The organism is Blautia sp. An46 (assembly GCF_002161645.1).
In the GTDB taxonomy this organism is placed as follows: Bacteria; Bacillota; Clostridia; order Lachnospirales; family Lachnospiraceae; genus Blautia; species Blautia ornithocaccae.
Genome location: NZ_NFIF01000003.1, coordinates 173,015 through 230,685, shown reverse-complemented (window position 1 = coordinate 230,685; position 57,671 = coordinate 173,015). Strand labels below are relative to the sequence as shown.

The 57,671-nt window shown below is 44.1% G+C and carries 47 protein-coding genes and 1 tRNA gene (2 of these 48 running past the window's edge); 37 read left to right on the top strand and 11 right to left on the bottom strand.

Going from position 1 to position 57,671, the window contains the following annotated elements; all coding sequences use genetic code 11:
* From B5G00_RS04350 to B5G00_RS04330, 5 genes are all read left to right on the top strand, one after another.
* Positions 1-501, top strand: the final stretch of a protein-coding gene (locus tag B5G00_RS04350) for an MATE family efflux transporter (RefSeq protein WP_087269050.1). 939 nt of this gene lie to the left of the window's left edge; only the last 501 of its 1,440 coding nucleotides appear in the window; the start codon falls outside the window, past its left edge; it ends in the stop codon at positions 499-501.
* Complete coding sequence (locus B5G00_RS04345; RefSeq protein WP_087269047.1) at positions 489-1,283, top strand: shikimate kinase; 795 nt, start codon at positions 489-491, stop codon at positions 1,281-1,283. Before B5G00_RS04350 ends, B5G00_RS04345 begins: the two co-directional genes overlap by 13 nt.
* A 183-nt stretch (positions 1,284-1,466) precedes the next feature.
* The gene (locus B5G00_RS04340; protein WP_242971278.1) at positions 1,467-1,937 is read left to right on the top strand and encodes a MarR family winged helix-turn-helix transcriptional regulator; all 471 of its coding nucleotides are present in this window, start codon (positions 1,467-1,469) and stop codon (positions 1,935-1,937) included.
* A 4-nt stretch (positions 1,938-1,941) separates the two neighbouring features.
* Entirely contained in the window at positions 1,942-4,110 is a 2,169-nt protein-coding gene (locus B5G00_RS04335; RefSeq protein WP_087269041.1) for an ABC transporter ATP-binding protein, read from the top strand.
* Positions 4,103-5,941, top strand: a complete 1,839-nt coding sequence (locus tag B5G00_RS04330) for an ABC transporter ATP-binding protein (protein ID WP_087269038.1) — start codon at positions 4,103-4,105, stop codon at positions 5,939-5,941. The genes B5G00_RS04335 and B5G00_RS04330 overlap by 8 nt, the downstream gene beginning before the upstream one ends.
* 124 nt (positions 5,942-6,065) lie before the next feature.
* Here B5G00_RS04330 and B5G00_RS04325 read toward each other — a convergent pair whose 3' ends face one another.
* From B5G00_RS04325 to B5G00_RS04315, 3 genes are read right to left on the bottom strand one after another with little or no spacing between them, the layout of a single operon-like run.
* A complete protein-coding gene (locus B5G00_RS04325) occupies positions 6,066-8,405 on the bottom strand; it encodes a transglutaminase-like domain-containing protein (protein WP_162613481.1) in 2,340 nt (779 codons plus the stop codon).
* A gap of 15 nt (positions 8,406-8,420) precedes the next feature.
* Entirely contained in the window at positions 8,421-9,527 is a 1,107-nt protein-coding gene (locus B5G00_RS04320; RefSeq protein WP_087269031.1) for a DUF58 domain-containing protein, read from the bottom strand.
* Positions 9,528-9,537: 10 nt separating this feature from the next.
* On the bottom strand, positions 9,538-10,494 hold the full coding sequence (locus B5G00_RS04315; RefSeq protein ID WP_087269028.1) for an AAA family ATPase: 957 nt from the start codon (positions 10,492-10,494) through the stop codon (positions 9,538-9,540).
* Between the two features lie 393 nt (positions 10,495-10,887).
* Here B5G00_RS04315 and aroF point away from each other — a divergent pair, with 393 nt between their 5' ends.
* Positions 10,888-11,898, top strand: a complete 1,011-nt coding sequence (gene aroF / locus B5G00_RS04310; RefSeq protein ID WP_087269025.1) for a 3-deoxy-7-phosphoheptulonate synthase — start codon at positions 10,888-10,890, stop codon at positions 11,896-11,898.
* 11 nt (positions 11,899-11,909) lie between these two features.
* Here aroF and B5G00_RS19480 read toward each other — a convergent pair whose 3' ends face one another.
* Positions 11,910-12,257, bottom strand: a complete 348-nt coding sequence (locus tag B5G00_RS19480; RefSeq protein ID WP_140403115.1) for an aryl-sulfate sulfotransferase — start codon at positions 12,255-12,257, stop codon at positions 11,910-11,912.
* A 101-nt stretch (positions 12,258-12,358) separates the two neighbouring features.
* Between B5G00_RS19480 and B5G00_RS04300 the strand changes: the two genes are divergently transcribed.
* From B5G00_RS04300 to B5G00_RS04270, 7 genes are all read left to right on the top strand, one after another.
* Positions 12,359-14,545: a DNA topoisomerase III gene (locus tag B5G00_RS04300; protein WP_087269018.1), complete on the top strand. Its 2,187-nt coding sequence runs from the start codon at positions 12,359-12,361 to the stop codon at positions 14,543-14,545.
* A gap of 188 nt (positions 14,546-14,733) precedes the next feature.
* Positions 14,734-16,095: a citrate/2-methylcitrate synthase gene (locus tag B5G00_RS04295; RefSeq protein WP_087269017.1), complete on the top strand. Its 1,362-nt coding sequence runs from the start codon at positions 14,734-14,736 to the stop codon at positions 16,093-16,095.
* A gap of 67 nt (positions 16,096-16,162) precedes the next feature.
* Positions 16,163-16,675, top strand: a complete 513-nt coding sequence (locus tag B5G00_RS04290; RefSeq protein ID WP_087269015.1) for a YqeG family HAD IIIA-type phosphatase — start codon at positions 16,163-16,165, stop codon at positions 16,673-16,675.
* An 85-nt stretch (positions 16,676-16,760) separates the two neighbouring features.
* Positions 16,761-17,318: an elongation factor P gene (gene efp, locus B5G00_RS04285; protein ID WP_087269012.1), complete on the top strand. Its 558-nt coding sequence runs from the start codon at positions 16,761-16,763 to the stop codon at positions 17,316-17,318.
* A 221-nt stretch (positions 17,319-17,539) separates the two neighbouring features.
* Positions 17,540-18,424 (top strand): DUF5688 family protein, encoded by an 885-nt coding sequence (locus B5G00_RS04280; RefSeq protein WP_087269009.1) that lies wholly within the window; start codon positions 17,540-17,542, stop codon positions 18,422-18,424.
* Positions 18,425-18,560: 136 nt separating this feature from the next.
* Positions 18,561-18,633 (top strand) — tRNA-Arg (locus tag B5G00_RS04275).
* 51 nt (positions 18,634-18,684) lie between these two features.
* Positions 18,685-19,581 (top strand): SH3 domain-containing protein, encoded by an 897-nt coding sequence (locus B5G00_RS04270; protein WP_087269006.1) that lies wholly within the window; start codon positions 18,685-18,687, stop codon positions 19,579-19,581.
* A 187-nt stretch (positions 19,582-19,768) separates the two neighbouring features.
* On the opposite strand, the gene B5G00_RS04265 is transcribed toward B5G00_RS04270, so the two are convergent.
* Positions 19,769-20,932, bottom strand: a complete 1,164-nt coding sequence (locus B5G00_RS04265) for a cell wall-binding protein (protein ID WP_087269003.1) — start codon at positions 20,930-20,932, stop codon at positions 19,769-19,771.
* Between the two features lie 189 nt (positions 20,933-21,121).
* Between B5G00_RS04265 and B5G00_RS04260 the strand changes: the two genes are divergently transcribed.
* From B5G00_RS04260 to metA, 4 genes are all read left to right on the top strand, one after another.
* Positions 21,122-21,916: a pseudouridine synthase gene (locus tag B5G00_RS04260; RefSeq protein ID WP_087269001.1), complete on the top strand. Its 795-nt coding sequence runs from the start codon at positions 21,122-21,124 to the stop codon at positions 21,914-21,916.
* Positions 21,916-23,871 (top strand): NAD-dependent DNA ligase LigA, encoded by a 1,956-nt coding sequence (gene ligA / locus B5G00_RS04255; RefSeq protein WP_087268998.1) that lies wholly within the window; start codon positions 21,916-21,918, stop codon positions 23,869-23,871. The genes B5G00_RS04260 and ligA overlap by 1 nt, the downstream gene beginning before the upstream one ends.
* Positions 23,872-23,953: 82 nt before the next feature.
* Positions 23,954-25,513: a cardiolipin synthase gene (cls, locus tag B5G00_RS04250; protein ID WP_087268996.1), complete on the top strand. Its 1,560-nt coding sequence runs from the start codon at positions 23,954-23,956 to the stop codon at positions 25,511-25,513.
* An 87-nt stretch (positions 25,514-25,600) separates the two neighbouring features.
* Entirely contained in the window at positions 25,601-26,530 is a 930-nt protein-coding gene (metA, locus tag B5G00_RS04245; RefSeq protein ID WP_087268993.1) for a homoserine O-acetyltransferase MetA, read from the top strand.
* A 142-nt stretch (positions 26,531-26,672) separates the two neighbouring features.
* Here metA and B5G00_RS04240 read toward each other — a convergent pair whose 3' ends face one another.
* Both B5G00_RS04240 and B5G00_RS04235 read right to left on the bottom strand, forming a co-directional pair.
* Complete coding sequence (locus tag B5G00_RS04240; protein ID WP_087268991.1) at positions 26,673-27,869, bottom strand: YibE/F family protein; 1,197 nt, start codon at positions 27,867-27,869, stop codon at positions 26,673-26,675.
* Between the two features lie 4 nt (positions 27,870-27,873).
* The gene (locus tag B5G00_RS04235) at positions 27,874-29,502 is read right to left on the bottom strand and encodes an alkaline phosphatase (protein WP_087268988.1); all 1,629 of its coding nucleotides are present in this window, start codon (positions 29,500-29,502) and stop codon (positions 27,874-27,876) included.
* A 198-nt stretch (positions 29,503-29,700) separates the two neighbouring features.
* On the opposite strand from B5G00_RS04235, the gene crcB reads away from it, so the two are divergent.
* The 9 genes from crcB to B5G00_RS04190 all read left to right on the top strand — a co-directional run bounded on the left by crcB (position 29,701) and on the right by B5G00_RS04190 (position 34,512).
* On the top strand, positions 29,701-30,066 hold the full coding sequence (gene crcB / locus B5G00_RS04230) for a fluoride efflux transporter CrcB (protein ID WP_087268985.1): 366 nt from the start codon (positions 29,701-29,703) through the stop codon (positions 30,064-30,066).
* 26 nt (positions 30,067-30,092) lie between these two features.
* On the top strand, positions 30,093-30,566 hold the full coding sequence (locus B5G00_RS04225; protein ID WP_204247342.1) for a DUF3990 domain-containing protein: 474 nt from the start codon (positions 30,093-30,095) through the stop codon (positions 30,564-30,566).
* The gene (locus tag B5G00_RS04220; RefSeq protein ID WP_087268982.1) at positions 30,544-30,987 is read left to right on the top strand and encodes a hypothetical protein; all 444 of its coding nucleotides are present in this window, start codon (positions 30,544-30,546) and stop codon (positions 30,985-30,987) included. The genes B5G00_RS04225 and B5G00_RS04220 overlap by 23 nt, the downstream gene beginning before the upstream one ends.
* A 61-nt stretch (positions 30,988-31,048) precedes the next feature.
* Entirely contained in the window at positions 31,049-31,327 is a 279-nt protein-coding gene (locus B5G00_RS04215; protein ID WP_087268979.1) for a hypothetical protein, read from the top strand.
* An 11-nt stretch (positions 31,328-31,338) separates the two neighbouring features.
* The gene (locus B5G00_RS04210) at positions 31,339-31,869 is read left to right on the top strand and encodes a putative ABC transporter permease (RefSeq protein ID WP_087268976.1); all 531 of its coding nucleotides are present in this window, start codon (positions 31,339-31,341) and stop codon (positions 31,867-31,869) included.
* A gap of 253 nt (positions 31,870-32,122) precedes the next feature.
* Complete coding sequence (locus B5G00_RS04205; protein WP_087268973.1) at positions 32,123-32,650, top strand: QueT transporter family protein; 528 nt, start codon at positions 32,123-32,125, stop codon at positions 32,648-32,650.
* A gap of 73 nt (positions 32,651-32,723) precedes the next feature.
* Positions 32,724-33,221, top strand: coding sequence for a preQ(1) synthase (gene queF / locus B5G00_RS04200; RefSeq protein WP_087268970.1), 498 nt, complete (start codon positions 32,724-32,726; stop codon positions 33,219-33,221).
* 11 nt (positions 33,222-33,232) lie between these two features.
* Complete coding sequence (queC, locus tag B5G00_RS04195) at positions 33,233-33,922, top strand: 7-cyano-7-deazaguanine synthase QueC (RefSeq protein WP_087268969.1); 690 nt, start codon at positions 33,233-33,235, stop codon at positions 33,920-33,922.
* Positions 33,923-34,110: 188 nt separating this feature from the next.
* On the top strand, positions 34,111-34,512 hold the full coding sequence (locus tag B5G00_RS04190; RefSeq protein ID WP_087268966.1) for a response regulator: 402 nt from the start codon (positions 34,111-34,113) through the stop codon (positions 34,510-34,512).
* Between the two features lie 183 nt (positions 34,513-34,695).
* Here the strand turns inward: B5G00_RS04190 and B5G00_RS04185 are convergent, their stop codons facing one another.
* Positions 34,696-36,306: a mannitol dehydrogenase family protein gene (locus B5G00_RS04185; RefSeq protein WP_087268963.1), complete on the bottom strand. Its 1,611-nt coding sequence runs from the start codon at positions 36,304-36,306 to the stop codon at positions 34,696-34,698.
* A gap of 26 nt (positions 36,307-36,332) precedes the next feature.
* Positions 36,333-37,412 (bottom strand): mannonate dehydratase, encoded by a 1,080-nt coding sequence (gene uxuA, locus B5G00_RS04180; protein ID WP_087268960.1) that lies wholly within the window; start codon positions 37,410-37,412, stop codon positions 36,333-36,335.
* A 155-nt stretch (positions 37,413-37,567) separates the two neighbouring features.
* On the opposite strand from uxuA, the gene B5G00_RS04175 reads away from it, so the two are divergent.
* Positions 37,568-38,473, top strand: coding sequence for a helix-turn-helix domain-containing protein (locus B5G00_RS04175; RefSeq protein WP_087268958.1), 906 nt, complete (start codon positions 37,568-37,570; stop codon positions 38,471-38,473).
* Between the two features lie 93 nt (positions 38,474-38,566).
* Here the strand turns inward: B5G00_RS04175 and B5G00_RS04170 are convergent, their stop codons facing one another.
* Positions 38,567-40,198, bottom strand: a complete 1,632-nt coding sequence (locus B5G00_RS04170) for an ABC-F family ATP-binding cassette domain-containing protein (RefSeq protein ID WP_087268956.1) — start codon at positions 40,196-40,198, stop codon at positions 38,567-38,569.
* Positions 40,199-40,414: 216 nt separating this feature from the next.
* Here B5G00_RS04170 and B5G00_RS04165 point away from each other — a divergent pair, with 216 nt between their 5' ends.
* Together B5G00_RS04165 and nifJ are read left to right on the top strand one after the other, a co-directional pair.
* Positions 40,415-40,813, top strand: coding sequence for an RrF2 family transcriptional regulator (locus tag B5G00_RS04165; protein WP_087268953.1), 399 nt, complete (start codon positions 40,415-40,417; stop codon positions 40,811-40,813).
* 305 nt (positions 40,814-41,118) lie between these two features.
* Positions 41,119-44,658: a pyruvate:ferredoxin (flavodoxin) oxidoreductase gene (gene nifJ, locus B5G00_RS04160; RefSeq protein ID WP_087268950.1), complete on the top strand. Its 3,540-nt coding sequence runs from the start codon at positions 41,119-41,121 to the stop codon at positions 44,656-44,658.
* A 146-nt stretch (positions 44,659-44,804) separates the two neighbouring features.
* On the opposite strand, the gene B5G00_RS04155 is transcribed toward nifJ, so the two are convergent.
* Positions 44,805-46,121, bottom strand: a complete 1,317-nt coding sequence (locus tag B5G00_RS04155) for a hemolysin family protein (RefSeq protein WP_087268947.1) — start codon at positions 46,119-46,121, stop codon at positions 44,805-44,807.
* Positions 46,122-46,570: 449 nt separating this feature from the next.
* Here B5G00_RS04155 and B5G00_RS04150 point away from each other — a divergent pair, with 449 nt between their 5' ends.
* From B5G00_RS04150 to ppdK, 8 genes are all read left to right on the top strand, one after another.
* Entirely contained in the window at positions 46,571-47,218 is a 648-nt protein-coding gene (locus B5G00_RS04150; RefSeq protein ID WP_087268944.1) for a phosphoribosyltransferase, read from the top strand.
* Positions 47,219-47,358: 140 nt separating this feature from the next.
* Positions 47,359-50,277 (top strand): insulinase family protein, encoded by a 2,919-nt coding sequence (locus B5G00_RS04145; protein WP_087268941.1) that lies wholly within the window; start codon positions 47,359-47,361, stop codon positions 50,275-50,277.
* A gap of 17 nt (positions 50,278-50,294) precedes the next feature.
* Positions 50,295-51,200: a GTPase Era gene (era, locus tag B5G00_RS04140; protein ID WP_087268938.1), complete on the top strand. Its 906-nt coding sequence runs from the start codon at positions 50,295-50,297 to the stop codon at positions 51,198-51,200.
* Positions 51,200-51,943, top strand: a complete 744-nt coding sequence (gene recO, locus B5G00_RS04135; protein WP_087268934.1) for a DNA repair protein RecO — start codon at positions 51,200-51,202, stop codon at positions 51,941-51,943. Before era ends, recO begins: the two co-directional genes overlap by 1 nt.
* Positions 51,944-52,071: 128 nt before the next feature.
* Positions 52,072-53,466, top strand: a complete 1,395-nt coding sequence (locus B5G00_RS04130) for a glycine--tRNA ligase (protein WP_087268931.1) — start codon at positions 52,072-52,074, stop codon at positions 53,464-53,466.
* A gap of 156 nt (positions 53,467-53,622) precedes the next feature.
* Positions 53,623-54,906 carry a CapA family protein gene (locus tag B5G00_RS04125; RefSeq protein WP_087268928.1) on the top strand — a complete coding sequence of 428 codons (1,284 nt, stop codon included), beginning with the start codon at positions 53,623-53,625 and terminating at the stop codon, positions 54,904-54,906.
* Between the two features lie 161 nt (positions 54,907-55,067).
* Positions 55,068-56,315, top strand: coding sequence for a 6-phosphofructokinase (locus B5G00_RS04120; RefSeq protein WP_087268925.1), 1,248 nt, complete (start codon positions 55,068-55,070; stop codon positions 56,313-56,315).
* 139 nt (positions 56,316-56,454) lie between these two features.
* Positions 56,455-57,671, top strand: partial view of a pyruvate, phosphate dikinase gene (gene ppdK / locus B5G00_RS04115; RefSeq protein ID WP_087268922.1) — the beginning only. It continues 1,408 nt past the right edge of the window; only the first 1,217 of its 2,625 coding nucleotides appear in the window; the start codon lies at positions 56,455-56,457; its stop codon lies beyond the right edge, outside the window.

Genomic DNA, 57,671 nt, shown 5'->3' with positions numbered 1-57,671 from the left:
TTTAACTATGGAGCAGGAGAATACAAGAGGGTAAAAGCAGGAATCAAGGTTATGGCGGCCATTGGCATTGTGTATACCACACTGGCCTGGATCATTACCATGCTGATACCGGGAGTCTTTATTGCTATGTTTAACGGAGGAGAGGAGCTGATGGAAATTGGAGTTCCCTCCATGAGGATATACTTTTTCGGATTCTGCTTTATGTCCCTGCAGTTTGCGGGGCAGAGCGTATTTACAGGGCTGGGAAAAGCCAAACATGCAATTTTTTTCTCACTGCTGAGAAAAGCGGTCATCGTGATTCCTCTTACCCTGTGGCTGCCCCATGTGGCAGGGCTGGGTGTAAATGGAGTTTTCCTTGCAGAACCCATTTCTAATTTTATCGGAGGCACCGCCTGCTTTGTTACCATGCTTTGTGTGATGTGGCCTGCTTTGGCAGAGGAAAAAGAGCGGGAAATAAAAAGAAAAAACAGATTGGATAGGGAGAGATTATGGACCAGTTAGAAAAATACAGAGAAGAACTGATGGCCTGCAATGAGAAAATTCTGGAGGGACTGCTGGAGAGAAACCAGGTTGTGGAAGAGCTGATGGCCTATAAAGAGAAAAATAAAATGCCTATGCTTCAGCCTGACCAGGAAGAGAGGCAGCGGGTCTGGCTGGAGAGAAAGCTGGAAGGCCACAGACACAAACAAGAAGTAGAGGATGTTTTTCAGGCAATCCTGAAAAGCAGTAAGAAGATACAGGCCAGAAAGCTGTTTTCCTACAATATTGTGCTCATCGGATTTATGGGTTCTGGAAAATCTACGATTTCTGAGTATCTTCATACATTGTTTGACATGGAAATCATAGAAATGGACCAGATGATCGCCAAGAGAGAGGGAATGAGTATTTCTGACATCTTTGAAACAAGGGGAGAAGAATATTTCCGGAACCTGGAGACCAGCCTGCTTATAGAAATGCAGGAACGGACCAATGTGGTGATCTCCTGCGGCGGCGGCGTTCCCCTGAGAGAGCAGAACGTAGTGGAGATGAAGAAAAACGGAAGGGTTGTCCTTCTCACAGCCAGTCCTGAGACAATTCTGGAGAGAGTAAAGAACAGTCATGAGCGCCCTCTTCTGGAAAATAATAAAAATACAGAATTTATTGCCGGACTGATGGAGGAACGCCGGGAAAAATATAAGGCTGCAGCGGACATTATTGTGGCTACAGACGGAAAGTCAGAACTGGAAATCTGTGAGGAACTGGTAAAGAAGCTGCTGAAATTTGACAAAAACTGTAATTATTGACAGAAAATCAGCATAGGTCGGTATCAACCGGCCTTTTGTTATTTTGCACAAAAGTTAGCTGACTAATTAAAGTTTTGTGAGTTTTTTATAAAATAATTTTAAAATGGCACAAAAAGGGTTGATAAACTAAGGAAATTGCCATATTATAAGTTAGCCGACTAACTAATGGAAGGAGATGAAAAAATGGAAACAGAGAAAGCAGAGGAAGGGATGCAGAGTCTGTTTATCAAACTGACCCATCTCTATTTTAAGAAAGCCTTTGCCCTGGTAAAGGATACTGGTATCCATCCGAAGCAGGCTCCTCTTATCGGACTTTTGTCCTGCCGGGAAGGAATCAGTCAGAAAGAAATTTCTCAAACTCTCAGGATCAGTCCTCCTACAGTGGCTGTCTCTATTAAAAGACTGGAAAAATCCGGAATTATTGAGAGGAGAGCTGATGAGAAAGACCAGCGGCTAAGCCGTATATACCTTACAGAAGAAGGTAAAGCTGTAACCAGAAGAGTGAAGGACTGCATTAAAGAAAAAGAAGAAGCAGTGTTCCGGGGATTCTCTGAAAGTGAACTTTGTCTCCTTCGACGTTTTTTCCTTCAGATGATCCAAAATCTGGAGGATGACGGCAATGAAAATAACATAGAAAGACAAAATAAGGGGTGACAGTATGTTAAAAATGTTTCGCTACATGAAGGAGAGATGGTATTACCTTGTGATGATCCTGCTCCTTTTGTTTGTTCAGGCTTTCTGTGACCTGTCTCTGCCGGACTACACATCGGATATCATCAATGTGGGAATCCAGCAGAAAGGCGTGGAAGACGGAGTGCCTGAGACGATCCGTGAAGAATCCATGGAAAAACTTTTCCTGTTTATGGATGAAAAGGACCAGACGCAGGTTTTAGACAACTATGATCTGTCAGATGGGATTTATGAATTAAAAGACCTGGATTCTGAAGAAAGGGAAGAGCTGAATAGTATTCTGGGAATTCCCGAACTGATCGTAACAGGGCTTTCAGACCAATCTTCTCAGGAAGTGTCTCAGCTCAGAGAACAGATGGGAATCCCTGCAGAAGCAGATATCTTTCAGGTGCTGGAACAGCTCCCAAAGGAACAGCTCACTCAAATGCTTTCTGGAATGAAAGAACAGTTTGAAGAAATGCCAGACTCGATAGTAACCCAGTCTGCGGTACTTTATGTTCAGGAAGAGTACAGTGCCCAGGGAAAAGACCTGGATCAGATGCAGATGGAATACATCCTTTTTACCGGAGCAAAAATGCTGGGCCTGGCCTTTCTGGGAATGGCAGCGGCCATTACCGTTACCTTCCTTTCCGCACAGGTTGCAGCTACACTGGGAAGAAATCTGAGGAACAGTGTGTACCGGAAAGTTATTACTTTCTCCGGAGCAGAGCTGAATAAATTTTCCACAGCCTCCCTGATCACCAGGAGCACCAACGACGTACAGCAGATCCAGCTTCTTTTTGCCATGATCTTCCGTATTGTGCTGTATGCCCCAATTCTGGGTATCGGCGGAGTATATAAAGTTTTCCAGACGGACGCTTCTATGACCTGGATTCTGGCTCTGGCAGTGGTAGTGATCATGCTTTTTGTAGGTTTGCTGTTTAAGATTGCCATGCCGAAATTTACGAAGCTGCAGTATCTCATTGACAATCTGAACCTGGTTGCCAGGGAAATCCTTACCGGCGTTTATGTAATTCGGGCCTTCAGTACAGAGAAGCACGAGGAAGAGCGTTTTGAGGACGCCAACAAAAAACTGATGAAAACGAACCTCTTTGTTAACCGGTGTATGACCTTTATGATGCCGGTGATGATGCTGATCATGAATGGCATTACCGTACTTATCGTCTGGAACGGTTCTCATGCTGTAAATGACGGAACCATGCAGGTTGGGAATATGATGGCCTTTATGCAGTATGCTATGCAGATTATCATGGCATTCCTGATGATCACCATGATGTCTATTATGATACCAAGGGCCAGTGTTTCTGCAAAACGTATCAATGAAATTATGGAGACCGAAGTAAGTATTCAGGACGGAGAAAGCCATACAGAGCCTTCTGCTGACAGAAAGGGTGAAGTGGTCTTCGAGAACGTGGGATTTGCCTATCCGGGAGCAGATGAAGAGACGATTTCAGATATCAGCTTTACAGCGAAAAAAGGCGAAACGGTAGCCTTCATCGGAAGTACCGGAAGCGGTAAGAGTACGCTGGTCAACCTGATTCCCAGATTTTTTGATGTGACAAGAGGACGGATCCTGGTTGACGGTGTGGATATCCGGGAAATGGATCTGCACAGCCTCCGTAAGAGAATCGGTTATGTGCCTCAGAAAGGAGTGCTTTTCTCTGGAACTATAGATTCCAATATCCGTTACGGAAATGATGAGGCAGCTCCTGAAGAAGTGGAGAGAGCGGCTAAGATTGCTCAGGCCTGGGAGTTTATCCAGGAAAAAGAAGACGGACTGGAAGATGCCATTGCTCAGGGCGGAACGAATGTGTCCGGAGGACAGAAGCAGCGTCTGTCCATAGCCAGAGCGATTGCCAAGAATCCGGAAATCTATATTTTCGATGACAGCTTTTCCGCTCTTGACTATAAGACCGATGTAGTCTTAAGAAGAGCGTTGAAAAAGGAAACTAAGGATGCAACGACTCTGATCGTTGCCCAGCGTATCAGCACCATTCTTCATGCAGACAGGATACTGGTACTGGATGAAGGACGTGTGGTTGGTCAGGGAACTCATAAAGAGCTTTTAAAATCCTGCGACGTATATCGCCAGATTGCCATGTCACAGTTGTCAGAGGAGGAATTAGCCAATGAGTAATGGAAGACCAAGAGGCCCCATGGGCGGACATGGAAGAGGAATGTCCGGTGAAAAAGCCAAAAATTTTAAAGGGGCAATGAAAAGACTTTTTATCTATATGGAGAGATACCGTATCCAGCTCTTTGTGATGATGCTCTTTGCCATAGGAAGTACCGTATTTAACATTATCGGCCCGAAGATTTTGGGTAAGGCCACTACGGAACTTTTCAACGGACTTGTGTCAAAAATCGGAGGCGGGACAGGAATTGACTTTGAAAAGATTGCACAGATCCTTGCCGGAGCCATGTGTCTGTATGCAGCTAGTGCTGTGTTCTCCTTTGTCCAGGGCTTTATTATGTCAGGAATCTCCAATAATGTGACTTATAACCTGAGAAAAGATATCTCTGGAAAGCTGAACCGTCTTCCTCTGAAATATTATGAGAGCAAGACCCATGGAGAAATCCTTTCCCGTATCACTAATGATGTGGATACTCTTCAGACCAGTATCAACCAGAGTTTTACCCAGCTGATCACCTCTGTGACCACATTGATCGGTGTCTTTGTGATGATGCTGTCTATCAATGTATGGATGACTCTGGCGGCTCTTTTAATCCTGCCGGTTTCTATGTTCATCATTGGGAATGTAATGAAACATTCCCAGAAATACTTCCGGGACCAGCAGAAGTATCTGGGTGAGGTAAATGGTCAGGTAGAAGAAATCTACAGCGGCCATAATGTAGTAAAAGCTTTCAACAAAGAAGACGATGTGGTCCGTGAATTTGAAAAGACCAATGACATGCTTTATACTTCCGCCTGGAGATCCCAGTTTTTCTCCGGTATGATGATGCCTATTATGCAGTTTGTGGGAAATCTGGGCTATGTGATGGTGGCTCTTTTAGGAGGATATATGGTTATACAGGGAAATGTTGCCGTAGGTGATATCCAGGCATTCTTTCAGTATATCCGAAACTTTACTCAGCCTATCCAGCAGATCGCTCAGGTAACGAACATGCTCCAGTCCTCAGCGGCTGCCGCAGAGAGAATTTTCGAGTTTCTGGATGAGGAAGAAGAAGACCAGACTGTGGAGAACCCTGTGGATATCCATACCCTCAGCGGAAATGTAGAAGCTCGTCATGTAGCTTTCGGTTATAATCCGGATCATATGATCATCCATGATTTTAACACCAAAGTAAAGGAAGGACAGAAAGTAGCCATTGTAGGACCTACTGGTGCAGGAAAGACTACTATGATCAAACTGCTGATGCGGTTCTATGACGTAAATTCCGGAGAGATTCTTATTGACGGTCACAATGTGAAAGACTTCAACAGAAGCGAGTTAAGAGAAATGTTCGGAATGGTGCTCCAGGATACCTGGCTGTTCCATGGAACTATCATGGAAAATATCCGATACGGACGGCTGGATGCTACTGACGAGGAAGTGATTGCTGCGGCCAAAGCGGCTCATGTCCATCACTTCATCATGTCCCAGCCGGGAGGCTATCAGATGGTCTTAAATGAAGAGACTAATAATATTTCCCAGGGACAGAAACAGCTTCTGACTATTGCCAGGGCAATTCTGGCAGACAATAAGATCCTGATCCTGGATGAGGCAACATCCTCTGTAGATACCAGGACCGAGGAACGGATACAAAGTGCTATGGATAACCTGATGAAGGGAAGGACCAGCTTTGTTATCGCCCATCGTCTGTCTACCATCCGGGATGCAGACCTTATCCTGGTAATGAATGAAGGAGATATTATTGAACAGGGAACCCATGAGGAACTGCTGGCTGCCGGCGGGTTCTATGCAAATCTCTATAACAGCCAGTTTGAAAAGGCGGAGGCGATATAAGCCTCTTCCGGGGTGGAAAAGCTCTCAGGAATCGCCGTTTGTTTTATTGCTCAGCCTGTGCAGCTTTGAGCCTAAAAGTCTCAAAGCGTGCTCGGCAAATTCGCATAAAATGAACAGCGGTAGGTCAGAGGAAAAGGCTTATGAGGAGTATGCGGAGTTTTTCAGGGCCTTTTTTGCCGGACAGGTAGTTTTTTCGCTGGGCCAGATAGAAACGGCGGAGGTTTCGGAGCTTTTTGGGGGTGGTTTTTTCCTGCCCATAGGCCAGAGCCTCAGCTTCGGCATAGAGGCTGGTAAAATCTTTTTTCTGAGATTCAGGCAGTTTTTCTGAAAGAAGCCGGAAATATTCACGTTCCAGGGGATTTTCAATTTTTATGGAGAATTCCAGCTCCCACAGTTTTATAAGGTTTTTGAAAACAGTCAGGTAGGCCTGTGTGGGATTTCCGGCGTAATATCCCAGACGGAAACGGAAGAGCAGACGGTGGATAAACAGCAGAACCAGGAAAATAATACCCAGGAATAAAGCTGAAAAAAGAAGTCCCTTTATAATCTTTGCAGCAGTGCCGAGAAGGCTGGCATTTTTACTGCCGTTTCCTGCATCAAAGGCTGGTTCTTCCGGATTGTTTTTGGGGGAAGGGCTTTCTTCCGGAGTTTCCTCAGGTGTAGGAGTTGTTTCCGGTGCAGAGAAAGAGGATCCCGGCGTTACCTCCACAGGAACCCAGCCGGCGTTTTGCGTATAGATCTCCACCCAGGCGTGGGCACGGGAATCACGAACTTCTCCGATAAAATTCCCCTGACCATCTTCTGAGAGGCTATCTGGGAGAACTGCATAACCGCTGACATATCTGGCGGGAATTCCGTACATTCGGAAAAGCTGGGCGCCTACAGTAGCAAAATGTATACAAAAGCCAGCCCTTTGTTCATATAGAATCTCCTGAGCCAGAGGCGTGTCTGAAGAAAAAGGCTCCAGCGCCAGGCTATAAGTGGCATGGCTCCAGAGAAAATTCTGAATTTCTTCTGCGGCGTTCTGAATATCCTGGTCAGTGGGAATTTCCGGCATAGAAGAATAAACAGGAAGCTGGTTCAGCTCTTCCAGCACACTTCCCATTTCATTTTCGTCCCAGGAGGTATAGCGGCTGCGGCAGAAGGATTCATAGGCGTTCACCAGTCCCCGGCTGCTCTGAGAAAAATTTTCCAGAGATACCATACCCATGGTATCCAGAGTAAGAGGAAAGACTTGACCAGTGACCCGCTGGGAACTTCTGCCAGACAGGCGGTTGCTTTCGGAGAGAGAAATACTATCTCCCTGGCCTGCCAGGGGCAGATAGGTAAATGCCGGAGCTGAAGGAAAGTCCATAGAAAGCTCCAGAACATTTTCAGCAGAAACAGCAAATACAGGAAGGCTGTATATGTCCTGGGCCTGTTGACGAGAGAATCCCATGGATTGGGCATAGGTAAACCATTCTTCATCTCCAGGAGGATTCCACTGAAAACTTTCATAGTCTGCACCTACGAATCCTCTCAAATAGAGAGTCTGAGAAACAGTCTCGCTGAGCTCTATGGACAGGACTGTCTGGGAAGTATAGACAGGAGGATTGCTGGTAATAGACTGGCTGTCTGTCTGAGGTTCATAGGAAAATCCACTGGTGGTTGTTTCATTTCCCTGTGCGGAGGATACAGAGGGAGCGGATCCTTCTCCGAATAGAAGCTGGTTTCCCACTGCATTGATCCGGTCAGAGAAAGCTTCGCTGGACTGGAAAAGCCAGGGAGATACCATAGGGGTAAAGAGCCAGGCTGCTGCCAGGAAAAGAATACCCTGCAGAGGAACCGTAAGAAGCCACAGCCGGGATACGCTCTGGGGAGAGACCGCACCTCTCCAGAGCAGAAAAGCGCCCAGGGGCAGGGCGAAAAGCATAAGGGGCATATTGACTTCCAGAAGATAGGAACAGAGAATGGGAACTCCCAGAAGAAGAACAAAAAGTGTACGTTTTTTCCAGAGCATTGTCAGAAAGAGCAGAAGGAGATAAAATGCAGCAAAAAAGAAGCAGAGAATCCATTTATCCTTTACTATATCCTGGTATCCGGGAAAGAGGCGGAGACCATAAACAGCATTGACCAGTTTTTCTACAGCCCCTGCGGCACTGAAAAACTGCCGGGAAAAATCTTCCCGGAGGAGAAAAAGCGCCAGCAGCAGTATTCCCCATGCTGCCAGAAAGAGCAGGGCAAAAGAGCTGTTCTTTCGAAGGCTGAAAAGGAGAGCTCCTGAAAGACCAAAGAGTGTACATAGCCCTGCCATGGACGGAAAGGAGAAATCCGGAGAGAAAATGAGACAAAAGTTCAGAAGAAAACTGCCGCAGGCAAAAAAGAACAGAAGAAAAGAGCAGAAAAATCCAAAAAGATATGCCCTTCTGTTCTGGATGGCGGGGCCAGTCTTTATAGTAAGCTGAAAATGCTGTTCTTTTTTCATATTCATCCTCCAAAGTTATAAAGTGATTTCTGTCAGCGCCATATCTTCTTTCCATTTATCCTGGCTGGAGGAAACTAACTTTCGGTCCTCCTGCCAGAGCGTGAGACTGGTGTCCAGTAAAAGCCGGGAAGCCCAGGTATCCGTAGGATATTCCCGAGAATAAAGAGAGAATAGCTCCTTAGAGTCTGGATAAAAAGCTCCGTGAAGAAGACAGTACAGAGCAAAATTCAGCTCTTCTTCGTTCCGTACAGGAAACCGCCGAAGACACTGCTCTTTCAAGTCAAACCAGATCATCAGATGGGCACATTTCAGCTCCAGCATGCTAAAGGAGAGAGAAGCTGCCCATTGGAAAAATGCACTGATCTGTCCCACAGAATCTGCAGGACCGGGGGTTTTTAATTCCAGAAACAACAGGACAGAAAATCCTTCCCCGGAGGCGGGAAAACGCACCAACAGTTCGTCAGTTCTGGCGCTAAGCTTCCAGTGCACCAGCCCAAGACGGTCTCCCGGCTGATAGCTGTGAATATCATCCTGGAGACTTCCGGCAGCAGAAGCAGCCAAAAAAGGCGTTTCCAGAGACTCTTCTCCTTCTGGAGCGAAATACCGGGTCTTTTCACTGATCTTAAGGGGAACAGGAAAAGGCTGGGGAAAGAAGACAGCTTCCCCCATCAGGCGGGTTTTTACAGGCAGCCATGCAAGAGATAAGAAGCTGTAAAGCCGGAGACTTTTTAATTGTATCTGGAATCTTCCACAATAGGGAGAAGAAAAAGTCAGAGAATATTTTCGACGGCTTTTGGGCCCAAGAGAGAGGAAAATCTTTTTCTCTTCTGCCTTATTGCCATTCTGATCCAGCAGCAAAAGCCGGAGCCGAATTCCAGATACAGGGAGGACTCCCTGATTCTTTATAGTGAAGGTAAAAACAGCCTGACTTTCTTTTGCACCAGTGTGAGCAGAAAAAGGGAAATCCACCTGAACCTTTTTTCGGCTGTACAAAAGCTGGAACACCGAGGCTGCAGCCCAGAAAAGGAAAAGCAGGCACAGAGCCAGGGATGAGCTGCTTTTATACAGCACGGACATATAGAGCAGAAAAAGGAAGAGTAAAAGAAAAAATGGACTTATCATAAATCTCACCTCAGGATCTGCGAAGAGAAGGTCCGGGAACTGTTTTCAGGATTTCTTCTAAAACAGCGGCAGGAGTCAGATGGCTGATTCTGGCTTTTCCATTCAGAAGGATACGGTGGCCGCATACATCCATGAATATCTCCCGAATATCATCAGGGGTAACATAGGTTTTACCGCGGAGATAGGCGCTGGCCTGAGCCATTCTGGCAAGTGCCAGAGAGCCTCTGGGGCTGACGCCCAGCTCTATCATAGGATGACTCCTGGTAGCCTGGACCAGATTTCCAATATACCGGTAGATACGGTCATGGATAAAGACTCCACGGACTTCTTCCTGCATCTGCAGCAGGCAGGGCCCGTCTGCTGCAGACCGGACCTGTTCAATGGTATTTTGGGCAATGCGGCCTTTGAGGATAGCGATCTCCTCATCCATATCCGGATATCCCATGGTGAGACAGACAGTGAAACGGTCAAGCTGAGACTGGGGGAGAAGTTGTGTTCCGGCAGAGCCGGCAGGGTTCTGAGTAGCAATAACAATAAAAGGTTTTGGGAGCGGATGGGTCACACCGTCTACACTCACTTGTCCTTCTTCCATAACTTCCAGAAGAGCAGACTGAGTTCTGGGGGAAGTACGGTTGATCTCGTCCCCCAGGAAAAGGTTGCACATAACTGCTCCCGGCTGATAGTAGAACTTTCCAGTTTCTTTTCTGTACATGGTGAATCCTGTAAGATCCGCAGGCAGGACGTCGGGGGTAAAGGTAAGGCGGTTTTCTTTAAGGTTCAGGGCTTTGGAAAAAGCCAGGGCCATGGTTGTTTTTCCAACACCTGGGATATCCTCCAGAAGTATATGCCCGGAACTTAAAATCGCCATCATCACTTTCCGGATACATTCGTCCTTTCCGAACACTGCTTTCTGTACCTCACGGATTACCTGATGAGCCTGTTGGTTGTGGGATTCTTGGCCGTTCATGATGGGATCTCCTTTATAATTAAAATAAAAAGACAATACATATTCTAAATTTATTATAAAAGACATGTCAGAGACTGACAATTCTTTTTTTGTTAATCTTGATTAAGAACTCACTGCTTTGCTTTAAATTGCTAAAATTTATCGTTGACAAAAAAGGATTCTCAGGATATTATAAACATAACATAAAAGAAAACAGAAAGGCTGGTACAGTGAAATGACGCAGCAGAATCTCAGTGGAAATAAAAATTTTTATTTTTATTACTGCTTCCTGGGCTTTTATAGCGCAGGCTCTTTTTGCTGCAGAATAGTTTCCTGAGGGAAAAGTGCTGTCCATAGAGATAAGCCGGTGTCTGCAGCAGACACCGGCTTTTTCAATTATAGGGAGGAAAAAATATGATTCTTGTATTAAAAAACAACGCAGACCAGAAAAAAGTAGAGGAACTGAAAAAACAACTGACAGATATGGGACTGAAACTTCATCTTTCTGAGGGGATGAATACATCGCTCATTGGGCTTATCGGAGACACCACAGAGGTAGATGAAGAGTGGCTGGGAGCTTTAGAAGTTGTTGAATCTGTAAAAAGAATCAATGAGCCTTATAAAAAGGCAAATAAAGCCATGCATCCTAAAGATACTGTGGTAGAAGCTGGAGGGGAAAAAATAGGAGGAGGATATTTTCAGGTAATTGCAGGGCCTTGTTCTGTGGAAACCAGAGAACAGATGACAGAAGTTGCCTTAGATGTACAGAAGGCTGGAGCAGGGCTCTTAAGAGGCGGCGCCTTTAAGCCAAGAACTTCCCCCTATTCTTTTCAGGGCCTGGGCAGCGAAGGACTGAAAATGCTTCTGGAGGCCAAGAAGACTACGGGACTTCCCATTGTGACCGAGATCATGAGCGCAGAACATCTGCCCCTTTTTGAAGAGGTGGACGTGATCCAGGTGGGAACCAGGAATATGCAGAATTTTGAGCTTCTTAAAGAGCTGGGGAAAATCCGTAAGCCTATTCTTCTAAAGAGAGGCATGGCAAATACTCTGGAAGAACTGCTCATGAGTGCAGAATATATCATGGCAGGAGGAAATGAGCAGGTGATCCTCTGTGAAAGGGGTATCCGCACCTTTGAGACTTCTATGAGGAATACCCTGGATATATCTGCCATTCCCATGCTGAAGTCTAAGACACACCTTCCGGTGATCGTAGACCCCAGCCATGCGGCAGGCATCCGTTTCATGGTAGAGCCTCTTACCATGGCAGCTATTGCCGCAGGAGCAGACGGGGTCATGATCGAAGTACACAACAATCCGGAAAAAGCCCTCTGTGACGGAAAACAGTCTCTGACACCACAAAGCTTTACTGACCTGATGGAAAAGGTAAAGAAGACAGCGGGATTTTTTGGCAAGATTATGTAAAAATCAGTCTGTCAGCCGGCAAACCAGAAACCAATGTAGTCATACTTGAATACCCGGTACCACCAGGTATCTCCAGTTCCCTTCAGAGTCTGAATGATTTGGTTATTTTGGTCCAGCTCCACGGCAGTGAAGGCGCTCCCGCTGTCTATGAGCAGAGTATTGTTCAGCTCCTGGACAGAGCTGACATAGCCGGAGTATGTTACAGGAATCCTTTCTATGAGCTGGTAGGTACCCTTTTCTTCATTTACAAGGTACTTGACATAGTAGGATTCCTCCCCTTCGGTGCCGCTGTAAGTCCCGGTATAATTTTCGTCCTGTGAATAATCGTAATCCCTTTTTTGAGCTTTTTGTGAAAATATTCAAACTACGAAAAGGTTGATATAGAGGTTCACGGTATAGGTAGACCTATGTTATAATCAGCTATGACGACAAGAAATTTTTGAGAAATGGAGAGAAATATATGAAATCTCTGGTTTTAGCAGAAAAACCTTCGGTAGCCCGGGATATTGCCCGGGTATTAAAATGTGGAAAAAAGCTGAACGGAGCCCTGGAAGGAGAAAAATATGTGGTAACCTGGGCCCTGGGTCACCTGGTGACTTTAGCGGACCCGGAAGAATATGACAAGAAATATAAAGAATGGAAAATGGAAGACCTGCCCATGATGCCGAAAAAAATGGAGCTGGTGGTGATCAAACAGACAGCAAAACAGTACCAGGCTGTCAAGACCCAGCTTTTTCGAAAGGATGTCAGTGAGATTATTATTGCCACTGACGCAGGCCGTGAAGGAGAACTGGTAGCCAGATGGATTTTGGAGAAAGCCCACTGTACGAAGCCAGTGAAAAGACTCTGGATTTCTTCTGTTACAGACAAGGCCATCCGGGAGGGATTCGCGCATCTGAGAGACGGAAAGGACTATGAGCCCTTATATGACGCCGCTGTGTCCAGAGCCGAGGCTGACTGGCTGGTAGGTATTAATGCTACCAGAGCTCTCACCTGTAAATATAATGCCCAGCTTTCCTGCGGACGGGTCCAGACCCCTACTCTGGCGATGATCGCAGCAAGGGAAGAGGAAATCCGGCAGTTTACCCCCCGGGAATACTATGGACTGACTCTTTTGGCCGGAGGAATCCGCTTTGCATGGCAGGAAGAAAAAAGCGGAAGCCGCCGTTCCTTTTCAAAAGAACGGATCGAAGAGATAAAGGCAAGAGTTGGAAATGGTCTGCTGGAGGTTACAGAAGTGGAAAAATCCGGAAAAAAGACTTATGCTCCCGGCCTCTATGACCTGACAGAACTTCAGAGAGATGCCAATAAAAAATTCGGATTTTCTGCCAAAGAGACCCTGAATATTATGCAGCGGCTCTATGAGAATCATAAGGTACTGACTTATCCCAGAACGGATTCCAGATACATCGGCAGCGATATCGTACCGACTATCAGAGAACGTCTGAAAGCCTGTGCTGTAGGGCCCTATAGAAAAATTGCCGGTCCTCTGTCCATGAAGCCGGTAAAGGCAAATAAGTCTTTTGTAGATGACAAAAAAGTCAGCGACCACCATGCTATTATTCCTACAGAGCAGTTTGTCCAGCTTGACCATATGACAAATGAAGAAAGAAAAATTTACGATCTGGTGGTAAGGCGGTTCTGCAGCGTTCTTTACCCTCCTTTTGAATATGAACAGACCACGATTAAAGGCCAGGCAGGGGGAGAAATCTTCACTGCGAAAGGAAAAATCGTAAAAAGCCAGGGCTGGAAGGAGGCCTATGAAGGAGACTGGACAGAAGAGGAAGAAGAAGAGTTTCAGACTCTGAAAGAACTGGAAAAAGGCCAGCGACTGAAAATAGACAGAACAGATATGACTGCAGGAAAGACTCAGCCGCCAGCTCATTTTAATGAGGCTACGCTCCTTTCTGCTATGGAAAATCCGGTGAAATATATGCAGACTAAGGATGCAAAGGCGGTGAAAACACTGGGTGAGACAGGAGGTCTGGGAACAGTAGCCACCAGAGCAGATATTATTGAAAAATTATTCAATACCTTTCTCATGGAGAAAAGAGGAAATGACATTCTCATTACATCCAAGGCAAAGCAGCTTCTGGAACTGGTGCCGGAAGACCTGAAGAAACCGGAACTTACGGCAGACTGGGAAATGAGGCTTTCCAGGATTGCCCAGGGAAAATTAAAGAAAAATGTCTTTTTGAAAGATATTAAAAACTACACAGAAGAAATCATCGGTGAGATCAGGGCCGGAGAGGGAACCTTCCGCCATGATAATCTGACAAATACCAAATGCCCGGTATGCGGAAAAAGGATGCTGGCAGTAAACGGAAAAAACAGCAAAATGCTGGTATGTCAGGACAGAGCCTGCGGACACAGAGAGACCATATCCAGGCTTACCAATGCCCGATGCCCTAACTGCCATAGAAAAATGGAACTGTACCTGAAAGGGAAAGAAGATACCTTTATCTGCTCTGCCTGCGGATATAAAGAAAAACTCTCCAGCTTTCAGGCAAGAAGAGAAAAAGAGGGAGCAGGAGTCAGCAAAAAAGATGTCCAGCGGTATCTGAACAAACAGCGTAAAGAGGCCCAGGAACCTATTAACAATGCATTTGCTCAGGCCCTGGCCAAGATAAATCTTAAAGAAGACTAAAAAACTGACGGAGCTGCAGCATTAAACATTTAGGATCTTTGTTTAGTGCGGCAGCTCTTTTTATATCTGGCTGATCTGGAGTTCATAAATTCTTTAGAAAAAATTGTCTTGTCACTATATAAGCGAGTGTGATAAGATATTATCGTGCTAAAGTGATGAAAGCTGAAGAAAGAAAAGGGGGAATTTAAATGTCAGGATTTAATATGAAAGTTACACCTCAGTTAGAAGCTCTTACAGATATCTGTAAAGAGAACAGTAAGATTGATGTTGATTTATATGGAAAATATGATGTAAAACGGGGACTTAGAGATATAAACGGAAAGGGCGTTCTGGCAGGACTGACCCGGATTTCCAACATTGTTTCCAGCAAAGTTGTAGACGGCAAGACCGTTCCCTGTGAAGGAGAATTATATTATCGGGGAATTAATATAGAGGAACTCACCCAGGGATTTTTATCAGATAAACGATTTGGGTTCGAAGAGACTACATATCTTCTCCTTTTCGGAAAACTACCAAATAAACAGGAACTGGAAGAATTTAAAGGTATTCTGGCCGCCCAGAGAAGCCTTCCCAGAAATTTTGTAAGGGATGTTATCATGAAGGCACCCAGCAGAGATATGATGAATACCCTATCCAGAAGTGTTCTTACCCTTTATTCTTATGACGCAGATCCGGAAAATATCGAGTTATCCAATGTACTTCGTCAGTGTATCAATCTTATCAGCGTGTTCCCAATGTTATCCGTATATGGTTATCAGGCTCACAGACATTACAATCTGGGGAAAAGTCTGTACATTCACAATCCGGAGAAACATCTTTCCACTGCAGAAAATATTCTGCTGATGCTCAGGCCGGATAAAAAATACACGCCTTTTGAAGCTACCATACTGGACCTGGCTCTTGTGCTCCATATGGAACACGGTGGCGGTAATAACTCCACCTTTACCACACATGTGGTTTCCTCTTCAGGAACAGATACCTATTCCACTATTGCAGCAGCTTTAGGCTCTCTGAAGGGACCGAAACACGGAGGCGCCAATATTAAAGTGGTAAGCATGTTCCATGACATGAAGAGACATATTAAAGACCCTAATGATGAAGATGAGATCAGAGACTATCTGATCAAGCTGCTCCATAAAGAAGCATTTGACAAGAGAGGTCTGATCTATGGTATGGGACACGCAGTATATTCTATTTCTGATCCCAGGGCACAGATTTTCAAAAAATTTGTAAAACAGCTGGCAATTGAGAAGGGAAGAAAGAGAGACTATGAACTCTATGCCAAGATTGAACGTCTGGCGCCGGAAGTTATTGCTCAGGAACGCCGCATTTACAAAGGTGTAAGCGCTAATGTGGACTTCTACAGCGGCTTTGTGTACAGCATGCTGGGTCTGCCTCTGGAGCTGTATACACCGATGTTTGCCATTGCCCGTATCGTAGGCTGGAGCGCTCACCGGATGGAAGAGCTTATTAACACAGATAAGATCATCCGTCCTGCATATAAGAATGTTTTGGAAGAGCAGCCTTATGTATCTTTGGAAGAACGCTGAGTTTGACAAAATGCTCCGGTACTGTTACCATAGGTTTTAAATACCAGACAGAAAGGAACCAGGTAATATGCTGGAAAAGTTTTTTCCCGACGAATATCTGGATTCTACCTACAGCATTGATTTTGAAAGGCTGTACAGGGAAGGAATCCGAGGGATTATTTTTGATATTGACAATACTCTGGTACCCCACGGGGCGCCGGCAGATGAAAGAGCAGAAGGGCTGTTCCAGCGTCTGAAGGAAATGGGCTTTTCCTGTTGTCTGCTCTCTAACAACCAGTTTGAACGAGTCAGCTCCTTTAATAAAAATATCCAGGTCCATTTTATTGAGGATGCCCATAAGCCAGGAAGAAAAAATTATTTAAAAGCCATGGAACTTATGGGGACCAATCTGGAGAATACGATTTTTATCGGAGACCAGCTTTTTACAGATGTCTATGGAGCCAAAAGGACCGGAATACGCAATATTCTGGTAAAGCCCATTCATCCAAAAGAGGAGATTCAGATCGTGCTGAAGAGAAAACTGGAAAAAATCGTCCTTTATTTTTATGGGAAACAAAAGAGAAAGGGAAAAAACAGTTGAAAAATACCCGGATGTATTATAGAATAAAGTACAGCGGAAAAATTGTGGTTTTTCCCCAATGGACGAAATAAGGAGGAATATCATTATGATATCAGCAGGAGATTTTAAAAATGGTCTCACACTGGAAATTGATGGTAATGTAGTACAGATTATGGAATTCCAGCACGTTAAACCGGGAAAAGGTGCTGCATTCGTTAGAACAAAATTAAAAAATGTGATCAGTGGAGGCGTTGTGGAGAAAACTTTCAGACCAACTGAAAAATTCCCACAGGCTCGTATTGATCGTGTAGATATGCAGTATTTATACAACGACGGTGACCTGTATAACTTCATGAATAATGAAACCTATGACCAGATTGCTATTGACAAAGAGACAGTTGGCGATTCTCTGAAATTTGTGAAAGAGAATGAAAGTGTAAAAGTATGTTCCTATAACGGAAGTGTTTTTGCTATTGAGCCACCACTGTTTGTAGAGCTGGAGATTACAGAGACAGAACCTGGATTTGCTGGAAATACAGCCCAGGGTGCTACAAAACCTGCAACTGTAGAGACTGGCGCAGTGGTATATGTACCGCTGTTCGTAAACCAGGGTGATGTGATCAAGATTGATACCAGAACAGGAGAATACCTGTCCAGAGTATAATCCCGCCGGGCAGATGCCCCAAATCTTACGAAAGAGAACTGCTGCAGAGAAAGATGACTTTGCAGCAGTTTTTTCTTCTTAATACATTTCCAGTATTTCATATCCCCATTCTGGGGAAAGATCCAGGAAAAGCAAATTTGAATCAGAATAGAAAGAGATATTTCTGCAGGGAATCTGTGCTCTGCAAAATATAAATAAATTTTAAGAAAGGATGGATGCCTATGGGATATGAGTCATTCAAAGAAGAACTTCTGGACACCCTCCGGCAGAAGGCAGGAGAGGGGAAAAAGATAATGGTCCAGAATGTGGAAAAGAATAATGGTATTGAGGAAGAAGCTGTCATAATACTTAGCAAAGGAGAGCGCATTGCCCCGGCTATTTATCTCAGAGAGTTTTTTGACAGCTGGGAGAAGAAGGAAGAAAGTACCGAAGAGATTGCCGGAGAAATTCTTGCACAGAATGCATATCAGGAAAGAGAGGTGGATTTTTCTTTGGATTATTTTGATAATTATGAAAAGGCCAGAGGACAGGTATATTTTAAGCTGATCAATTATGAGATGAATAAAGTCCTGCTGACAAAAGTGCCTTATATTGCCTATCTGGATCTTGCTGTAGTTTTTTATTACCGGTTGGAGAGGGGGAAGTTTCAGGGGGCCTCAATGCTGATACACAACTGTAATCTGGAGGCATGGAAGATCAACGCCAGGCAGCTTCTGGAGGATGCAGTGATGAATACCAGCAGAAAGCTTCCCTATACTTTCCAGGGGATGGATGCACTTATCCGTGAACTTTCCGGTGAAGATGAGGGACTATACACAGGAGAAGAGATTATGTATGTGCTTACAAATCAGGAAAAATATTTCGGAGCCGCTGCTTTGCTTTATCCTCATGTCTTAAGCCATATTTCTAAAATTCTAAGATGTAATTTCTATGTACTGCCCAGCAGTGTCCATGAATGTATCCTGGTCCCGGATCAGGGACAGTATTCCCGTTTTGAACTGGCCAGAATGGTCAGAGAAGTGAACCAGACACAGGTAGAGGAAGATGAGATACTTTCCTACCAGGTCTACTATTATGACTGCCAGAAAGAGAAGCTTATGATGTAAAAGGTGGGGAATACTGCCTGATTTTTGAGAGAAAACAGGTGGTATTTCCCAAAAAAATCGTTAAAATGACGGAAATAGGGCTAGTGCTTTACAAGTGGAAAAAAATGTGATATGATATCCAAGATGTAATGATTAAGCACCCGTAGCTCAGGGGATAGAGCAGTGGTTTCCGGTACCATGTGTCGGGGGTTCGAATCCCTCCGGGTGTGTTTTGTGCTTTGGGGAGAGCATGGAATAAGGGAATATTAAGGAGGACAGGTATGTTAGACAATTTCAGAGAATGGCTCTCAGATAATCTGAGGTATATTCTTCTGGGTCTGGCGATTCTGGCGGTTCTGCTTATCCTGTTTTTCGGAGGCCGTGCACTGATTGGAGTTTTACGCAGTGAGCCTGCACAGGAAGAACAACAAACAGAACAAGAGAGAAATTCTTCGGAAGATACAGGATCTGAAGAAGTGGAAGAAACAGATACCAACGCTCTTGAAGAAAATGCGTACCCTGAAGTAAATACCTTGATTGAGTCCTTTTATGATGCGTGGGGACAGAAGAATGTAGATGCCATGAGAGAACTGACAGATAATTTCAGTTCTACAGATGAAGCGAAAGTTGTCAATGCAACCTATATAGAGAGCTATGACAACATTCAAGTCTATACCAAGAAAGGTCTGGATGATAACAGTTATGTGGTATTTGCAGCTTATGATCTGAAATTTCAGGGAATAGATACGCCGGCGCCGGGATTGTCCGAGCTGTATGTAATGAAGGATGAGAGCAATAATTGGCTGATTCATAATGATGAATCCGACCAGGAAGTTCAGGAGTGCATTGAGAAGACAAGACAGGAAGATGATGTTCAGGAACTGATTTCTCAGGTGGAAGAAAATTACAATCAGACTGTAGAGTCCAATGAAGAATTGAAAAGTTATCTGGAACAGCTTGGGGAAGAGACGAATACAGCTCTTATGGCAGACGACGGAGATATGCTTACAGCTGCAGAAGATTGTAATGTACGGGCAGATGCCAATACTTCTTCTCAGATATTAGGAAGACTCCAGGCAGGAGACCAGGTGAAAAAGCTGGAGAATGCAGGAGACAGCTGGATCAAAGTAGAATATAACGGACAGGAAGCTTATATACACAGTGACCTGCTGCAGTAAAAATTATGAAAGAAGAGGGTTATGGAATATTCCGTAACTCTTTTTTTCTATAGGAGAGTCCTTTGGACTGCCTTATGGAATAAAAAAGTCTGCCCCATGAAACATATGCCAGGAACATCCTGGGTTTCTGCTTCATGGGGCAGCTTTTAAATAAGAATACAGATTCAAAAATTTCAATAGTGGATTTTTACGGAGTCGTGGCTGCAGATTCCGTTGTTGTATCTTCCTTCATTGCAGAAGTATCCAGGCTTCCATCTTCTTTCAGAAAATAAGATTTTCCTTCTATGGTGATCCATCCGGTAGCCATGGAGCCGTCGCCGTTAAAGTAATACTGCTTATCTCCAATCTTTCGCCATCCGGTCATCAGCTGGCCGTTTGCCAGATAGTACCGTTTTCCCTGGCTCTCTACCCAGCCTTCCTGAAGTTTTCCATCTGCAGTGAGATAATACCATTTTCCTTCGCTTTGGAAAAGACCAGTTTTTGCGCTTCCGTCTGTATCTATAAAATACCATTTATCATTTTGCTTCATCCATCCAGGATCTGCCAGGATTCCTTCTGGCGTAAGGAAATAACGCTTTCCATTTACTGTGATCCAGCCGGTCTGCTCTTTGCCGTCTGCGCCTACATAATGGCGCTGATTTCCTTCATCTACCCAGGCGTTGGTTACCATGGCGCCGTCCTGTCCCATATAACGGCGGCTTCCATTATTAGTGATCCAGCCTGTAGCCATAGAGCCGTCTTCCCGGAAGAAATATGTCTTGCCGTCGATTTCCTTCATACCTGTGGAAACAGTCCCATTTTCATCCAGGTAGTATCGCTTGCTGTCTTTGTCTGTCCATCCTGGAGATACAGAACCATCATCCATGAACAGATGCTGCTGTCCGTCAATTTCTGTAAATCCTGTTGCCATTACACCGGTAGAAGAAAAATAATATTTTTTTCCATCAATATCGGCCCATCCAATCTTAGGAGAGCCATTTTCGTCCAGATAATATTTCCCACTTTCATCTTCAAACCAGCCGGTCTCAGGAGTTCCATCAGAATCCCGGTAATAAAGAACGCCTTTTTCCTGAACCCAGCCTGTCCGGACATAACCCTGTTCGTCAAAGTAATAAGTTACGCCATCTATTTCCTGACTGGTATTCTGGATAAAAGAACCGTCGTGATATTCAAAACGTCTTCCTGTGCTGTTATATACCCAGTGATCTTCCTGACGGCTGACCTCTCTGTTTTCCCGGGCAATGAGATAATTTTTAACTGTGCCCATAATAAAGGAAGGGAGGAGCAGCAGGAGAAAACCTGAGAAGATAACGAGCAGGGTAAAACATACGCCTTTTACTGTGAATTTCATAGCTTTATCCTCTTTGTATATTTTTGTCTTTTTATTATACATTGAATACCGTCAGTGTACAAGGGGGGAACAAATGTGTTATACTAGCTCCATAGCGGCTAGTCGCCAAATGAGTATAAATGCTCGCCTGGCTTGCTGCTCTATGGTGTAAGGATAATTTACCAGAAGAAGACGGAAGGATAGAGAAGTATGCGTTTAAATAAATATCTCAGCGACAGGGGAATCTGTTCCCGGCGGGAGGCAGACCGGCTCATAGAAGCCGGAAGAGTGGAAGTAAATGGGGAGAAAGCAGTACCTGGCATGCAGGCAGATCCTACCTGTGTGATACGGATTGACGGTAAAAAGATCGAGCCTACAGAAAAGAAAGTCCTTCTGGCTTTTTATAAACCGAAAGGCGTGGAGTGTACCACAGATACAAGAGTAAAAAATAATGTGATTTCTTATATCAATTATCCTGTCCGGGTATATTATGCAGGAAGGCTGGACAAAGATTCCCAGGGGCTCCTTCTTCTGACAAACCGGGGGGACCTGGCCAATGAGATGATGAAGGCAGGGAACTTTCACGAAAAAGAATATGAAGTAACGGTAGATAAACCAGTTACAGAGGGATTTATACGAAAGATGAGTCAGGGAGTTCCGATTTTGGGAACCATCACCAGAGAATGCAAGGTGTGGAAGACTGGAGAGAAATCCTTTTCTATCGTACTGACCCAGGGACTGAACCGCCAGATACGGAGAATGTGCGAATATCTGGGATATCAGGTGGTCAATCTTAAAAGAGTGCGAATCATGAATATCACTCTGGGAGACATGCCTGTGGGAGCCTTAAGAGAGATCCAGGGCCAGGAACTGGAGCTCCTTGAAAAAAAACTGAAGGAGAAGCCTCCTGTCCGGGAAGTGTTCCGGGGAGGAAAACCTGTAAAAAATCCGGGCAAATATCGAACTCCCGGTAAGAAAAAGAAAAGCTGGAGGAAAGATTCCTGATGGATAAGATTGAAAGAATGAAAGAACTGATACCTGTGCTTCAGAAGGCTGCCAAGGCCTATTATCAGGAAGACAGGGAAATCATGAGTAATTTTGAATATGACAAACTGTATGATGAGCTGGAAGCCCTGGAAACAGAGACAGGGGTGACTCTGGCAGGAAGTCCTACAGTATCGGTAGGCTATGAAGCCCTGGAGGAGCTGCCAAAGGAGGCCCATGAAACCCCTATGCTTTCTCTGGACAAGACAAAAGATGTAGAAGCTCTCCGGGATTTTGTGGGGGATCAGAAAACCCTGCTTTCCTGGAAACTGGACGGTCTTACCATAGTCCTTACCTACGGAGATGGAAAACTCCAGAAAGCAGTTACCAGAGGAAACGGCGTAGTGGGAGAGGTTATTACCAATAACGCCCGGGTTTTTAAAAATATTCCCCTTCAGATTTCTTTTAAAGGAGAGCTGGTCCTCAGAGGAGAAGCGATCATCACCTATTCAGATTTTGAAAAGATCAATGAAGAGATCGAAGATGTAGACGCCAGATATAAAAATCCCCGGAATCTCTGCAGCGGTTCCGTACGGCAGTTAAATAATGAGATCACAGCCAGGAGAAATGTTCATTTTTATGCATTTTCTCTTGTGAGAGCCCAGGGGGTGGATTTTCAGAATTCCAGGGAAAAACAGTTTCAGTGGCTGAGGGACCAGGGATTTGATGTGGTGGAATACCGGATGGTAACAAGAGATACTTTAGATAAAGCCATGGACTATTTTGCAGGGCAGGTGGCAAAAAATGATTTTCCTTCAGATGGACTGGTTGCACTGTATGATGATATCGCATACGGAGATTCCCTGGGAAGTACGGCGAAATTTCCCAGAAATTCCTATGCTTTTAAATGGAAGGATGAGACAAGGGAAACTACTTTGAAAGAGATTGAATGGAGTCCTTCAAGAACAGGGCTGATCAATCCCGTAGCAATCTTTGAGCCTGTGGAGCTGGAGGGAACTACAGTGAGCCGGGCCAGTGTCCACAATATCAGTATTATGAAAGAGCTGCAGCTGGGAATCGGAGACAGAATCCAGGTTTATAAGGCAAATATGATCATCCCTCAGATTGCGGAGAATCTTACTCGCAGCGGAAAGCTGGAAATCCCGGATACCTGTCCGGTGTGCGGAAAGGAAGCCAGAGTGGTCAAAACCAACGAGGTAGAATCTCTTTACTGCATGAATCCGGACTGTCAGGCCAAGAAGATTAAATCTTTTACCCTTTTCGTCAGCAGGGATGCTATGAATATAGACGGTCTGTCTGAGGCTACCCTGGAGAAATTTATCCTGAAAGGATTTATCAAAGATTTTGGAGACATTTTTGAAATCGGAAAGTTCCGGGAAGAAATCGTGGAAATGGACGGATTCGGGGAAAAATCCTTTGATAACCTGATGGCCAGCCTGGAGAAGGCAAGGCATACCACACTGCCAAGACTTCTTTATAGTCTGGGGATCGCCAATATAGGACTGGCCAATGCAAAAATGATCTGCAAAGAATTTCACTATGATCTGGAAAAAATGGTCCAGGCTACGGCGGAAGAAATCAGCAGTATAGAAGGAATCGGCCCAGTTATCGCAAAGACTTATACAGAGTATTTTTCTGATGAAGAAAACATGAGAAAATTCCGCCATCTTCTTTCTCATCTGGAACTGGAAGAGGTAAAACAGGAGAGCCGTCTTACCCTGGATGGCAAACAGTTTGTGATCACAGGCAGTGTGAACCACTTTGCCAACAGGGCTGAATTGAAGGAATATATCGAGCAGCGTGGAGGAAAGGTAACGGGAAGCGTTACTTCCAAGACAGATTATCTCATTAACAATGATGTGACTTCCAATTCTTCTAAAAATAAAAAGGCCAGAGAACTGGAAATCCCCATTCTTTCAGAGGAAGATTTCCTTCATATGGCAGAAGAGCAGTAGAAGGATACAAAAGAAGCAGGCAGATAACAGAAGGGGAATTTAGCAGGAGCATTCCCACTTTCATATAAAGGACGGGAGACAGATGCAGAGAAAAGAAATCAAAGAAGAGGGACTAAAAAAGGTAAGAAAAATTATCTACGGCAGGACTCTGGTGGTGGCGGCAGCCTTTCTCATACAGTTTGCTCTGCTGTTAGGCGGATTTATACTTCTCAGTGACTACAGCTATGCGCTGTATGGATTTTTTCTTATTATCAGCGCCAGCGTGGTGATCTATATCTACAATGCCAGAGGAAATCCGGACTTTAAGCTGGTCTGGATGCTGCCCATTGCAGTACTCCCGGTAGTGGGGGCCCTTCTCTATGTATATTTTACCAGCCAGCCGGGCACCAGACTGATCTATAAGCGGCTGAACGTTCTGGCAGAAGAAACCAGGAAATATGTGGTCCAGGAGCCGGAGGTGAAAGAGAGGCTTCGGGAAAGAGACCGGCAGATGGCCCATATGGCAGATTATCTCTCAGAGTATGCAGATGCACCGGTGTATGACCATACTTCTGTGAAATACTATTCTCTGGGAGATTACCAGTATAAAGATATCCTTTCCCAGCTGAAAAAGGCTGAAAAGTTTATTTTCCTGGAATTCTTTATTGTTGCAGAAGGAGAAATGTGGGAAAGTATCCTGGACATCCTGAAACAGAAAGCAAAAGAAGGTGTTGAGGTCCGGGTGATGTACGACGGTACCTGCGTACTGTCCCTTCTTCCTTATTTCTATCCGGAGCTTCTGGAAAAAGAGGGGATTTCCTGCAAAATGTTTGCCCCTATTAAGCCTATATTTTCTACCCATTATAATAACCGGGATCACCGGAAGATCCTGGTCATTGATGGAAAAACTGCGTTTACCGGCGGAACCAATCTGGCAGATGAATACATTAACAGAAAGATTCGGTTCGGACACTGGAAGGATACAGCGGTGATGATAAAGGGAAAGGCTGTGGAAAGCTTTACCTATATGTTCCTGGAAATGTGGAATGTTTCGGAAAAAAGACCGGAGGATTATCTGCGGTACAAAACGCCCCGGGAATTTTCTATGGCAAATGACGGCTATGTGATCCCATATGGCTCCAGCCCTTACGGCAGTGAGCGAGTGGGAAAACAGATATATATGGATATTCTCAACACAGCCAGGGACTATGTTCATATTATGACGCCCTATCTGATATTAGATCACGAATTCCTTATGACGTTGGTCTACGCGGCAAAACGTGGGGTAGAGGTGCAGATCATCATGCCGCATATTCCGGATAAAAAGACAGCATTCTCCCTGGCTAAGACCTATTATAATGAGCTTCTGGAGGCCGGTGTGGAAATTTATGAATATGAGCCGGGATTTGTTCATGCCAAAGTTTTTGTGTCGGATGATGAAAAGGCAGTGGTGGGAACGGTGAATCTGGATTATCGAAGTTTTTACCACCATTTTGAATGCGGGCTTCTGATGTACCGAAACTCACAGATCCCCTATATAAAGAAGGACTTTCAGGAAACATTGGAAAAGAGTATAAAGATTCAGATTTCAGATTATAAAAAGCTGAAATTAGGTACAAGGGTTCTGGGAAAGGCCTTAAGACCTTTTGCACCGTTAATGTAAAAATCTTGCAGGAAAGCCCTGTTGGTTGTAGAATAAGATAATATGGAGTATTACTCGAAAAAGGATACAGAAAGGTGAGGAGAAAAGATGCCGATTAAAATACAAAGCGATCTTCCGGTAAAGGAAATCCTGGAAAAAGAAAATATATTTGTAATGGACGAAAACCGGGCGGTACATCAGGATATCCGTCCCATACAGATTCTCATTCTGAATCTGATGCCTTTAAAAGAGGAGACGGAGCTGCAGCTCCTCCGTTCTCTTTCCAATACCCCTCTCCAGGTGGATGTTTCTTTTATGATGGTAAAAAGCCACACTTCCAAAAATACAGCCACCAGCCATCTGAATAAGTTCTATCAGACTTTTGATGAAGTGAAAGAGCAGAAGTACGATGGAATGATCATCACCGGAGCTCCGGTGGAGCAGATGGAATTTGAGGAAGTAGATTACTGGGAAGAAATGAAAGAGATCATGGAGTGGACAAAAGAGAATGTCACCTCTACCATATATCTTTGCTGGGCTGCCCAGGCAGGTCTGTACTATCACTATGGACTGAAAAAAAAGATGATGGATCATAAAGTTTTTGGACTGTTTCCTCATAAGGTCATGAACCGGAAGATCCCTCTGGTAAGGGGATTTGACGATGTATTTCTGGCACCTCATTCCCGTCATACAGAAGTGCCTGCAGAGGATATCCATAACTGTAAAGCTCTTACTGTTCTGGCAGAGTCAGAAGAGGCAGGCGTGTTCCTGGCTATGGCCCAGGAAGGACGGCAGATTTTTGTCATGGGACATCCGGAATACGACAGGGTAACCCTGGACCAGGAATATAAGAGAGATCTGGGCAAGGGGCTGCCTATCGATATGCCAAAAGCCTATTATCCCGACGATAACGCAGAAAATAAGCCCCTCCTTTTGTGGAGAGCTCATGCCAACAATCTGTATACCAACTGGCTGAATTACTATGTATATCAGGTAACGCCCTATGATATGGCAGGAACTCCTGATTTTACAAGATAGTAAGAATATATGGCAAAGGTCAGAAGATATCTGAAAATCGATAATTAAAAGTATAGCCGCTGCCTCCCTTTGATGAAGAAAATCTTCTTTCATCAAAGGGAGGCAGCGGCTGTTTAAAAAAGGATTCAATAGAATAGATTATTTATTCTAAAGAGCCGATTGCTTTTTCAGGCTGTATACTTTCTTCGGTCTGTTCCTGAACCTCATGTTTTTTTCTGGTAAGAAGGATTCCGGCAGTCAGCGCTGTAAAGGGGGCGACTGTTACCAGACCAAAGCTTCCCACGACGGTATCCAGAATTTCTGCAGACACATATTTATAATTCAGGATATGGTCAATCGGGGTTCCCTGGGCCATAAAGACCATAAGCAGGGTAATATATCCTCCTGAGTATGCCAGGAGCAGGGTTGTCGTCATAGTTCCCATGGCTGCGCGCCCTACGTTCATGCCGGATTTGGCTGCTTCTTTCCAGGAAATATCCGGCTTTTTCTCTACCACTTCATAAATTGCCGAGGTGATATCCACAGACAGATCCATCATAGCGCCGGAAGCTCCGATGAAAATACTGCTCATGAAGATAGCAGTCAGATCCAGATGCTGAAATCCACTGTAAAGCAGAGACTCTGAGTCAGGCATTACCGCTCCATTGATATGGAATAGATCGGTAAAGAGCATTCCCAGAATACAGGTGGCCAGGATTCCCAGAAGAGAGCCCAGGGACGCTGTTACTGTTCTTTTGTCCACACCGTATACAAAAAATATGATCATAAGGGTAAGGAATACGGTAATCCCAATTCCCACCCAGATGGGAGAATATCCCTTTAGATAAGCTGGGACCAGAATTTTCCATATGGTCAGAATGGTAATGGCAAAAGAAAAGATTGCCTGAAATCCGTTCTTTCCTGCAACTGCGATCAGAAAGACGGCAAAGACTGCCAGCAGGATCAATTCTTTATCCAGGCGGAAGTGGTCTGTGATCACCGCAGAAGAAATTTCATCTCCATTGAGACTGATGGTTAGAAAGGCCTTGTCCCCCTCTTTAAAAATCTTATCCTTTTCCAGAGAACCGCTCAGAAAATTCACTCCTGTGATTTCCTGGCCCTGAAAGGGACCGTTTTGGATTTCCATTACACAAGTCTGCTCTCCGGACTGGATCAGTCCGGAACTTTTAATCGCCGAATTATCCACTTCTGTTACAATTCCCACTGCACGTTCCGACCCCTGATAAATCAAAGCATCCTCATAGCCAGTTGGAATGGCTATGAGGACAGCAATCATAAGTATTCCTATGATGATCGTCAGGAGCATATTTTTCTGTTTATTGAAAAAAATACGCTTCATTCGTTTACTCTACTCCTGTCAAAGATGCTACTTTTTTATAGATATCTGTATTATCGTAATATCCGTCAAATTCTTCCTGTCCCACACCCTGTGCGAAAACTTCTACCGGAAGACCTGTATGAGCGTAGGAACCAAAGTTTACACCGCTCTTGTTATTCAGGATATGTGTGATGGTAACGGTAAGAGGCTCATAGCTTCCGTATTTCACATATTCATCCTGGCCGAATTCTTCCTCTTCTCCGGTTCTGCTCATGGTGGTGTCATATGCTTCTTTCAGCTTATCATACTCATACTGGGTCATAACAAGACTTCCGTCATTGGTGGATTCCGGATGCATATCTGCACTGTCTTTCTGCTGGGTAGCAGTATCGTCAGAAACAGGAGCCTGAAGACCGAACAGTTCTGTTACATCTTTCATAACTGTATCAAAATCGGTTTTGTTTTCTTTATATCCTGCCACATAGTCAGAATCAAATTTAGCATAGGAAATCTTCTGGTTATTAAAATTCTGAAGGAAGGTATCATAGTCAGTTCCGGCATAACCAATGGTAAGACCACCTGTTTCATGGTCACCTGTTACCAGGATCAGAGTTTCGTCCGGATGCTCATTGTAGAAGTCCACAGCCTCTGCAACTGCATCATCCAGAGCAATGGTATCGCTGATAGTTGCTGCTGCGTCGTTTGCATGACATGCCCAGTCAATCTTTCCGCCTTCTACCATCATGAAAAATCCATTTTCGTTATCCAGCATTTCGATTCCCTTGTCTACATAGTCTGCCAGGGCCCACTGTCCATCCTGGAGATCCATATCATAAGGCATAGCATCACTGTCAGCCAGGTGTTCTTCAACGACAATGGTTTTTCCGTCATCTGGAGTCAGCGCTTCAGCCTCGGCCTGAGTTCTGACAACTTTGTATCCGGCTTCTTCTGCTGCTGTGTAAAGATCTTTCTGATCTTCATTTTCCCCTGTAGGCTGTAGAAGAGCTCCGCCGGCAAAATAATCAAATCCGCTTTCTACAAGTTCCAGACCGATATCATAGTAATCGTTTCTGGAAGCCTGATGCGCATAGAAGGCTGCCGGAGTGGCATGATTGAGGTTTACGCTGGAAATTACGCCGATCTTGTAATCTTTCTGGGCTTTCAGTTTTTCTGCGATGGTTTCATATTCCTGTGAGAAATCTTCACTTACGTTGATGCTTCCGCTCCAGGTCTTGTATCCAGTTGCAATAGAAGTTGCTGTTGATGCAGAGTCCGGAGCAAAAGAGGTGCTGTCATAAGTCTGAGCAGAGCCTGCAACCGGGAAGTTCATCATATTCAGGTTGTTCTGGCTGCTCAGTACAGTCTGCTCTTCCCCTTCTACCGTAACTGTCTCTGCATTTTCTGCTGAAGCATTTGCACTCTTAAAATAATTTGTCAGCTGAATCTGCGGATAGCTCATACCGTCTCCGATAAACAAGAAGACATATTTAGGCGTTTTTCCTTCTGTCTGAGCAGCCGCACTGGTTTCTTCTGCTGCAGCTGTCTCCTGAGTTTCTGCATTCACTTCTTCTGTTGCTGTGTTTCCGCAGCCGGCTAAAAGACCTGTTGCCAGCATCATAGAAGCCATAGTCAGACAAATAATTTTTCTCTTCATAAATTTCCTCCTGAGTTGTTTTGTGTTTGCGCGATTTAATATATCATAAAGAGCTAAATACCAACTATCGCTGTTATAATAATTTTAAGTAAAATCTTTGTGAACTATAACAGGGTATAAATACAGGCTTTGAATTGAGTTTTTAAGGGTTTCAAGGTATAATCGGTGATATAGACAAACTTGAGAGAGGAGAGAAAGATGATCGAATGTATCGTAGTAGGCGCCGGAGGCTTTATCGGGGCAGTCTGCCGTTATCTCATAGGACTGATACCGGTAAATGAAAACCTGGATTTCCCTGTTAAGACATTTGCCATAAACATACTGGGCTCTTTTATCATAGGCATGATCGCCGGGCTGGCTTTGAAGAATAATGGCCTGAATCCCAGAGCAGTGCTGTTTTTGAAGGTTGGAATATGCGGAGGGTTTACCACATTTTCTTCCTTTGCTCTGGAAACAGGAGATTTGCTCAAGGGTGGCAATACAGTAACGGCGCTGCTGTATGTGAGCTTAAGTGTAGTGTTAGGTATATTGACAGTGTTTGGTGGGCAGGCTGTGGTACGGTGAAAATGAGGAAGGAGTGAAGCTTCATTATGATTTTGTATCATGCCAGTAAAGAAGTTGTAGAATTTCCAGAAATTCGTAAGACAAGATACACAAAAGATTTTTCTTGGGGATTTTATTGTACAAATAATTTAGAGCAGGCAATTAGGTGGGCAAACAGAGGAGAGGGGACTCCGATTGTTAATTATTATAATTATACTTTAGACGAATCTCTTTCTATTCTAAAATTTGAAAAGATGTGCGATGAGTGGCTGGATTTTATAGCAGAATGTAGAAGTGGGAAAATACATTCTTATGATATTGTAGAGGGACCAATGGCTAATGACACTGTTTGGAACTATGTAAATGACTTTTTGGCAGGAAGGATTACAAGAAAGCAATTTTGGGTTTTGGCAGAGTTTAAATATCCCACACATCAGATCAGTTTTCATACTTTATCGGCTTTAAATTGTTTGTCTTTTGAGAGGAGTGAAATAATCTATGACAGAAAAAGAAAAAAATGACTTTTTTTACGTGTGTGCTCTCATAGAATTTACGGCAAGAAAGACCAGAAATAAAAGAGGAGTCATCGTCCGTGCTATGGGCGAAGAAGGTGTGAAGAAAGAACTGTATGATGCAGAAGTAAACCACTGTCTTTCTTTTGAACAGGTCAGTGATGAAATTATAGACCGTTATAAAATTCCGACAGGAAATTTTGACACGATATCGGATAGTCAATATTCGATTCCAAGTTTTCTGGATATAGGACGTTTATATAGTATTATGATAGAAGACTGTGCAAAACCGGGAGAAGAAGTTCAGGAATTGATAAAAATTTTTACTTCTTTTATCAGTGATGAAATTTCTGATTTCAGTACGGATTTGTATTATCAAAATCCCAGCTATTTGGAATGGTCTTATCGGGAGGGAAGGCTTTTAGAATAAATTGCCTTGCTGAAGTTAATTTACGAGATATAAGAAAGAAAATGATACAGGAGGGGCATATATGGATTATCAAGATTATGTGAAAATGGGACTAGAAGGAGAAGGAAGACTGAAACTGATCTTATGTGGCAGCGTAGAAGAGGAAAAAGATGGAAAAACAGGAGTAGTATCTGTGGTCTTTGCCACAGAAGAGAAGGAGCTTGCAAGAGAGAAACTTCAGGAGTTATTGGAGGAAAGTCCTGAGAATTATTATATGGTTTACAGTGTACCTTTAGATACTGATTTGACGGAACTGGCTCACTATCCGTCTATAGAAATTACCAGAGAGGATTTGCAATAAGGAGAAAAAGAGTGAAAAAGTTACAGGAATATTTTTTATACTTTATGTTTTATTCTATTATCGGCTGGTGCTATGAGGTGTTTTTGGAGGTAGTAGTTTACAGATGGGGATTTTCTAACAGAGGTGTACTTTTCGGCCCATACTGTGTTATTTATGGTTTCGGGGCGCTGATCCTGATTTTTTCTCTGAGCTGGCTCATGAAGAAAAAAATCAGAGTATGGAAACTGAATATTACCCCAATCCTGGTTTTTCTGGGAATTGTGGTGATTACTACAGTAGTAGAGTTGGCGGCCAGCTACATCATGGAAGCTACAAGAGGGGAATGGATGTGGGATTACACCAGATTTGCTTTTAACTTCCAGGGAAGAGTGGCCCTTAACCCCAGCATACGCTTTGGGATCGGAGGAATGATTTTTCTCTATATCCTTCAGCCTCTTTTTGAAAAAGGAGTCAGAAAAATGCCGGAGAAAGTCATTCAGGCGGCGTCTGCTATTCTGGCGATTCTGCTGTGCGCAGATGTGATTTATCTGTTTCTGAAGTAAGGATTTACAAAAGGCTTGAAACAGATAGAAAAATCCGGTATAATGTTTTTCGTCTGAGATACAGACATAAGTTACTTCCAGATATGGAATTGACAGTTCGAGACCATCCTGTCATTAAACAAAACTAGGGACAACAAGAAAGAATTATGAAGTTGTTGACGCAGGACTGTCACATATGAAATCCAGATATAGAAAAATATCCTGGATTCTGTTGTGTGGCGGTTCTGCTTTTTCTGTTTGGAGGTGAACGAATATGGATAATCCTGCAAAAATGAGCCGGGTGCAGAAAATGACTTTTTCTGCAATGGTCATGGCAATGTATATTGTCATTCTCTATTTTACCCAAAGTTTCTCTTTTGGCGCATATCAGATCCGCATCGCTACGGCTCTGTATGCTCTTGCATATCTGTTTCCGTTCCTGGTTTTACCCCTTGGTCTCGCCAATTTTATATCGAACATGTTATTCGGCGGATTCGGCATTATTGATATGCTGGGCGGCTGCATCGTAGGAATGATCGCTGCAGCCTGCATTGTATTGATCCGCAGGAAAAACTGGAACCAGGTACTGATCACAGTTCCCATTGTACTGGTGCCTGGGCTGGGAGTGGCTACCTATCTGTCTTATTTTCTTTCCATGCCATATCCTCTTATGGCGGTGAATCTCTGCATAGGGCAGCTGATCCCCTCTATCGTGGGAGTGGTCATGGTTAAAGCTCTGGAGAAAGTGCTATATCCGGGAAGAACAGCCGGTATAACAGGAAAGCAGAGGACAGAACACTGAAAAATCCAGCCGGGAAGCATGGCTTCTGCGGCTGGAAAGTTTATAAGATTCTTTATAAAGGAGTAAATGAGAAATGAGCGGAAGAACAGAGAAAGAACTGGAAGGAGTTTCTCTTCTGGGAAATCAGAAAGTCTCTTATCCATCGGACTATGCCCCGGAGGTGCTGGAAACATTTCCAAACAAGCATCCGGAAAATGATTACTTTGTGAAATTTAACTGTCCGGAGTTTACCAGCCTGTGTCCTATGACAGGACAGCCGGACTTTGCCACTATTTATATATCTTATGTGCCTGGAGAGAAAATGGTGGAAAGCAAGTCTCTGAAGCTGTATCTTTTCAGCTTCAGGAACCATGGAGATTTTCATGAGGACTGCGTAAATATCATTATGAAAGACCTGATAAGGCTGATGGATCCAAAATATATTGAAGTATGGGGGAAATTTACCCCCAGAGGGGGAATCTCCATTGACCCCTATTGTAATTATGGGAAATCAGGCACAGTCTGGGAGAAAGTGGCCTTTGAACGGCTGACTCATCATGACCTGTACCCGGAAAAAGTGGATAACCGATAGGAGGAGCAGACATGGGAGATAAAGCAATGGTTTTATTCAGCGGCGGTATTGACAGCACTACCTGCCTGGGCCTGGCTATAGAAAAATACGGAAAAGAAAATGTGATTCCTCTTTCTGTTTTTTATGGACAGAAACATGAAAAAGAAGTGGAGGCAGCCAGAAAAATTCTGGAATATTATGAAATCAAGGGCATGGAAATGGACCTGTCTTCAATTTTTGCCTACAGCAGCTGCTCCCTTCTTGCCCATTCCCAGGAAGAGATACCAGAGTCTTCTTACGGAGAGCAGCTGGCACAGACAGGCGGAGCGCCGGTATCTACCTATGTACCTTTTCGAAACGGGCTTTTCTTGTCCTGTGCCGCCAGTCTGGCTCTTTCCCTGGACTGCAGCGTGGTCTATTATGGCGCTCATCGGGATGACGCTGCAGGAAATGCCTATCCGGACTGCAGCCGGGCTTTTTACGACAGTATGAATCAGGCGGTTTATGAAGGCAGCGGAAAAGCTCTTTACATAGAGGCGCCCTTTATTGATAAAAATAAAGCTGAAATCGTGGCGGAAGGTCTGAGATTGAAGGTCCCATATGAGTTTACATGGAGCTGTTATGAGGGAAAGGAATTTCCCTGCGGAGTGTGCGGTACCTGCATTGACCGGCAGAAAGCTTTTGAGGCAAATGGAATAAAAGACCCGGCTTTGGGGGAATAATCTTAAATGCAGAATGTTTTCAGAAAGTTTACAAAATCATGATTTTTTTCTTTACAGTAAAGCATTAGAATGGTAGATATGAGATAAGAGCCGGAATATGGAGCAGATTGGGAGACAGGCAATAGATAGAACGGCTAAGGATCTAATCATAATTGTGAAATACTATGAAAGGATAGGAGAGGAAAGCCGTGGTTTACTGTATTGAGCCTAAGGGAGAATTCCGAAAATCTCTGATGCATATACTGGAATCTTGTGGTTATGCGTCAGAAGCAGTCCCCTCAGGAAAGGAACTGCTGGAAGTTTTAAAACAGCATCGTCCGGAACTGATTCTTCTGGACTATGATCTGCCCGGGGAAAAAGGGCTGGAGATTCTGGATGTGCTAAGAGATTCTTTTGAATATGTCCAGATTCCCGTTATCATGGTTTCAGATACAAATGAGGGATTCAGAAAAGCCCAGTGCTTCGACCATGGGGCAGATGACTATCTGTCTGGAACTATGGGAAGAGTGGAAATGATGGCCAGGATTCGGGCAGTGCTCCGCCGGGCGGAGAGATATAAATATGGGGACGAGTGTGTCCGGATACAATAATAGAAAAGGTTCAGCAGGAATAGAACTCCAGAAAGGTGGAAGTCAGATTTAAACCGTAGAAATTCAGTAAGAAGTACGGATATAAACTTAGAATGTTGATTTATAACCGTACCAAAGGCAGTCAAAAGCGGGGCAGCCCCACGAGAATTTTATTTCTCGTGGGGCTGCCCCTTTAAGATTGGATTAATCCATGTATTTTTTCAGTGTAGCTCTTACGGCGCCAGGTCCGGCAATCTCTTCTTTGAACATTTCCTCGATCTTATCGCCGATACCTGCCTGATACAGGTCGATTCCAAAGATGTTGGCGTTGGAAAGAATAGACTTTAACTGTCCGGTGTAAGTTTCCGGTTTGCCTACCTCAATGCCTTCCAGTACTTTAGACAGTTCAGGAAGCATTGGGTCAGCGGAAAGCTCGAATTTCTCGCCTTCGTCATTTACGCCCAGGAGATATCTGCACCATCCTGCAATAGCCAGAGGAATTGCAGTGAGCTTTTTGGCATCGCCGTATTTTTCCACATAGGATTTAATGGTTTCGCCGTAGCGGATGCCTACCTTCTGTGAAGTATCTGTTGCGATACGCTGTGGGGTATCCGGCATAAACGGATTCGGGATTCTCACGTTGATAACTTCATCAACGAAATCAGCAGGAGAAAGAATACCAGGATCTGTAACAACAGGCATGCCTTCTACGGGACCGATCTCATGAACCAGCTTGTTCAGCTGAGAATCTTTCATCTCATCAGCAATCAGTGTGTAACCCAGTACACAGCCGTATACAGCCAGTGCTGTGTGGAGAGGATTCAGGCAGGTGGTAACCTTCATTCTCTCTACTTTATTAACCGTGTCTCTGTCCGTCATATATACGCCGGCTTTTTCGAGAGCAGGTCTTCCGTTGGGGAACTTGTCCTCGATAACCAGATACTGAGGTCCTTCTGCATTTACAAAAGGAGCGATATAGGTTCTCTTGGAGGTGATAACAGGAGCAATGTCTTCCACTCCGGCTTTCTCCAGATCTGCACATACGGAATCTGCAGGTCTTGGTGTGATTTTGTCGATCATAGACCATGGGAAGGAAACCTGTTTCTCATCAGAAATATAGTCCACGAATCCCTGATCTACGAATCCTTTTGCCAGCCATTCTTTTGCCATGGTGGTGATAGAGTTCTGGAGTTTCTCGCCATTGTGAGAGCAGTTATCCATGGAAACTACTGCCAGAGGATATTTTCCGGCTTTGTAACGCTCAAAGAGAAGAGCACATACAACTGCCATAGCAGCGCCCGGTTTCTCCGGACCGTTGTCGATGTCGGCCTGAATAAATGGGAAATAATTTCCGTCAGCGCCTTTTAAAGCATAGCCTTTTTCTGTGATGGTGAAAGAGATCATCTGAAGACCCGGATCAACAAAGATTTCTTTCAGGCGGTTCCAGTATTCCGGAACATTGGACTGAGCTTTGATGGCCTCTGTAAGAGATCCCAGAACCTTCTTGTCTGTGGAACCGTCAGCCTTTAAAGTAACAGCTAATACCAGATTGTCGTAAGGCACGTAGATTTTATCTACTACGTCGAAGTCGAAAGTTTCCACACAGGTGATACCTTTGTCAGCTGCACCATTGGAAATCAGTGTGTCAGCCAGACCGCCGATGAAGATACGGAAGATATTTCCTGCTCCGAAGTGTACCCATACAGGAGCTTTCTTTGTGTTTTCAGCTACTTTTGCAACATCATAAGATGGAAGAGCGATACCGGCTGCTTCCCAGTCCTTTGTGTTTTTCAGACCTTCTAAAGTCAGTTTCATAATCTACACACGATCCTTTCTTTTTATTATTTTGCTTCTTTTGCCTGTTTCTCTACAGATTCCCAAAGTCCGCAGATATAAGCGGCGCCAAGGGCACGGTCATAAAGTCCATATCCTGGCATTGCCTTTTCGCCCCAGATCATACGTCCGTGGTCAGGACGGATAGGTCCTTCAAATCCTGATTCATACAGAGCTTTTACTACTGCGTACATATCGAAAGTTCCGTCGGAGCTTAAGTGAGCGCTTTCCTCGAAATCTCTCATGCCGTCGTTGAAACGAAGGTTTCTTACATGAGCAAAGTGGATTCTGCCTTTCAGCATTTTAATAGTGGCGATCAGGTCGTTGTTTAAGTTGGTTCCATAGGAGCCCATGCAGAAGGTTACACCGTTGTGTTTATTTGGAACAGCGTCCATCATTCTTTTCAGTTTTTCCTGAGAAGAAATGATACGGGGCAGTCCGAATACGCTCCAGGAAGGATCGTCTGGATGAATAGCCATGTTGATGTCGTATTTGTCACATACCGGCATAATGGCTTTCAGGAAGTATACCAGATTGTCAAAAAGTTTTTCTTCATCAATGTCTTTATACAGAGCGAAGAGTTCTTTTACTTTCTCCATACGTTCCGGCTCCCAGCCTGGCATTACAGTACCGTTCATGTCATTTTTGATGCTGTCGAACATCTTTTCCGGATCCATGCTGTCAATGGTATCCTGGCTGTAAGCGAGAACTGTAGAACCATCGTCTCTCTTACGCTCCAGCTCTGTTCTTGTCCAGTCGAAAACAGGCATGAAGTTGTAGCATACCATATGAACATCAGCTTTTCCCAGGTTTTCCAGGGTTTCAATGTAAGCTTCGATATCTTTATCACGTTCCGGAGCTCCTGTTTTAATAGCGTCGCTTACGTTTACGCTTTCGATACCTGCAAGATGAAGACCGGCGTCTTCTACTTCTTTCTTCATTGCCATGATCTCGTCCAGAGTCCATACTTCACCGGGCATTTTGTCATACAGAGTGGTGATGATTCCCTTTACATAGCAGCTCTGACGAATCTGTTCCAGAGTTACAGTGTCGTGGTCTTTGCCGTACCAGCGCATTGTCATTTCCATAATAAATACCTCACTTTCGATTTATGATTTTATTATAATGGACGAGGGAAAAAAAAGCCAATTGATAAGTTTGTTGTATACATTGCAAAACTTGCGGTTTTGTACTAAAATAGATACAGAAATCTATATAAATTCATAGGGAGAAAAAGAAAATTATGAAAAAAAACCTGAAAACCCAGTTTTTGACTCGACAGTATATGCTTTCAAGGGATTATGAACTATACTATTACAGTGACAGCCACATGGCAAACGTAGACAGTCATGCCCATGATTACTATGAATTTTATTTTTTTCTGGAGGGAACTGTTTCCTACCTTATTGAAGAACAGCTTTACAGTCTAAAGGCAGGGGATGTAGTGGTAATCCCTCCGGGTATTTATCATAAAGCAGTTATTCATGACTCAGAGAAGCCCTATAGCCGTTTTGTCTTTTGGATCAGCATGGACTATTATGAGAGAATCCGTCAGATGTCCGAAGAATATTTCTATATTATCCGTCTTGCCAGGGAGAAACCGCAATATGTTTTTCATAATGATGCAGTGGACTTCAGCAGTATCCAGTCCAGAATCTTTCATCTGATTGAGGAGATACACTGGGACCGGTTTGGAAAAGAAGAAAAAATTTTTATCGGTATCTGCGATCTTTTTCTCCACCTCAGCCGAATGGCCTATGAGAGAACGCATCCAAGACGACTGAAGGAGGATCAGAACTTGTATGAAAATATCATCCAGTATATAGATACCCAGTTGGACCAGGATTTATCCCTGGAGTATCTGGCTGGAAAATTTTATGCCAGCAAGTATCATATTGCCCATATTTTCAAGGAAAATACAGGAATATCCATACATCAGTATATTATGAAAAAGAGACTGGCTGCCTGTCAGGACGCCATACTCAGTAACATCAGTATAACCAAGGCTTATCTTATGTTTGGCTTTAAAGATTATTCCAGTTTTTACCGGGCATTTAAAAAGGAATATGGGATTTCTCCAAAAGAATACCGGGATATGAAGATACAGCTTCAGCAGCGAAGTCCCCAGAAAAAGGAAAACGTTCCCTGAAAGCCTGTTAGAATTTTCTAGAAAAAAGAGAACCGCTGTGTTTGTGGAATTTCCTCAATGCAGCGGTTCTTTTAGGACAGGTCAATAAATAATTTAGTTATCTTCCTGGGTCATGGTGTATACAGTACGTTTCCTTGCCATTTCATCATTGGCCAGGTATTCATCATAAGTGGTGATCTTGTCGATCATAGTGCCGGTTGGCAGGATCTCCATGATACGGTTGGCAGTAGTCTGGACAATCTGGTGGTCATGAGAAGCGAAAAGGATCACGCCGGGGAATTTGATCATACCGTTGTTCAGCGCTGTGATAGACTCCATATCCAGGTGGTTGGTAGGTTCATCAAAAATCAGCACATTAGCACCGGAGATCATCATCTTAGAGAGAAGACATCTTACCTTTTCTCCTCCTGAAAGTACCCGTACTTTTTTCACACCGTCTTCTCCAGGGAAAAGCATACGTCCCAGGAATCCACGGACATAGGTGGCGTCTTTAATCTCAGAATAGCCTGTAAGCCAGTCTGCAATAGTCAGATCATTGTCAAATTCCTTGGTGCTATCCTTGGGGAAGTAAGACTGGGATGTGGTAACGCCCCATTTGTAAGTTCCTTCGTCTGGTTCCATTTCTCCCATGAGGATCTGGAAGAGTACAGTTTTGGCTCTTTCATTGCCGCCTACAAAAGCTACTTTGTCTTCTCTTCCGAGAGTAAAGGAGATATTGTCCAGAATCTTAACGCCGTCAATGGTTTTGGAAAGTCCCTCTACCATCAGTACCTCATTTCCGATTTCACGATTAGGGCGGAAATCGATGTAAGGATATTTTCTGCTGGAAGGACGGATCTCGTCTAACTGGATCTTTTCCAGAGCGCGTTTTCTGGAAGTAGCCTGCTTGGACTTGGAAGCATTAGCAGAGAACCGGGAGATAAATTCCTGGAGTTCTTTGATCTTTTCCTCTTTTTTGCGGTTGGCTTCCTTCATCTGTTTGATCAGAAGCTGGCTGGACTCATACCAGAAATCATAGTTTCCGGCATAAAGCTGGATTTTTCCATAGTCAATATCTGCGATATGGGTACATACCTTATTCAGGAAATAACGGTCATGGGATACCACGATCACGGTGTTATCAAAATTGATGAGGAATTCTTCCAGCCATTCAATGGCGTCCAGATCCAGGTGGTTGGTAGGCTCGTCCAAAAGCAGGATATCCGGATTTCCGAAAAGGGCCTGGGCAAGGAGTACTTTGACCTTCTGGCTTCCGTTTAAATCTGCCATCTGGGAATAGTGAAGATCTGTTTCGATGCCCAGCCCGTTTAGAAGCATAGCTGCATCAGATTCTGCCTCCCAGCCGTTCATCTCAGCAAATTCACCTTCCAGTTCGCTGGCACGGATACCATCTTCATCGGTAAAGTCTTCTTTGGCGTAGATGGCCTCTTTTTCTTTCATGATATCATAGAGGCGCTGATTTCCCATGATCACGGTATCCAGTACCGGATAAGCGTCATATTTAAAATGGTCCTGCTGCAGGAATGAGAGACGCTGACCAGGAGTGATGGAGATATCTCCTTTGGTGGTCTCTAGCTGCCCGGAGAGGATTTTCAGGAAAGTAGACTTTCCTGCTCCGTTAGCTCCAATCAGGCCGTAGCAGTTTCCTTCTGTAAATTTAATATTGACATCCTCAAACAGTGCTTTCTTACCAATACGTAATGTAACATTATTTGCTGCAATCATTTCTTTAATTTCCCTCACTTTTCTCTTGTTAAAGAATTGTTAGTGCGTAATCTCTTCTATTTTACCGTAAAAACGGGATTTTGCAAGCCTTTATTGCAGAAACTTAGAACAAAAATATCTTGATAATTACGGTACAGATTGGTATAATATTTTACAAAAGTCCCGGATGCCAGTTCGGGAAGTCTTGAATGAAAACCACAGGGAAGGAAAGTATTCATGTTAATTACAAGAGAGTGCGACTATGCAGTGCGGATCGTCCGGGCTCTGGCAGGTGGAGAAAAGCTCTGTGTGAACCAGATCTGTGAAAAGGAAGATCTGACACCGGCATTTGTCTATAAAATATTGAAAAAACTGGAGAAAAAAGATATTGTGAAAAGTTTCAGGGGCAGCAATGGAGGATATGCCCTGAAAAAGTCTCTGGAAGAACTTACGCTTCTGGACGTATATCTGGCTGTGGAGCCGGATTTTTATATGATCGAGTGCATGAACCCGGATAAGGCCTGCATTCATAATCAGTCAGACTGCGGCTGCAAAGTACACAGCGAATTGTGCAGGATACAAAACACATTGGTGAATGAACTGCGGGCTCATACCATAGCAGAAATAATGGAATAGATACAGGATGACAACAGATAACGTCTTTTTGAAATATTCAGATGTCATGGATATTGCAGAGAAAAAGGGTACCCTAAAAATCATTTATGGCTTTTAGGGTACCTTCTTTATTATAGAAATACCGGTACCGGCACCTCGGCAAAATGTCCATAGCCCAGGTGCCGGTATTTGTTTTTTTGTAAAAACATTGGATTTTCTCTGATTTTATAAATAGACATGCCTGTTAAATCGTGCTATAATTCTCATAGACTTCAGGTTAGAAGTGGAATATTGTTCAAAACAATTTTCAAGGAGGAAAAAATCAAATGGCTAGAAAGATGAAAACCATGGATGGTAATCATGCAGCAGCTCATGCTTCCTACGCATATTCAGATGTTGCAGCTATCTATCCAATTACCCCGTCATCTGTAATGGCTGAAGCCACAGACGAATGGGCAACACAGGGAAGAAAGAACATTTTCGGACAGGAAGTTCAGGTTACTGAAATGCAGTCTGAAGCCGGTGCAGCCGGTGCAGTTCACGGTTCTCTGGCAGCTGGTGCCCTGACTACAACATATACTGCATCTCAGGGCCTTCTGCTGATGATCCCAAATCTTTACAAAATCGCCGGTGAGCAGCTTCCGGGCGTATTTAACGTATCCGCTCGTGCTCTGGCAAGCCATGCATTATCTATCTTCGGTGATCACTCCGATGTTTATGCATGTCGTCAGACAGGCTGCGCTATGCTGTGTGAATCTTCCGTACAGGAAGTTATGGACCTGACACCAGTTGCACACTGTGCAGCTATCAAAGGAAAAGTTCCATTCATTAACTTCTTCGACGGATTCCGTACATCTCACGAGATCCAGAAGATCGAGACATGGGATTATGAAGACTTAAAGGATTTAGTAGATATGGATGCTGTTGATGCATTCCGTAAACATGCATTAAATCCAAATCATCCATGCCAGAGAGGTTCTGCTCAGAACCCTGATATCTTCTTCCAGGCAAGAGAAGCATGTAATCCATACTACGATGCTCTGCCGGCAATCGTACAGGAATACATGGACAAAGTAAATGCTAAGATCGGAACAAACTACAAACTGTTCAACTACTACGGAGCAGAAGACGCAGAGCATGTGATCATCGCTATGGGTTCTGCATGTGAGACAATCGAGGAAACCATCGATTACTTAATGGCTCAGGGCAAAAAGGTTGGTCTTGTTACTGTTCGCCTGTACAGACCATTCAGCGCTGAAGCACTGGTAAATGCGATTCCTGATTCTGTAAAACAGATTTCCGTATTAGACAGAACAAAAGAGCCAGGTTCTCTTGGCGAGCCTCTGTACTTAGACGTTGTAGCAGCCCTGAAGGGAACAAAATTCAATGATGTACCTGTATTCACAGGCCGTTACGGATTAGGTTCCAAAGATACAACACCTGCTCAGATCGTTGCTGTATACGAAAACACAACAAAACAGAAATTTACAATCGGTATCGTAGATGACGTTACAAACTTATCTCTGGAAGTTGGCGCTCCTCTGGTTACTACACCGGAAGGAACCATCAACTGCAAGTTCTGGGGATTAGGAGCTGACGGTACTGTTGGAGCAAACAAGAACTCCATCAAGATCATCGGTGACAACACAGATATGTACGCTCAGGCATATTTTGATTACGACTCTAAGAAATCCGGCGGTGTTACAATGTCTCACCTGCGTTTCGGTAAGAGCCCGATCAAATCCACATACCTGATCAAACAGGCAAACTTTGTAGCATGCCACAATCCTTCCTATATCAACAAATACAACATGGTACAGGAACTGGTTGACGGCGGTACATTCCTGCTGAACTGCCCATGGGATATGGAAGGCCTTGAAAAACATCTGCCAGGACAGGTGAAATCCTTCATCGCTAACCACAACATCAAGTTCTATGTGATCGACGGTATCAAGATCGGTAAAGAGATCGGACTTGGCGGACGTATCAATACAGTTCTTCAGTCTGCATTCTTCAAACTGGCTAACATCATTCCGGAAGAGCATGCTATTGAATTAATGAAAGCTGCTGCAAAAGCAACATACGGAAGAAAAGGTGACGCTATCGTTCAGATGAACTATGACGCCATCGATGCAGGTGCAAAACAGGTTGTTGAAGTACAGGTTCCGGAAAGCTGGAAGAGCTGTGCAGATGAAGGCCTTGTAATGGCACATGCTGAAAGCGGACGTGAGGACGTTGTTGAATTCGTTAATACAATTCAGGCAAAAGTAAATGCTCAGGAAGGAAACTCTCTGCCAGTATCTGCTTTCAAAGATTATGTAGACGGTACAACTCCATCCGGATCTTCTGCATATGAAAAACGTGGTATCGCTGTGGATATCCCTGTATGGAATCCAGACAACTGTATCCAGTGTAACCGCTGTGCATATGTCTGCCCACATGCAGTTATCCGTCCAGTAGCCCTGACAGAAGAAGAAGCTGCTGCAGCTCCAGAAGGAATGCAGACACTGCCTCTGACAGGTATGAAAGAATACAAATTCACTATGACTGTATCTGCTTACGACTGTACAGGATGCGGTTCCTGTGCAAATGTCTGCCCAGGTAAGAAAGGTGCAAAAGCCCTTACTATGGAAAACATGGAAGCAAATGCAGGGGTACAGAAATACTTTGACTACGGCGTAACATTACCTGAAAAAGAAGACGTTATCGCTAAATTCAAAGAGAATACAGTAAAAGGTTCTCAGTTCAAACAGCCTCTCCTTGAGTTCTCAGGAGCTTGTGCAGGATGTGGTGAGACACCTTACGCAAAACTGATCACACAGTTGTTCGGTGACAGAATGTACATCGCAAATGCTACAGGATGCTCCTCTATCTGGGGTAACTCTTCACCATCCACACCATACACAGTAAATGCAAAAGGACAGGGTCCTGCATGGTCCAACTCTCTGTTCGAAGATAATGCTGAGTTTGGTTATGGTATGCTGCTGGCTCAGAAAGCAATCCGTGGCGGATTAAAGGAAAAAGTTGAGTCTGTAATGGCTAATGAAAATGCTTCTGAAGGAGTAAAAGCTGCATGCAAAGAGTGGCTGGATACATTCAACAGCGGAATCACTAACGGAGCTGCTACAGATAAATTAGTAGCTGCACTGGAAGGTGTTGACTGTGACGTATGCAAAGACATTGTTAAGAACAAAGACTTCCTGGCTAAGAAATCTCAGTGGGTATTCGGCGGTGACGGCTGGGCATACGACATCGGCTTCGGCGGTGTTGACCATGTACTGGCTTCCGGACAGGATATCAACGTAATGGTATTCGATACAGAAGTTTACTCCAACACAGGCGGACAGTCTTCTAAATCTACACCTACAGGTGCTGTTGCACAGTTCGCTGCAGGCGGTAAAGAGGTTAAGAAGAAAGATATGGCTTCCATCGCTATGAGCTATGGTTATGTATACGTAGCACAGATTGCTATGGGTGCTGACTTCAACCAGACTGTTAAAGCAATTGCAGAAGCAGAAGCATATCCGGGACCATCTCTGATCATCGCTTATGCTCCATGTATCAACCATGGTATCAAGAAAGGTATGAGCAAAGCTCAGACTGAGGAAGAACTGGCAGTTAAGTGCGGATACTGGCACAACTTCCGCTTCAATCCTGCTGCTGAGAATAAGTTCACACTGGATTCCAAAGCTCCAACAGCTGATGATTACCAGGCATTCCTTGACGGAGAGGTTCGTTACAATTCTCTGAAACGCTCCAATCCTGAAAAGGCAGCAAGACTGTTTGCTAAGAACGAGGAAGAAGCAAAAGAGAGATATGCATATCTCCAGAAGCTGGTTACTCTGTACAGCAAAACAGAAGAGTAAGCTTTATCATAGAATAATAGAATTATAAATGTGTCCAAACAGAAGAGAAGGCGTCTGTACCGGTTTTCCGGGACAGACGCCTTCTTTGTGCATAGAGAACTCTGTTTCCTATACGCGAAAAGAAAGACACAGCAGTATAATGGACTTTATTCGTCTTCTTCCTCTGGTTTTATCTTTTTGATCACAGTGCTGTCTCCGATACGGTGGTTTACCACACTATGTACCTGAATGCTGAGATCTTCCGTTTCACAGGAGAAGGTCTCTCCGTTTGCAGGAACACGTCCGATTACATCGCAGACATAACCATTATAAGTATCGAAATCTTCCGTAGGAAGCTCAATGTCCAGAGCCTCGGCTACGTCTTCCAGATCTGCGGAACCCTGGATCTCCCAGGTGTTTTCTCCGATCTGCAGGATATCCGGAGACTGTACGGCGTCCTCTAATTCATACAGATCGCCTACCAGAGCCTCGATCAGGTCATGAAGTGTGATCAGACCGGACATACCGCCGTATTCATCAATCAATACGGCAATGTATTTTCTGGAAGTTTTCATATTCTGGAAGAGAACATTTGCTTTCATGTTTTCTGGTACAAACCAGGGTTTATCAATAGCATTCTTTACAATTTCCTCTTTCGACTTGTTTTCCATGCGGAAGTAATCCTTCGTATTCAGGATTCCTACGATATTATCTGTGTTTTCCTTGTATACAGGATAGAATGTGTGCCGGCTTTCAAAAATAATTCCCTGCCAGGTTTCCAGACTATCGTTGATATCCAGAGAAGTTACATCAATACGATGAGTACAGATCTGCTCCACAGATATATCGTTAAAATCAAATACATTCTGGATCATTTCCGTTTCACTCTGATCAATGGTGCCCTGCTGGCTTCCTTCCGAAAGCATCATACGGATTTCTTCTTCTGTAACCTGTTCTTCACTTTCATTTGGATCGATGCCGAGAAGCCTCAGCACACCGTTGGTAGATACTGTAAGAAGAAATACCAGGGGAGTGAAGATCTTGGAAATCGTGTATAAAGGACCAGCCAGTGCCAGGGAAAGGGATTCTGTCTTTTTCATGGCAATACGTTTGGGAACCAGCTCACCGAAGACCAGATTAAAATAGGAAAGGATCACGGTGATAATAATAACCGAAACCGAACTTAAAACACTTCTGGGAATGGGTACGCCCAGACCTGCAAACAGATCTACAAGAGGATCTGCAAAATAGTCTGCAGCAAAAGCACTGTTCAGAAATCCGGCTAAGGTAATTACAACCTGTATGGTAGCCAGAAATCTTGCAGGCTGTTCGGTCAGCTTTGTCAGTTTAATAGCCTTTTTGTTTCCCTCTTCTGTGAGCTTTTTCAGTTTTGCATCGTTCATGGAAATTACAGCAATTTCCGCACTGGCAAAAATAGCATTTAAAAAAATCAATACAATTAATAGAATAATCGAGCCAATCATAATTTATTATTTTCCTCCAATGTTATATTATTAAGAAACGCAAAAAGGGACGGTCACACAAAAAAGAACAGAAAAACCTTCTGTTTACTCCCTGTGTAACTGCCCCGTTATGTATTCATAATAATAAACATGGATTGGCAGAATTTCGATATTTGCAACTACAAGTGTCAGGATCTCCGTCCATGTAAATATTCACATCCTTTCTGATTTGCTAATAAAATTATCATATATGGCGGAAGTTGTCAAGAAAAACCTCTTTTTCAGCAGGGAGAAGTACAAGGTTTTTCTTTCTTTTATGGGAAAAGAGTGCTATAATAATTATCAGAAAATTGTTCGTGAGTCTAAAGACCCTTGCGGCAGTCGCCAAATGGACATGCAAGCATGCCCCCTTGGCTCGTTGCTCGCAGGAATAAAGAGATTAACAGAAAATCTCGAGAGGAGGCATGGTTATGGAATTAGAAGCAAGGATGTTTAAAGTCTATGCAAAAGGAGATGAAAGGATTCAGTTAAAGATTATTCCGGGGCACTTTGTTACTTCCCAGTCTCATATCAGTCACTATCTGGATATGACAACTATGAAGACGAGATGTGCAGAGGCTGCCAGGATTGCAAAACTTCTTTCCAGCAGATATGAAACCACAACGCCGGTAGATTCTATTATCTGCATGGACGGTCTGGAAGTGATCGGAGCCTTTCTGGCAGAGGAACTGGCAAAAGCAGGGGTATTATCCATGAATGCCCATAAGACTATCTATATTGTAACTCCGGAGTTTAATTCCAATGGCCAGATGATCTTCCGTGACAATATCCAGCACATGGTACGGAACCGGAATGTGGTAATTCTTATGGGTTCTATCACCACGGGTGCCACTCTCCGTCAGTGTATGGAAAGCGTATTATACTATGGCGGCGTTATTCAGGGGGTTTCTGCAATATTCAGCGCAGTGACCAAAGTAGCAGGTCTGGACATCAATTCTGTATTTTATAAGCAGGACATACCAAACTATGAGTCTTATCCTGCTGAGCAGTGCCCTATGTGCAAAAAGAAAGAAAAAATCGACGCCATCGTTAATGGATACGGGTATTCAAAACTCTAAACATTTGAAATGCCCCTATCATCTTAAGGGAAAATGTGCTATATTAATAGCCTGGACAGATTTGTCTGTCCGGGCTATTATTGTATAAAAAGAGGCCCTGAGAGAGGGGCCGGATATAAAATACATCAGGAGGAATGATTATGAAATTGGAAGCAGTACCTGGATACCAGCTGATAATGCAGCAGGAAATCCCCGATATTCATTCTCAGGGATATCTGCTGAAGCATAAAAAAAGCGGGGCCAGAGTCATGGTGCTGGAAAATGATGATAACAACAAAGTCTTTAATATTGCCTTCCGGACTCCTCCGGCGGACAGCACAGGAGTGGCTCATATTCTGGAACACAGCGTATTATGCGGCTCAGAACATTTCCCTTTGAAGGATCCTTTTGTAGAGCTGGTGAAAGGCTCTCTGAATACCTTTTTAAACGCAATGACTTATCCGGATAAGACTATGTATCCTGTTGCAAGCTGTAATGACCAGGATTTTAAAAATTTAATGCATGTATATCTGGATGCGGTATTTTTCCCGAATATTTACAAGAGGGAAGAGATTTTCCGCCAGGAAGGCTGGCACTATGAAATGAAGGACATGGACAGTCCTGTTACTATAAACGGCGTAGTATACAATGAAATGAAAGGGGCTTTTTCTTCTCCGGAAGATGTGCTGGACAGGGAAATTTTCAATTCTCTGTTCCCGGATACCCCCTACGGCGTAGAATCAGGGGGAGATCCTCAGTATATTCCGGATTTGAAATATTCCCAGTTCCTTTCCTTCCACAGCCGGTATTACCATCCGGCCAACAGCTATATCTATCTCTATGGAGATATGGATATGGAAGAAAGGCTGAACTGGATGGACAAGGAATATCTTTCAAAATATGATGCTATACCGGTAGACTCCGCCATACCCAGACAGAAGTCCTTTGACAAGGTAAAAGAAATCGAGATGGAGTACCCTATATCAGAAAGTGAGCCTGTGGAAGAAAACTCCTATCTGTCTTATAATCTGGTGGTCGGAGACAGCCTGGACGTAGAGAGATGCACTGCCTTTGAGGTGCTGGACTATGTGCTTTTAAGCGCTCCGGGAGCCCCCCTGAAGCAGGTGCTTCTGGATGAAGGCATCGGTAAAGATATCCTGGGCTCTTATGAGGATGGGATTTATCAGCCGTTCTTTTCCGTTGTGGCCAAAAATGCCAGACCAGAGGATAAGGAGAAATTTATTTCCCTGATCCGTGAGACGCTGGAAAAGATTGTGAAAGAAGGAATCGATCAGAAGGCCGTGGCTGCCGGTATCAATTATATGGAGTTTCGGTTCCGGGAAGCAGACTATTCTTCCTTCCCTAAAGGACTGATGTATGGAATTGATGTATTTGACAGCTGGCTTTATGATGACAGTAAGCCCTTTGACCATTTAAAACGTCTGGGTATTTATGAAAAATTAAAGGAAAAGGCTGAGACTGGATATTTTGAAAAATTAATTCAGGAATTTCTTCTGGACAATACCCATGCTTCTGTGGTAGTGGTAAATCCAAAGAGAGGACTGGCTGCCCAGAGAGAGGGAGAGCTGGAGAAAAAGCTGGCAGACTACAAGGCATCTCTTTCCCAGGAGGAACTGGAAAAACTGGTAAAAGATACGGCTCATTTAAAAGAGTACCAGGATGCTCCGGAAACAGAAGAGGCCCTTAAGACCATTCCTCTTCTGAAGCGGGAAGATATTGGAAGAACCAGCGGCAAGATTTATAATACAGAAAAGCATTCCGGAGAAACACTGATCCTTCATCATGATCTGTATACAAATGGCATCGGCTATCTGAACCTGCTGTTCGATACTAAGAAAGTACCTTCCAGACTGGTTCCTTATCTGGGAATCCTGAAGTCTGTGCTGGGCTATGTAGGTACAGAGAACTATACCTACGGAGAGCTGTTTAATGAGATTAATGCTAAGACTGGCGGGATTTTCTTTGGCATTCAGGTGTTTGGCAATGCCAAAGACAACCGGATCACTACCCACATGATGGGGATAAAGGCTAAGGCCCTGTATAAAGACCTGCCTTTTGTCTTCCGGATGACAAGGGAAATTCTCTGCACTTCAAAACTGGATGATGAAAAGCGGCTGTATGAGATCATCGCCAAGATGAAATCCAGAATGCAGATGAGTATGGTTTCTGCAGGCCATTCTACGGCAGTTAACCGAGCTCTGTCTTATTTCTCTGAAAATTCTTATTTCCAGGAAAAGATTGCAGGAATTGATTTTTATAATCTTATTGATAAACTGGAGAAAAACTTCCAGGAGCGGAAAGCAGAGATCATAGACAATCTGAAAGAACTTATGGAGCTGGTATTCCGCAGAGAAAATCTTGTTGTCAGCTATACAGCGGACCAGGAAGGATACGGCTATCTGGAAAAAGAAGTGGAAGGGCTGAAGGAAGTTCTCTGGAAAGGAGAACTGGAAGATGCCCGGCTAACTCCAGTGTTTGAAAATAAAAACGAAGGCTTCCAGACCTCAGGACAGGTTCAGTATGTGGCCGTGGCAGGAAACTTTGCCGAAGGAGGATATGAGTATACGGGAGCTCTCCGGATTTTAAAAGTAATGCTCAGCTATGAGTATCTGTGGACCAATATCCGGGTAAAAGGAGGAGCTTACGGCTGTATGAGCGGATTCCGGAGGACCGGAGACGGATTTCTGGTATCTTACCGGGATCCTCACCTGAAGAATACCCTGGAGGTGTTCCAAAAGACAGGAGACTTTATCCGTTCCTTTGACGCAGACGAACGGGAGATGACAAAATATATTATCGGAACCATCAGTGAGATAGACGCGCCCCTGACTCCTTCAGCCAAAGGTTCTATGTCTTTGAATGCCTGGTTTTCAGGGATCACCAGAGAGGATATGGAAAAAGAACGACAGGAAATCTTAGACGCTCAGCCTGAGGATATCCGGAATCTGGCGGGAATCGTAGACACTATTGTAGGCCAGAACAGGATCTGCGTGATCGGAAGTGAAGAGAAACTCCAGCAGGATAAAGAAGTATTTAAGGAAATCAAACATCTGCTGTAGAGAAAAGAGGAGAATATATGAAGGAAGATTTTAAATCAGGATTTGCGGCTATTATCGGCAGGCCTAATGTAGGAAAATCCACGCTGATGAACCATCTGATCGGGCAGAAGATTGCCATAACATCTCGAAAGCCTCAGACCACCAGAAACAGGATCCAGACGGTATATACCAGTGAAAGAGGACAGATTGTGTTTCTGGATACCCCTGGAATACACAAGGCAAAGAATAAGCTGGGAGAATATATGGTAAATGTGGCCCAGAGGACCTTCCAGGATGCGGATGTGATCCTCTGGCTGGTGGAAGCCTCTGATTATATCGGAGCAGGAGAGAAGCATATTGCCCAGCAGCTTCAGAAAACAAAGCTGCCGGTGATCCTGGTCATGAATAAAGTGGACAAAGTGGAGAAAAAACAGGTGGCAGGGTTTATAGAGGCCTACAGAAAGCTTTATGACTTTGCGGAGATCGTGCCGGTGTCTGCCCTGCGTTCCGTAAATCTGGATACCCTTTTAGAGTGTATATTTAAATATCTTCCTTACGGCCCTCAGTTTTATGACGAGGATACGGTAACCGACCAGCCCCAGAGACAGATCGTGGCAGAAATGATACGGGAGAAAGCTCTTCGCTGCCTGGAAGAGGAAATCCCCCACGGTATTGCAGTAACTATCGAGAGAATGAAAGAACGTCCCCAGGGGGATATGGTAGATATTGACGCCACCATTATCTGTGAAAGAGATTCCCACAAAGGAATTATCATAGGCAAACAGGGCGCTATGCTGAAGAAGATCGGCAGTCAGGCCAGAACAGAAATTGAAAATATGTTGGAAACAAAGGTAAATCTGAAGCTTTGGGTAAAAGTGAAGAAAGACTGGAGAGACAGTGATTTTCTTATAAAAAACTTCGGATATGACAAGAAGGAAATCTGATGAGCGATTTGATAACAGTCACTGGCATGGTGTTGTCTGCCACGCCGGTGGGAGATTATGACAAAAGGCTTGTGCTCCTTACCAGAGAGAGAGGGAAGATCACAGCTTTTGCAAAAGGCGCCAGACGGCAGAACAGTTCTCTTCTGGCAGCGGCCAATCCTTTTGTTTTTGGCTCTTTCTTTTTATATGAGGGAAGGACTGCCTATCAGATGCGCTCTGCCTCAGTTATCCATTATTTTTCTGAACTGGCAGGAATCCAGCCGGGAGTGTATTATGGATTTTACTTTCTGGAGCTGGCAGACTATTATGCAAGGGAAAATGCAGATGGAAAGGAAATGCTGAACCTGCTGTATGTGACCTTAAAGGCACTGATCAAAGGACAGGTGGACAATGTGCTGATCCGGTATATTTTTGAGCTGAAGCTCATGACTATTAATGGAGAATATCCTTCGGTATTTACCTGTGCAGGCTGCGGCACAACTGAAAACATAGAATGGTTTTCTGTGGAAGAATCCTGCGTCTACTGCTCTTCCTGTGGAAATGTGCAGAAAGGCCTGATCCATGTAAGTCCCGCTGCTCTGTATACCCTTCAGTTTATTATTGCCGCAAAGCTGGAGAAGCTTTACTCCTTTACTGTGACCAGAGAAGTCCGGGAGGAAGTGGGAAGGGTGATGCGGGCTTATATGAAAAGGTACATAGACCGGGAATTTAAGAGCCTGGAAATCCTGAAAATCATGGATTAACAGGGAAAAACAGCCTTTTAGTAGTTGAAAAGAATGTTTGCAGCAGTTATAATATGGCTTATCGGTGAGACAATCCCAGGAATCCCACGGAGTTTCTGAGGAAATATTGTAACAGAGGAGATCATACAATGGAAAAGACAATGGAAAAAATCGTAGCCCTGGCAAAATCCAGAGGTTTTGTGTATCCAGGTTCTGAAATTTACGGCGGCCTGGCAAATACATGGGATTATGGAAACCTGGGTGTGGAATTAAAGAATAATGTAAAGAAGGCCTGGTGGCAGAAGTTTGTTATGGAAAGCCCTTATAATGTAGGGGTTGACTGTGCCATCCTCATGAATCCTCAGACCTGGGTAGCATCTGGTCATCTGGGAGGATTTTCTGATCCTCTTATGGACTGTAGAGAATGTCATGAAAGATTCCGTGCAGACAAGATCATTGAAGATTACTGTGCAGAAAACCACATCAAGCTGGAAGGCAGTGTAGACGCCTGGAGCCAGGAAGAAATGAAGAACTTTATTGAAGAGCACAATATCCCCTGCCCAAGCTGCGGAAAGCATAACTTTACAGATATCCGCCAGTTTAACCTGATGTTCAAAACTTTCCAGGGCGTTACAGAAGATGCGAAAAATACTGTATATTTAAGACCTGAGACTGCTCAGGGAATTTTCGTAAACTTTAAAAATGTGCAGAGAACTTCCAGAAAGAAACTTCCATTTGGTATTGCCCAGATCGGAAAATCTTTCAGAAATGAGATCACTCCCGGAAACTTTACTTTCCGTACCCGTGAATTCGAACAGATGGAACTGGAGTTCTTCTGTAAACCGGACACAGACCTGGAGTGGTTTGCCTACTGGAAACAGTTCTGTCTGGACTGGTTATACAGCCTGGGATTGAAGAAAGAAGAAGTCCGCTATCGTGACCATGATAAAGAGGAGCTGAGTTTTTACAGCAAGGCCACCACTGACGTAGAATTCCTCTTCCCCTTTGGCTGGGGCGAGCTGTGGGGAATCGCTGACAGGACTGACTATGACCTGTCCCGTCACCAGGAAGTATCCGGACAGGACCTGACTTACTTTGATGATGAGACAAAAGAAAAATATGTTCCTTATGTAATCGAGCCTTCACTGGGAGCTGACCGTATGGTTCTGGCTTTCCTTTGCAGCGCTTATGATGAAGAGGTTCTGGATGCTGAGAAAAATGACGTCCGGACAGTTCTTCATTTCCACCCGGCTCTGGCGCCAGTGAAAATCGGTGTGCTTCCTCTTTCTAAAAAGCTGGCTGAAGGTGCTCAGAAAGTTTATCAGCAGCTTTCCAAGAAATATAACTGCGAGTATGATGACAGAGGAAACATTGGAAAACGTTATCGCCGCCAGGACGAAATCGGTACTCCTTTCTGCATCACCTATGACTTTGACTCTGAAAATGACGGGGCAGTTACAGTAAGAGACCGTGATACTATGGAACAGGAAAGAGTAAAGATTGAAGATCTGAAAGCTTATTTCGAAGAGAAATTTGATTTTTAATTCCAGGGGCAGATATAAGGCCCAGGGGAATATCTGACTCCGGCAGCAGAGCCTGGAAGGGCAGATCAGCTGCCAGAGCCACAGGCTGACAGAACAGAAAAAGACAGCAGAACCAGAGCGTGTGAAGCTCTGGTTCTTTTTATGAGGAGAATGGAAATGGACGAAAGAGAAGAGCTCTTAAAGAGAGACCGGGAAAAAGAGAAGAGACGGGAGCAGCGGAGGCTGGAGAGGGAACAAGAGCTGAGAAAACAGATGGTGATGGGTGCAGGCGTTCTGGCGGCTCTGGTGGTGGTCCTGATCATCAGCATTACTGTGGGAATAAACATTTCAAAGAGGGCAAAGGCGGAGGCTGCAAAAGAAAAAGCAGAACAGGAAAGACTGGCCCTTGAAAAAGAACAGGACGAAAATACGATAGAACTGCTAGCAGTAGGGGATAATATTGCCCACCAGACCATACGTGAGGTGGGAATGAGTGAAGACGGCCCATGGAATTATGATTCTGTTTATCAGTATGTAAAAGAAGATGTAGAGGCGGCAGACCTGGCTCTGGTAACCCAGGAAACGATTTTTGTGGAGGATCGTGAGGATGTTTCCGGCTATCCTTCCTTCGGCACCCCGCCGGAGTTTGGAGATGCCCTGGTAAATACAGGGTTTGATGTGATCGCCAGTGCTACCAACCATGCTTTGGATAAAGGCACGGATTCTATAGAATATACTCTGAACTGGTGGGAGGAAAACCATCCGGATATTCCTGTGCTGGGGCTTTATGACAGTGAGGAGGCAGCAGAAGAAATCCCGATTATTTCTTGTAAAGACCTGAAGCTTGCCATGCTGGATTATACATATAGCCTGAATGGCCTGGAACTCCCCTCAGATCAGGAATATATGGTGGACGTTTTTGATGAGGAGCAGGCGAGAGAAGACATCCGTCAGGCAAAAGAGCTGGCAGACGTGGTAATTGTAGTCATGCATGTGGGAAACGAATATGAGCAGGATGTAGACCAGGAGACCCAGGAATGGACTGATATTTTCCTGGAAGAGGGTGTGGACATTGTGATCGGATCTCATCCCCATGTGGTCCGGACTATGGAAACTCTTACGGGAGAGGACGGACATAAAATGCTGGTGTATTATTCTCTGGGGAATTTCACTTCCACGCAGACAGATCTTCCCAGCCTTATGGGAGCCATGGCAAAGATTACCGTGAGAAAAAACATTGAGACTGGAGAGATTGAAATACCTGAACATGAATTTATACCTTTACTCATGTATTATAATAAGGAGATTCCTCAGGCAGCTATTTACAAACTGGAAGATTATCCTCAGGAACTTATACAGCAGCATTTTGTCTATGAGGAAAATCCAGAAGAGTTTTCACTGGAATATTATCAGCAGCTTTTTGAGGAGACAAAAGCAAAAGGAAACCATGAAGATATCTGAATTTTCTTAATTGTATAAAATGCACAAACAAATGTAAAATTTAAAAGAAACTATATGCAAAAAATCCATGTCGCTATTGCTGGCATGGATTTTATTTGTTATAATATTCACCATAAGACCGCAGCCAGCGGTATGCTGAGTCAAAAGGAGGAGAAGACATCATGGCAAAAAAGAGAAATATTATCGTAGGACAGTCCGGCGGACCAACCGCCGTAATCAATTCAAGCCTTGCAGGAGTATATAAAAACGCCATAGAGCGTGGATTTGATAAAGTATACGGTATGCTTCATGGGATCCAGGGGCTTTTAGATGAGCAGTATGTAGACCTTTCCACCCAGATTCATTCAGAATTGGATATCGAGCTTTTGAAAAGGACTCCCTCTGCATTCCTGGGCTCCTGCCGTTTTAAACTGCCGGAAATCCATGCAGATAAGGATATTTATGAGAAAATCTTTGGAATTTTAAATAAACTGGACATTGACACCTTTATTTATATCGGCGGCAATGATTCTATGGATACGATTAAAAAGCTGTCAGATTATGCGATCCTCACCGGACAGCCCCAGAAATTCCTGGGAGTGCCAAAGACCATAGATAATGACCTGGCTCTTACAGACCATACCCCGGGATTTGGAAGCGCTGCAAAATATATCGGAGCATCTACTAAGGAAGTTATCCGTGACGCTCAGGGCCTGACCTATAAAAAGAATATGATCACCATTATGGAGGTCATGGGAAGAAATGCAGGATGGCTTACAGGAGCAACAGCTCTGGCAAAATCAGAGGACTGTGACGGACCGGATCTGATCTACCTGCCGGAAGTTCCTTTTGATATCGATAAATTCCTGAAGAAAGTGAAAGAACTGCTGAACAAAAAGTCCTCTATTGTCATCGCAGTTTCCGAAGGAATCAAACTGGCAGACGGAAGATACGTGTGTGAACTGGGCAATGTGGGAGACTATGTAGATGCCTTTGGCCATAAACAGCTTCAGGGAACTGCCACCTATCTGGCAAATTTCCTGGCAGCAGAGTGCGGCTGCAAAACAAGAGCCGTAGAACTTTCTACTCTTCAGCGCAGTGCCTCTCATATGGCTTCCAGAGTGGACATTGACGAGGCATTCATGGTAGGAGGGGCAGCGGTAAAGGCTGCTGATGAAGGAGACACAGGAAAAATGGTGGTTATTGACCGTATTTCTGATGATCCTTATATGAGTGCTACAGGCATCTATGACGTGCACAGAATTGCCAATGAGGAAAAGCTGGTTCCCCGTTCCTGGATGAACAAAGAAGCTAACAATGTGACAAAAGATTTTGTGGATTATATCAAGCCTCTGATCCAGGGAGATTACCCACCTATCATGGTTAACGGCCTGCCAAGACATTTGGTGCTGAAAATGAAGAGAAAATAAGGAAAACTTCAAAAAACTTGCTTGACTATCAGAGGTCTTATGTTAAAATAATACTGTGCAGGCAAACTCTGCCTGCACCGGGGAAAATATATTATGAACAGTATATTTTCTAGTATCTACTTTTAGGAGGAATGTTCAAATGGCAAAATGGGTTTACTTATTTAGTGAAGGAAACGCCAACATGAGAGAACTCCTGGGTGGAAAGGGAGCCAACCTGGCAGAAATGACCAACTTAGGCATGCCCATTCCTCAGGGATTCACAGTAACAACAGAAGCTTGCACAGACTACTACAATAACGGCAAGAAGATTTCTGAAGAGATTCAGGGACAGATTTTCGATGCATTAGCAGAGCTGGAAAAAATCCAGGGCAAAAAATTCGGTGACACAGAGGATCCGTTGCTGGTTTCTGTTCGTTCCGGAGCAAGAGCTTCCATGCCTGGTATGATGGATACTATCCTGAACCTGGGTCTGAACGATGTGGCAGTTGAAGGCTTTGCTAAAAAGACAGGCAATCCAAGATTCGCATATGATTCTTACAGACGTTTTATCCAGATGTACTCTGACGTAGTAATGGAAGTTCCTAAATCTTTCTTCGAGAAGATCATCGACGAAGTAAAAGAAGCTAAGGGCGTTCACTACGATACAGAATTAACTGTAGATGATTTAAAAGAGTTAGTTAAGAGATTCAAAGCTGTTTACTCTGAAGAGATGAACGGTGAAGAATTCCCACAGGATCCTAAGGAGCAGTTAATGGGAGCAGTAAAAGCTGTATTCCGTTCCTGGGACAACCCACGTGCTATCGTATACCGTCGTATGAACGATATTCCAGGCGACTGGGGTACCGCTGTAAACGTACAGGCTATGGTATTCGGTAACATGGGCGAAACATCAGGTACAGGTGTTGCATTTACACGTAACCCATCTACCGGTGAAAAAGGTATCTACGGTGAATACCTGATCAACGCTCAGGGTGAAGACGTAGTTGCCGGTGTTCGTACACCTCAGCCAATCAGCAAATTAGCTGAAGACCTTCCAAAATGCTACAAACAGTTCATGGAACTGGCTATGAAGCTGGAGAACCACTACCGTGATATGCAGGATATGGAGTTCACCATCCAGGAAGGTAAATTATACTTCTTACAGACACGTAACGGAAAGAGAACAGCTCCGGCTGCTATCCAGATCGCCTGCGACCTGGTAGACGAAGGTATGATCACACCGGAAGAAGCTGTTTGCCGTATCGAAGCAAAATCTCTGGATCAGTTACTGCATCCAACCTTTGACGCTGAGTCTCTGAAAGCAGGAGAAGTGATCGGTTCTGCTCTTCCAGCATCTCCAGGTGCTGCTGCAGGTAA

What these genes read in the sequence shown, in the direction of transcription:
- B5G00_RS04335 (WP_087269041.1), top strand. Translation starts at nt 1,942, where the DNA reads ATGTTAAAAATGTTTCGCTACATGAAGGAGAGATGGTATTACCTTGTG.
- B5G00_RS04340 (WP_242971278.1), top strand. Translation starts at nt 1,467, where the DNA reads ATGGAAACAGAGAAAGCAGAGGAAGGGATGCAGAGTCTGTTTATCAAA.
- uxuA (WP_087268960.1), bottom strand. Translation starts at nt 37,412, where the DNA reads ATGGAAATGACAATGCGCTGGTACGGCAAAGACCACGACACTGTAACT.
- ligA (WP_087268998.1), top strand. Translation starts at nt 21,916, where the DNA reads ATGGATAAGATTGAAAGAATGAAAGAACTGATACCTGTGCTTCAGAAG.
- B5G00_RS04175 (WP_087268958.1), top strand. Translation starts at nt 37,568, where the DNA reads ATGAAAAAAAACCTGAAAACCCAGTTTTTGACTCGACAGTATATGCTT.
- cls (WP_087268996.1), top strand. Translation starts at nt 23,954, where the DNA reads ATGCAGAGAAAAGAAATCAAAGAAGAGGGACTAAAAAAGGTAAGAAAA.
- B5G00_RS04260 (WP_087269001.1), top strand. Translation starts at nt 21,122, where the DNA reads ATGCGTTTAAATAAATATCTCAGCGACAGGGGAATCTGTTCCCGGCGG.
- B5G00_RS04145 (WP_087268941.1), top strand. Translation starts at nt 47,359, where the DNA reads ATGAAATTGGAAGCAGTACCTGGATACCAGCTGATAATGCAGCAGGAA.
- crcB (WP_087268985.1), top strand. Translation starts at nt 29,701, where the DNA reads ATGATCGAATGTATCGTAGTAGGCGCCGGAGGCTTTATCGGGGCAGTC.
- era (WP_087268938.1), top strand. Translation starts at nt 50,295, where the DNA reads ATGAAGGAAGATTTTAAATCAGGATTTGCGGCTATTATCGGCAGGCCT.
- B5G00_RS04185 (WP_087268963.1), bottom strand. Translation starts at nt 36,306, where the DNA reads ATGAAACTGACTTTAGAAGGTCTGAAAAACACAAAGGACTGGGAAGCA.
- queC (WP_087268969.1), top strand. Translation starts at nt 33,233, where the DNA reads ATGGGAGATAAAGCAATGGTTTTATTCAGCGGCGGTATTGACAGCACT.
- aroF (WP_087269025.1), top strand. Translation starts at nt 10,888, where the DNA reads ATGATTCTTGTATTAAAAAACAACGCAGACCAGAAAAAAGTAGAGGAA.
- B5G00_RS04280 (WP_087269009.1), top strand. Translation starts at nt 17,540, where the DNA reads ATGGGATATGAGTCATTCAAAGAAGAACTTCTGGACACCCTCCGGCAG.
- B5G00_RS04150 (WP_087268944.1), top strand. Translation starts at nt 46,571, where the DNA reads ATGGAATTAGAAGCAAGGATGTTTAAAGTCTATGCAAAAGGAGATGAA.
- efp (WP_087269012.1), top strand. Translation starts at nt 16,761, where the DNA reads ATGATATCAGCAGGAGATTTTAAAAATGGTCTCACACTGGAAATTGAT.
- B5G00_RS04130 (WP_087268931.1), top strand. Translation starts at nt 52,072, where the DNA reads ATGGAAAAGACAATGGAAAAAATCGTAGCCCTGGCAAAATCCAGAGGT.
- B5G00_RS04270 (WP_087269006.1), top strand. Translation starts at nt 18,685, where the DNA reads ATGTTAGACAATTTCAGAGAATGGCTCTCAGATAATCTGAGGTATATT.
- B5G00_RS04235 (WP_087268988.1), bottom strand. Translation starts at nt 29,502, where the DNA reads ATGAAGAGAAAAATTATTTGTCTGACTATGGCTTCTATGATGCTGGCA.
- nifJ (WP_087268950.1), top strand. Translation starts at nt 41,119, where the DNA reads ATGGCTAGAAAGATGAAAACCATGGATGGTAATCATGCAGCAGCTCAT.
- B5G00_RS04330 (WP_087269038.1), top strand. Translation starts at nt 4,103, where the DNA reads ATGAGTAATGGAAGACCAAGAGGCCCCATGGGCGGACATGGAAGAGGA.
- B5G00_RS04325 (WP_162613481.1), bottom strand. Translation starts at nt 8,405, where the DNA reads ATGAAAAAAGAACAGCATTTTCAGCTTACTATAAAGACTGGCCCCGCC.
- B5G00_RS04315 (WP_087269028.1), bottom strand. Translation starts at nt 10,494, where the DNA reads ATGAACGGCCAAGAATCCCACAACCAACAGGCTCATCAGGTAATCCGT.
- B5G00_RS04220 (WP_087268982.1), top strand. Translation starts at nt 30,544, where the DNA reads ATGACAGAAAAAGAAAAAAATGACTTTTTTTACGTGTGTGCTCTCATA.
- B5G00_RS04300 (WP_087269018.1), top strand. Translation starts at nt 12,359, where the DNA reads ATGAAATCTCTGGTTTTAGCAGAAAAACCTTCGGTAGCCCGGGATATT.
- recO (WP_087268934.1), top strand. Translation starts at nt 51,200, where the DNA reads ATGAGCGATTTGATAACAGTCACTGGCATGGTGTTGTCTGCCACGCCG.
- B5G00_RS04170 (WP_087268956.1), bottom strand. Translation starts at nt 40,198, where the DNA reads ATGATTGCAGCAAATAATGTTACATTACGTATTGGTAAGAAAGCACTG.
- B5G00_RS04320 (WP_087269031.1), bottom strand. Translation starts at nt 9,527, where the DNA reads ATGATAAGTCCATTTTTTCTTTTACTCTTCCTTTTTCTGCTCTATATG.
- B5G00_RS04345 (WP_087269047.1), top strand. Translation starts at nt 489, where the DNA reads ATGGACCAGTTAGAAAAATACAGAGAAGAACTGATGGCCTGCAATGAG.
- queF (WP_087268970.1), top strand. Translation starts at nt 32,724, where the DNA reads ATGAGCGGAAGAACAGAGAAAGAACTGGAAGGAGTTTCTCTTCTGGGA.
- B5G00_RS04205 (WP_087268973.1), top strand. Translation starts at nt 32,123, where the DNA reads ATGGATAATCCTGCAAAAATGAGCCGGGTGCAGAAAATGACTTTTTCT.
- B5G00_RS04295 (WP_087269017.1), top strand. Translation starts at nt 14,734, where the DNA reads ATGTCAGGATTTAATATGAAAGTTACACCTCAGTTAGAAGCTCTTACA.
- B5G00_RS04165 (WP_087268953.1), top strand. Translation starts at nt 40,415, where the DNA reads ATGTTAATTACAAGAGAGTGCGACTATGCAGTGCGGATCGTCCGGGCT.
- B5G00_RS04240 (WP_087268991.1), bottom strand. Translation starts at nt 27,869, where the DNA reads ATGAAGCGTATTTTTTTCAATAAACAGAAAAATATGCTCCTGACGATC.
- B5G00_RS04125 (WP_087268928.1), top strand. Translation starts at nt 53,623, where the DNA reads ATGGACGAAAGAGAAGAGCTCTTAAAGAGAGACCGGGAAAAAGAGAAG.
- B5G00_RS04120 (WP_087268925.1), top strand. Translation starts at nt 55,068, where the DNA reads ATGGCAAAAAAGAGAAATATTATCGTAGGACAGTCCGGCGGACCAACC.
- B5G00_RS04290 (WP_087269015.1), top strand. Translation starts at nt 16,163, where the DNA reads ATGCTGGAAAAGTTTTTTCCCGACGAATATCTGGATTCTACCTACAGC.
- B5G00_RS04265 (WP_087269003.1), bottom strand. Translation starts at nt 20,932, where the DNA reads ATGAAATTCACAGTAAAAGGCGTATGTTTTACCCTGCTCGTTATCTTC.
- B5G00_RS04215 (WP_087268979.1), top strand. Translation starts at nt 31,049, where the DNA reads ATGGATTATCAAGATTATGTGAAAATGGGACTAGAAGGAGAAGGAAGA.
- B5G00_RS04225 (WP_204247342.1), top strand. Translation starts at nt 30,093, where the DNA reads ATGATTTTGTATCATGCCAGTAAAGAAGTTGTAGAATTTCCAGAAATT.
- B5G00_RS04155 (WP_087268947.1), bottom strand. Translation starts at nt 46,121, where the DNA reads ATGATTGGCTCGATTATTCTATTAATTGTATTGATTTTTTTAAATGCT.
- metA (WP_087268993.1), top strand. Translation starts at nt 25,601, where the DNA reads ATGCCGATTAAAATACAAAGCGATCTTCCGGTAAAGGAAATCCTGGAA.